We start from the raw sequence: 57160 nt of genomic DNA on the forward strand, positions 1-57160 counted from the left end.
ATCGGCATCATCGCCGACCCGATGATCCCGAACGCATGCTCGATCCCGTGGCGTTGAAGGGTTTTGACAAAGGCCTCTTCGGTCGTCATCTTCATCGGTATTTCTCCTGCACATGAGACGGGGCCGGGGGTCCGGCGTGGGCGGAAACTAGGCCGGGGGGGGATTTGGCAGTAGGGCCAGAATTGGCGCTGCGATAATGCCAGTCAGCGAAGCTGCGCCAACTCTTCGGCCAGAATGGCGATCCCTTCGGGAATCCGCTCGGACGGGATCGAGGAATAGGCCAGCCGGTAGTAATCCTGAGGGGCGTTCGGGCCACGAAAAAAAGGCCGTCCCGGCTCGATCAGGACGGAGCGGGCCCGCAGGCGGGCGTCCAGCTCTTCGGTGTTCACACCTTCGGGCGCGCGCATCCAGATCGACGAGCCGCCGAACACGCCACGCCCCTCGACATCGAGGCCGTGCTGGCCAAGCGCCTCTTCCATGACCTTGCGGCGACGGGCGAAGACCTGACCCATGCGCCGGATCAGGCTGTCGTAATGCCCGAGGCTGAGAAAATAGGCCGCCGTGCGCTGAATATGGCCGGGGGGATGGCGCAGCACGCTGGCGCGCAGCGCCCGGCATTCACGGATGAACTGGCGCGAGCCGACAAGATAGCCAAGCCGAAGCCCGGGAAAGATCGACTTGGAAAAACTGCCCACATAGATCACCCGACCATCGGTATCGAGGGATTTGAGCGCTGGAAGCGGCGAGCGCAGGAACGAGATTTCGAACTCGTAGTCGTCTTCGACGATCAGGGCGTCCATCTCGCGGGCCTTGTCCAGAAGGGCGCGCCGCCGGTCCATCGGCATGGTCGCATTGGTGGGCGCCTGATGGCTGGGCGTGGTGAAGATCACATCGGCATGGGCGGGCAGATCGGCGGGCGGCAACCCGTCACGATCCACATCGACAGAGGCCAGATAACAGCGCGACTGGGTCAGGATATCGCGCAGCGCATGGTAGCACGGCTCTTCGATGGCGGCGGTGCGGCGCTGTGTCAGCAGAACCTGCGCGGTGAGCCAGAGCGCGTTCTGCGCCCCCATGGTCACCAGCACCTCGTCGGGCTGGGCGAGGATGCCGCGCCGCGGCAGGGTATGGCGCAGGATGAATTCGATCAGCTTGGGGTCGTCCTGATCGTAATAATCGGTGGTCAGCGCCTGAAAGTCCTTTTGTCCAAGGGCTTGCAGCGCACAATGCCGCCAGTTCGCATGATCGAACAGCGTCGGATCGGTCTGACCGTAGATGAAGGGATAGCGGTAGCGCGACCAGTCCTGCGGCTTTTCGGGCGTGCTGCCGCCGGTGTAGCGCCGGCCAAGGGCGCGCGACCAGTCGATGGTATCGCCACCGACATGACGGGCATCGAATTGTGGCGGCTCGGGCGCATTGTCGGACACGAAATAGCCCGAGCGGTCGCGCGATTCGAGATACTCGCTGGCCTGCAGTTCGGTATAGGCGAGGGTCACGGTGATCCGGCTGACACCGAGATGCCTGGCCAGTTTGCGGGAGCTTGGCAGCTTTTCACCCTTGCGGAATCGGCCCGAGAGGATGCCCTCGGCGATCATCTGCTGAATCTGCGCCTGAAGCGTGCCTTCGGCGTTGGGATTGAGGAAAAAGGTTTCGACCGAGATTGCCATGGAGGCAGATTATACTGGACTTATCGCGCTGGCAATCTGGTCTGGTCGAGCGGGATCGCGACCGGCTGCATCCGGATACAAGCCGCGAATCGGTGATATCGATTTGATTAACAACGAAAAACCCGCTTCGGCATCGCGTCGGTATAACGTCGGTATCGCGTCGGTATCGGCACCGCAAAAGGCCGGGGTTAACAGGGCGAACGCAAGGGTCCGTCCTGTTTGGCCGGTGTTTGGTACGAAACTTTCCCCGGATCGCGCCCGGATCTGGCGGATCAGCCCAAGGCGATGACGGCGCCCGCAAGGCTGGTCATGCCGCCAAGGACGCGGACCAACAGCCCGGACCCGTTTTGCAGGGCGCGAGCAAAAAGAAGGGCGATCACCAGCCCGACCGCGTGAAGACCGGCGGTGGCCAGTGCGAACCCTGCGCCGAACTGCATCGCCGCCGCGCTGCCGAGTTCGCCACCATGGGCGTGCCCGTGAAACAGCGCCAAGACGGCGACAGCCGCCATGGCCCAGCCAGTTGCCGGGCGAAGCGCCAGCGCAACCACCACCCCCAGCAGGATGATCGACGCAAGGATCATCGGTTCCACGAAGGGCAAAGGCAGACCGGCAAGGGCCAGTCCGAACCCGATCAGCATGGCGCTCACGAATGCCGAGGGCACCTGCCAGATGGCGCGCCCGCCGATCTGTGCGGCCCAAAGGCCTACGGCGATCATGGCGAGCACATGATCAAGGCCGAAAAGCGGATGGGTCACGCCGGCCAAGAATGAGCCGTATTCACCCGGTGGCAGATGTGCTGCAGCGGGTGTGGCGGCCAAGAGCGTGGCCGTGACTGTGGCCAAGAGCGGGGCGGAAAGCAGGATACGCGGGGTCATGTGGCTCCTTGATGGGTCAGCCGGCGCCTCGGGATGAGTCGCGCCTTGAATCAGGACAGCACCTGCCCGGTGAGAATGCAAGGCGCGAGGCAAATGCCCAAGGGGCAAGGCACCGCCCAACAAAAAGCCCCGGCGGTGTAACGCGCCGGGGAGTAGGGAAGAGGTGGCGTGACCGGCTGTGCCGGTCAGCCGAAGACTTTGGTGAGTGCCTTGTCGGTTGCCTCGACGATCTGGTCGATATCGCTTTTGGTGGCGATCAGAGCGGGCGAGTAGCACAGCGTGTTGTTGAAGCCGGGGATCGAGCGGTTGGTCACGCCGATCACCACGCCTTGCGCCATGCAGTCGGCGACGACGGCCTGAGCCTGCTTTTCGGGCACCGGTTCCTTGGTGCTGCGGTCGGCGACCAGTTCGGCGCCGAGGAACAGCCCCTTGCCGCGCACCTGGCCGATCACGGCATGCTTGTCCTGAAGCGCGCGCAGCTGGTCGATCATGTAGTCGCCCATGGCCACGGTGTTGGCCAGAAGATCCTCTTCTTCGATGATGGCCATGTTTTCGAGCGCCGCTGCCGGGCCTGCGGTGCAGCCCCCGAAGGTCGAGATGTCACGGAAGTAATCGAGCGGGTCGGTCATGTCCTCCTTGAACATGTCGAACACCTTCTCGTTGGTCACGCAGCAGGCGATCGCGGCATAGCCCGAGGCGACGCCCTTGGCCATGGTCACGAAATCGGGCTCGACGCCGTAATGCTGGTAGCCGAACCATGTGCCGGTGCGCCCGATGCCGCAGACGACCTCGTCGATATGCAGCAGGATGTCGTATTTGCGGCAGATCTCCTGCACGCGGGGCCAGTAGCCGGGCGGAGGCGTGATGACGCCGCCACCTGCGGTGACCGGCTCGAGGCAGAGCGCGCCGACGGTATCGGGGCCTTCGGCGAGGATCACCTCTTCGATGGCGTCGGCGGCGCGGATGCCGTAATCCTCGCCGGTGAGATCCCATTGCGCGCGGTATTCAAGGCAGTGCGGCACGCGCACGAAGCCGGGGGCGAAGGGGCCATACTGGGCGTTGCGCTCGTCCTGACCGCCGCAGGACATCGTGCCCAAGGTGGAGCCGTGGTAATCGCGGTCGCGGTAGAGGATCTTGTACTTCTTGCCGCCATAGCGCTTGTGGGCGATCTGGCGGACCATCTTGAAGGCTTTCTCGTTCGCCTCGGAGCCGGAATTGGTGTAGTAGACGCGGCTCATGCCGGGCATTTTCGAGATCAGCTTTTCCGAGAACAGAGCGCCGGGGATCGAGCCTGCGGAGCCGGCGAAATAGTTCAGCTTGATGAGCTGGTCACGCACGGCATTGGCGATGCGCTCGCGGCCATAGCCGACATTGACGGTCCAGACGCCGCCCGAGACGCCGTCGATATGTTCCTTGCCGTGCTGGTCCCAGACGCGCATGCCGCGGCCCTCGACGATGATGCGCGGCTCGCCGGTCTCGAAGGTCTTGTGCTGCATCAGGTGATGCCAGACATGGGCGCGGTCGGCCTCGACGATTTTGGCGATGTCGTTCGGCAGTGTTCCGTCCATCATGGGGTTCTCCATCGGGTTGGGTCCGGCGTATCGCAAAAGGCACGATGCCGGGGCCAGTCGTGTTCATGGCCATCACTACAGCCCCGAATCCCGGGTTACGGATAGGGCCAGTTCGAGCCTTTGATTATTGCCAAAAATGACGCTTGATGAAAGTGCATGGGAATCAATATGAGAATTTTCGCTGAATTTCCGTCCAACTTGGCAGGATGACAGTTTCCGAAAACCTGAAATAGCGCTTTTGGCTGCATAAAACCGTTGAACGGAATCCCATTATCGGGTCGGATCGGGATGCACTGCGATATACTGGTCCGGCGTCTGTGACACGGATCATGGTCGCATGGCCGCCGTCAGGCGGCACAGCGGATAGAAAAGAAAAACGAAAACCAACGGGAGATGACGAAACATGACACTCAAGACCAGACTGATGGCAGCGGTGGCCGGCTCGGCGATGCTGGCTGGAGCGACAGCTGCGAGCGCCGAAGAGATCACGGTTGGCTACTTCCTCGAATGGCCGATGCCGTTCCAGTACGCCAAGGTGATGGGCACCTATGACAAAGAGATGGGCATGACCGTCAACTGGCGCGCCTTCGACACCGGCACCGCGATGAGTGCCGCGATGGCCTCGGGCGATGTGCAGCTGTCGGTGAGCCAGGGCGTGCCGCCCTTCGTGGTGGCCACGAGCGCGGGTCAGGATCTTCAGATCGTCGACGTGGCCGTGTCCTATTCGGACAACGACAACTGCGTCGTGGCCGAGGCGCTCGAGATCGACAAGACCAATGCCGCCGAACTGGCGGGCAAGAAGGTCGCCGTGCCGCTGGGCACCGCGGCGCATTACGGTTTCCTCAAGCAGATGAACCATTTCGGCGTCGATGTCGCATCGCTCGACGTGGTCAACATGGCGCCGCCCGAGGGTGCCGCCGCGATCGCACAGGGAGCGGTCGACATGTTCTGCGGCTGGGGCGGAAGCCTGCGCCGCGCCAAGGAGCACGGCAACGTGCTGCTGACCGGCGCCGAGAAGGAAGAGCTGGGCATTCTGGTGTTCGACGTCACCAGCGGACCGTCCTCGTTCATCGCGGAAAACCCCGATGTGGTCGCGGCCTTCCTGAAGGTGACGGGCGATGCCAACGCGATGTGGGCGGACCCGGCCAACCGGGACGAGATGCTGCCCGTGATCGCCAAGGACAGCGGTATGGACCTCGAGGCCACTGCGGCGACCATCGACACCTTCGTGTTCCCGTCGGTCGACGAGCAGCTGACGGCCAAGTGGCTGGGTGGCGGCGCGCAGGAGTTCATGAAGGGCGTCGCGGACGTCTTCGTGGAAGCCGGCAGCATCGACGCAGCGCTGGAAACCTATGAAAACAACGTGAACACAGGCCCGCTTCAGCAAGCGCAGGGCATGTAATCACGCAGCTTTCGACGCGGGTCCGGGCGGTTGCCGTCCGGACCCGCAGTCTTTCAAATTTTCAAAGAACGGGGGCGGGATGTCGACGCTATCCATCGAAAACGTCTCGATGCGTTTCGATCTGCCGAACGGGAGCCATGTGCAGGCTCTCAAGGACGTGACGCTTGAATTGCAGAGCGGCGAGTTGATGAGCGTTCTTGGCCCGTCGGGCTGTGGCAAGACCACGCTGCTCAACATCCTTGCCGGATTTTTGGCGCCGACCGAAGGGCGCATCATGCTGGACGATCATCAGGTCAAGGGGCCGGACGCGGAACGCGGCATGGTCTTTCAGCAGGGCGCGCTGTTCGAGTGGATGAGCGTGCGCGACAATGTGAGCTTCGGGCCGCGCATGGCCGGTCGCTCGAAATCGGATTACATGGGCAATGTCGATCACCTGCTCGAGGTGGTGGGGCTGAAGGATTTCAAGGACAAGGCGGTTTACGAGCTGTCGGGGGGCATGCAGCAGCGGGTCGCACTGGCGCGTTGCCTTGCCAATGACCCGGACGTGATCCTGATGGACGAGCCGCTTGGCGCGCTGGACGCGCTGACGCGGGAAAAGATGCAAGGGCTGGTCCTCAAGCTTTGGAAAGAGACCGGCAAGACGATCATCCTGATCACCCATTCGGTCGAAGAGGCGCTTTTGCTGGGCGAGCGGCTGCTGGTCATGGCGCCGCGTCCGGGCCGCATCCATCGCGAATACCGCCTGCCTTTCGCCGATGACGGGGTCGGGCGCGATCTGCGCGAGGTCAAGAAGAACCCCGAGTTCGCCCAGAAACGCGAAGAAATCCTGTCGATGATCTGGGACATGGAAGAAGAGATCATGGGCCGCACCGAGGAGACTGCCGGATGATCCTGCTCATCATATATGTCGCGGTTTTCGCCCTGTCTTTCTTTGTGGTGCGCAAGGTGCTGCGCGGAGCGATGACGCGAAGCGATTTCACCTCGCTCAAGACGGTGACATTCGGTGACGAGAGCGCCGTGCGCCCGGACCGCTGGGCCAGTGTCATTTCGGTGGTGACGATCTTTCTTCTGTGGGGGGCGTTCACGGGCAGCAAATGGGTGCCGATCCATGCGCCCGGCCCCTTTGTGGGCGAGACGCAGTTCACCTATACGCTGGAAGCGCCCGACGGCACGCGCGACGACGCGACGGTCTATGCGCAGGTGTTCAAGGTCGGAGAAGAGGTCTCGGCGCCCGAAGTCGATCCGGGTGACGGCTTTGCCAAGAACGATTCGATTGTTGTGGGGGCATGGCGGTCGGAACTGCTGTTGATGGACAAGAATGACGAGGTGAGCCGCAGCGACGGCGCGCGCGTTGTGGCGATCGATGGCCAGCCTGTCGACCAAGGGGGCGCGGTAGAGGTGGCCGACGGCACCGTTGTCGTCACCTCGAAGGGCGCGTTGAATTTCAGCCCGTCCAAGGGGATGCAGATGGAGCCGATCTGGCTGCCCGCGCCCGAGGCGGTTGTGGCGCGCGTCGGCGAGATCGCAAGCCAAGGCTATCAGAACTTCACCCTTTGGGAGCATCTCTACTGGTCGCTTGTGCGGGTGATCGTGGGCTTCTTCTTTGGCGCGCTCGTGGGCATTCCGCTGGGCTATGCCATGGGGCTGAGCGACTGGTTCCGGGGCTGGTTCGATCCGATCGTGGAATTCATGCGCCCGGTGCCGCCGCTGGCCCTGATCCCGCTGGTGATCATCTGGGCGGGGATCGGCGAGACCGGCAAGATCATCCTGCTGTTCCTTGCGGCCTTGTGGATCATGACCATCGCGGCCCGCGCGGGCGTGTCGGGCGTGGCGATTTCCAAGGTGCACGCGGCCTATTCGCTGGGGGCGAGCAAGTGGCAGTTGATGCGGTATGTCATCATGCCCAACAGCCTGCCCGAGATCTTTACCGGCGCACGCGTCGCGATGGGGGTCTGCTGGGGCACGGTTGTGGCTGCCGAACTGGTGGCCGCCGAAAAGGGCGCGGGCATGATGATCATGGTCGCCTCGCGGTTCCAGCTCACCGATATCGTGCTGATGGGGATCATCCTGATCGGGGTGATCGGCTATGGCATCGATATCCTTATGCGCAAGGCCGAGAAATGGCTTGTGCCGTGGAAAGGCCGGGTCTGATCCCGGGGCCGGAGGCATGTGCGCGCCAGGCGTGAACGCCTGTCTTGCAGGGCGGCGCGCACGGCCGAGGCGCAAGAGCGCTGTTGCGGGCCGTGAGCCATGCGGCGTAAGGGTGCGCAATGTCGCTTGAATTGCTCACCGCCCTTGTCGCCTTTGCCTTTGTCACGGTCATCACGCCGGGGCCGAACAACCTCATGCTGATGGCGTCGGGGGCCAATTTCGGGTTCCGCCGCTCGGTACCGCATATGCTGGGCATCGGTCTGGGCTTTCCGTCGATGGTGTTCCTTGTGGGCATCGGCGTCATGCAGCTGTTCGACCTGTGGCCGCCGAGTTACCTGATCCTCAAGGTGCTGAGCGTGGCGTATCTGCTGTATCTGGCGTGGAAGATCGCCAATGCAGCGCCGCCGAAAGAAGCGAGGTCCGAGGGGCGCCCGCTGACCTTCGTGCAATCGGCGGCATTTCAATGGGTCAATCCCAAGGCGTGGTCCATGGCGTTGTCGGCGATCACGCTGTACGCGACGAGCCGGGATCTGGCGGCGGTTCTGTGGGTCGCGGGCACCTATGTGGCGGTGTCGACGGTCAGCACGACAAGCTGGACGGTGCTGGGCCAGCAAATGCGCCGCCTGCTGAACAGCCCGGCAAAGCTGCGGCTGTTCAACCGGGTGATGGCGGGGCTGCTGGTGGCGACGCTGATTCCCGTGCTATGGCCCGGACAGGGGTGATTTCGGATCGAGGGAGACGGGGCCATGACGCTGACGCTGCTGCACACGGCGGAACTCCACCAGCGGGCGTTCGATGCGCTGCGCGACAGGATCGCGCCGGGAGAGACGCTGCGGCATGTGGTGCGCCCGGATTGGCTGGCGCGGTCGCAGGCGGGGGTGCCGGATGACGTGGCCGCAGAGATCGCGCAGGCCGTGGCGGGCGCGACAGGCGCGGTGCTGTGCACCTGCACGACCATAGGACCGGCCGCCGAGGCGGCGGGGGCGCTGCGCGTGGACTGGCCGATGATGCAGGAAGCGGCCCGGTCGGGGGGCGATGTTCTCATGGTCTACACGCTTGAGAGCACGCTGGAGCCAAGCCTTGCGCTGCTCCACCGCGCGCTGGACGAGGCGGGTAAGGGGGCGGGGCAGGGGCGCGATGTGCATCTGCTGGCGCTGACGCAGTTCTGGCCGCTATTCGAGGCCGGAGAGCGCACCGCCTTCGAGGCCGCGATCGCCGGGGGCGTGCGCGATGCGGTGCGCGACATCCCGGGTCTGGGCGCCGTGGTGCTGGCGCAAGGCTCGATGGCGGGGGCGGCGGGGCTTCTGGCGGATCTGGGGATCCCGGTTCTGGCCTCACCGGAATTGGCATTGGCCTGCGCGCTGGCGGCGAGGTGATTGCAAATCCTCGCGCGGAGGGTCATATAACGCCACGGCAATCCGGGAGTGAGCGATGACCAATTACCTCGACTTCGAAAAGCCTCTGGCCGAGATCGAAGGCAAGGCGGAAGAGCTGCGCGCGATGGCGCGCGCCAACGAGGATATGGATGTCGAGGATGAGGCCGGGGCGCTGGACCGCAAGGCCGAGGCGATGCTGCGCGATCTTTACAAGGATCTGACGCCCTGGCGGAAATGCCAGGTCGCGCGCCACCCTGACCGCCCGCATTGCCGCGATTACATCGAAGCGCTGTTCACCGAATACACGCCGCTGGCGGGGGACCGGAATTTCGCCGACGATCACGCCGTGATGGGCGGGCTGGCGAGGCTGAATGATCGCCCGGTCATGGTGATCGGCCATGAGAAGGGCAATGACACGAAAAGCCGGATCGAGCGCAATTTCGGCATGGCGCGGCCCGAAGGCTATCGCAAGGCGATCCGGCTGATGGAAATGGCCGACAAGTTCGGACTGCCGGTGGTCACGCTGGTCGACACGCCCGGCGCCTATCCCGGCAAGGGCGCCGAGGAGCGCGGCCAGTCCGAGGCGATCGCCCGCGCCACGGAAAAATGCCTGCAGATCGGGGTGCCGCTGGTCAGCGTCATTATCGGCGAGGGCGGATCGGGCGGGGCCGTGGCCTTTGCCACGGCGAACCGTCTGGCGATGCTGCAGCATTCGATCTATTCGGTGATCAGCCCGGAGGGCTGTGCCTCGATCCTGTGGAAGGACGCCGAGAAGATGCGCGAGGCCGCCGAGGCGTTGCGCCTGACCGCGCAGGACCTTTTGAAGCTGGGCGTGGCGGACCGGGTGATCGACGAGCCGCTGGGCGGCGCGCATCGGGGCCGCGAGGCAACGATCGCGGCGGTCGGCAAGGCGATTGCGGGGATGCTGGCCGATCTGGACGGCAAGGACCGCGAGGCGCTGATCAGGCACCGCCGCGAGAAATTCCTGAACATCGGCAGCAAGGGTCTGGCCGCGTAAGCGCGATGACATGCGGTGCAAGGGTGGCATAGGGCGCAGGGGGCCAGCCCCCGCCGTTGAAATCCTTGGAGGATTTCAACGACTCCCCCGGGATATTTTCAGCCAGAAGAAACACGCAGCCTTGGGCGGCATCAGCGGGGGGCTTGCGCCTTGCGGATGGCGATCAGGGTGGCGACCGGGCCGATCAGTTCGAAGATGACCGTTGTGGCGATGGTCAGCCCGAGGATCATGTCGGCCCATTGCGGAAATTCGCGCCCGGCCACCAGCGCCATGCCCACGGCGACACCCGCCTGCGGCAGAAGGGCTGCGCCATACCAGGGGCGATGGGCGCGCGGAGCGTCGGCGAGGCTGGCCCCGAGCCAGCCACCGAAGAGGCGCGCGAGGATGCGCAGGATCACATAGGCCAGCCCGATCAGCCCTGCTTCGGCCAGTTGGTCGGGCTTGAGCGAGGCGCCGGCCAGCAGGAAGAACAGGATCATGAACGGCCATTGGATATGTTCGATCTCGTGGAAGGCGCGCCCGTGGTGGCGGGCCGTGTTGGCGATCACGCAGCCTGTGGTGATGCCGGCCAGAAGAAAGGACACCTCGGCCCAGATCGACAGCCCGGCGACCAGAAAGACGATCCCGAGCGCCTCGGTCAGCATCGGCTCGCCCTTGCGGAGCCGTCCGGTGAGATAAGACGAGGGCAGGCCGATCGCGGCCCCGATGGCGAGCGCGCCGCCGATCTCCCAGGCGGCATCGCCCAGCATGTGCAGGCTCATGGTTCCGGTCAGCCCGAGCGCCAAAACGACGGCCAGCGAAAAGACGATGAGGCCCCAGGCGTCATCGATGGCGACGATGCCCTTGAGCTCGTCCACGAAGGGGCCGCGCGCGCCGCTTTGGCGGATCGCGTCCTGCGTGGCGGCGGGATCGGTGGCGGTGGCGATCGCCGCCAGAAGAAGGGCCGCGGCGAGTGGCAGGCCGGCGAGCCAGAGGCCCAGTGTCACCACCACCACGGTGCCGAGCACGGTCATCAGGGAAATCCACAGGATCGGGCGCCCATGCCGGGCGAGCGCCTTGCGGGTGAGCGAACTGCCGAGCACGAAGGCCACCATGGTCAGGGCTGTGACGGACAGAAACTCGTAAAGCGCCTGAATTTCCGAAGGGATGAGATCGAACCCGGCGCTGCCGACGGCAACGCCGCAGGCCAGAAGCACGGTGACCCGAGGCAAGCGGGTACGGCGCCCGAAGGCATCCGCGGCAAGCCCTGTCAGAAAGAGCGCCCCGAGCGAGATGAGCAGGACGGGCAGATCCATCGGATCAGGCCACCAGCATCCTGAGGCCCTGGGTCACATCCGAGCGCACCGCGAGGCGCAGCCCCGGTTCGTCCCCGGCCTTGAGCGCGCTGATGATGAGCCGGTGGTAATGCGGCGGGTCCTTGCGGCTGAGCCGGCCATAGAGCGCACGCATGGTCGGCCCAAGCTGCAGCCAGACGGTTTCGGCCATGGCCAGCATGGCGGGCGCCTGGGCGCGCAGATAGAGCGTGCGGTGGAATTCGAGATTGCGACGGATATAGCCGACCGCGTCCTGCCGGGCGATATCGTCGGCAATGCGGGAGTTGATGCTTTGCAGCCGCTCGATCAGGGCGATATGGGCGCGCGGCAAGGCACGGCTGGCCAGCTCCACCTCGAGCAGGGCGCGGAGCGCGGCCAGTTCCTCGATCCGCTCGTTGCTGAGTTCGGGGGTGGTGACACGGCCCGAGCTGGAAATGGTCAGCGCGCCTTCGGCCGAGAGGCGGCGCACGGCTTCGCGTGCGGGCGTCATCGAGACGTCGAATTCCGCGCCGATGCCACGCAGGGTGAGCGAGAGGCCGGGGGCCAGTTCGCCATGCATGATGCGGCTGCGCAGGCCGCGATAGACGCGGTCATGGGCGGATGGGGCGGGATCTGGGCGCGGATTGAGCAACATGCCCTATTTGTGATCACAAGCGGCGCCCGGGTCAATCGCTGAAACGCTCAGCCGTCGAAACGGTAGCGGTGCAGATCGGTGCCATGCTGGCGCAACCACTGGCGCGGCGCGTGGTATCCGGGGCAGAGCCGCGCCACCACGGCCCAGAAGGCGGGCGAGTGGTTCATCTCGGCGAGATGCGCCACCTCGTGGGCGGCGACATAATCGAGCACCACGGGCGGGGCCATTACCAGCCGCCAGGAATACATCAGCCCCCCGGCAGAGGTGCAGGAGCCCCACCGGGACCGCGTGTCACGCAGGCTGAGCCGCGCATAGGGCCGGCCCAGGGCCTGCGCATGGCGGTCCGAGGCCTGCGCCAGACGCTCGCGCGCAAGCGTCTTGAGCCAGGCCTGGAGGCGGGCGGGCATATGCTCGGGCGGGCCGGGCAATGTGATGCTTTGGGCGTCGAGCACGATTCGCTTGCCCAGGCCGCGCTGGATCAGCCGGGGCTGGCCTTCGACGGGCAGGCACACGCCTTCGGAGACGGAGATGCTGTCGGGTTGTGTGGCCAGTTGCGCGCGCAGCCAGCTTTCCTTGGTGCGGGCGAAATCCAGCGCCTCGCCCTCGCGCACGCCACGCGGCAGGGTCAGGGTCACCCGCCCGTCAAGCCGCGACACGCGCAGCGAAATCCGCCGCGCCCGAGGGGAACGGCGCAGGATCAGCTCCACAGGGGGGTTGCCCGGCAGGATGTGGTGGCCCATATGCCCTCGTGGTCGGCGCGATGCGCGGGGTTGCTTAAAGGCTTTGACACCTCCCCCGCGTTATGGCAGGTGGCGCAGACCGTCGACAAGACAGAAAGATTTGAAGGGGATTGCCCATGCCCAAGGAAGAATGGGGCGTCAAGCGACTTTGCCCGACAACCGGCAAGCGGTTCTATGACCTGAACAAGAACCCCATTGTCAGCCCGTATACGGGCGAGGTCGTCGAGATCAATTCCGGCAAGAGCCGGTCGATCACGGCAGATGACGAAGACGCCGAAACGAAGAAGCTGAAGGCCACGGATGTCGATGACGATGCATCGGTGCTGGATGATGATGACGTCGATGTCGATCTCGGCGACGATGTTCTGGATGATGACGACGATGACGACAATGTGTCGTTGGACGACATCGCCGATGTGTCGAGTGACGACAACGACAACTGATTGCGAAAGGGCGGGATTTTCCACTTGATCCCGCCTGCCGCTTTGCCTAGATAGCGGCGACGACGGGCCGGGAACGGCTTGTTTCTATGGGGCCTTAGCTCAGCTGGGAGAGCGCTTGCATGGCATGCAAGAGGTCAGGGGTTCGATCCCCCTAGGCTCCACCAAACCCCCCTATTCGACAGACACTGACCGAAGCTCTGCGAAGTCCGCGGGCATTCACGCGCCTGCGTGGCACAGGTGGCGCTTGGAATGCCAATGACCCCGAAAATCGGCCGGGGCACACAACTTGTGTCCATAAAGTGGCCAACAACCACTAGATCGTGGGATTTTCTTGCCGCTTTTGGTTGACGAAAGCTTGGGATCAGGTAGCCTGTGATTGCTGCTTTGATTTCATACGAGTGATATTGGGGGTGTGTGATATGGCCCAAGTGCAGAGGTCTGCGGAGGCCCGCAAGCCACTGACAGTCAACAAATCCGCCATAGTGCGAAAACGGGTTGTGGCCGAAAGCCTGCCGGGCGCGGATATCCCGTTTGTGGACCGCTCGGCGGTCATGGGGCATGAGGAGGGCAAGGCGCCTGAACCCTCCACGCCCCTTTTCCCGGCCCGGTCGGAGCCGGTGGACGCGTCGGTTGCACGGGCGGAAACGGACAGTCAAACACGTGCGGACAAGTCCAAGCGTCGGGTCGGTCTGCGCCTGGGCCAGCGGTTTGCGCCCCTTCTGGCGCTTGCGCCCGAGCCGGACCAGCAACGCAGGCTGGCGCTGGGTGCGGCTGCGGCGGTTCTGCTGGTGGTCAGCGGTGCATTGGCTCTGACCGTGACCGGTGATCGCAACACGGCGCAAACGGCATCGGCCTCTGTGCCCGAGGCCTCGCCGGCGCCGATGCCCACGCAAAATCCGGTTGCCGCCACCGCGCAGACGCCCCCCGAGGAGGCGTTGGCCCGTGCCGCGCCCGAGACCACGCCAAGCGCCGCCCCGGTCATGCCCGCCGAGACCGATGTCGTCAGCCAGTTCGCACAGACCGCCCTTGCCGCTTTGCGCAGCCCGGGCGCATCAGCCGCGCAACCCGCAGCGCCGGACGCCGCCGCCAGGATGGCCGAGAACAATCGGCTTTACCGCATGGTGGCAGAGGCGATCTCACAGGGCCAATCGGATGCGTATATCGACCGGCTGCTCAATCTGGCGCATCAGCGCGGCGAGATCACGGTGCCACCCGGTTTGATAAAGCCGGATGGCACGGTCGATACGAAAACCGTCATCGCGCTTTTTGCGGGCGGTTGAGCAGCGCTGGTCCTTGGCCCAGTGCTGTCCGTCCGCCCGTTCACCTCTCACCCCGAAGGCGCTGCCGTTGCGCGAATAGTCGAGTAAGCCCATGAAGTATGTTCTGTCTCTTTTCCTTTTTGCTTTCATCCTATCGGCCGGGGGGCGTGCCGATGCGCAAACCTGTGGCGGCACATATACCGTGCAGCCCGGTGACAGCCTGTCGGTGATCGCCGACCGGCTCTACAAGAATGCCGGGATGTGGAGTGTGATCCATCGCGACAATATCGCCGCCATCGGCCAAAGCCCGAATGCGATTGCCGTGGGCATGAGGCTGAACCTGACCTGTATCGACGGGTTGCCCGTCGGGCTCGAGGGCGGGCGAGAGGTGGCGGCGGTGGATACCAGCGTGGTCACCCCGGTGACGGTCCAGCCGGGTACGGCGGCGGTCAGAAACCGGATCAACCTGCTGACGGGGGGCGATTATGCCCCCTTCACCGACAAGGACTGGCACAATGGGGGACTGATTACCGATATCGTGGATCAAGCGATGCGCAAGGCAAATCCCAGCCAGGGCTTTGCGATCCATTGGGTGAATGACTGGGGGTCGCATTTCGATCCGCTTTTGTCGAACGCCCTGCTGGATATGGGCTTTCCTTGGTATCTGCCGGATTGCGACCTGACGCCCGATATCATGCGCTGCCGCGATTTTCTTGCATCCGAGTCGATGTTCGAGACGCTGATGCTGGTCTTTGCCAACAAGGCCAATCCGATCCGCTTCGACTCGGACGATGATATCATCGGCAAGACGATCTGTCGGCCTGTCGGCTTTCTGACCTTCGATCTGGACGGCGAGGGACGGCGCTGGATTCTGGATGACAAGGTCAAGCTGGTGACGCCCCAGACCGTTGCGGACTGTTTCCGCATGGTGGCCGAGGGCGAGGCGGATTTTCTGTCGCTGTCCGAATTCATCGGGCGCGCGGCGATGAAGGATCTGGGCTACGAGGACCGGATCACCGTTTTGCCGCGTCCCCTGTCGATCGTCGGAATTCACGTCTTTGTCCACAAGACCCATCCGCAGGCCGAAGAGCTGCTTGACCTGATCAACACCGGTCTGCGCGGCATCCGCGAGGACGGTCTTTATCAGACGATCGTGGAAGACCACATGACGCGCATCTGGGCGAACCTCTGATAGCGCGCGTTGTCACCGTGAAAGGAGCGGGCATGATCCACGCGATACCGATCCACTGGCCAGGGCGGCTGCTCGCCCCCTTTGTGGCGCTATGCCTGAGCGCGCAGATGGCCGCCGCCCTGTGCGATGTCGAGTACAAGGCGCAGCCCGGCGATACGCTGTTCAGCATAGCCGAGTTTCACTATGGGGACCGGTCGCATTGGGCCACGCTCTATGAGGCGAATACCGCGCAGCTTGCCGGGGCGACCGTGATCCCCGGCAGGACGCTCTATGTCCCCTGTCCTGAGGCCACCCCCGCGGGCAAGCCTGTGGAAGAGGCGCCGCCAGAGCGGCAGAACGCCGATATCAACGTTCTGGCGATCGGTGATCTTGCACCTTTCGTGGGGCGCAACCTGCCGCAGATGGGGCTCTTTCCCGAGCTGGTGACCACCGCGCTGGACCAGTCCCCGTCGCCGGTCAGTCATGCGGTGTCGATCAGCACGGACCGCGCGGAGCAGATCGACCTGCTGGCCCAGGTGACCTTCGATATGGGCGTTCCCTATGCACGGCCCGATTGCGCGGCCATGCCCGAGAACCGTCTGTGCCGGGGGTTTCATTTTTCCGATCCGCTGATGGATGTGCCGATGATGCTGTTCGTGCGCGCGGACCGTCAGTTTGCCTTCGAGACCGATGCCGATCTGCATGGCAAGTCGCTCTGTCGGCCCGAGGGGGTGTTCACCCATGACCTTGACGAAGCGGGCCGTCGTTGGATCGCTGATGGCAAGATCACCCTTGTGACCGCGCCCGATGTGACGGGCTGTTTCGACAAGGTGCTGGCGGGTGAGGTCGATGCGGTTTCCGTCGATCTGTTTGTCGGCGGCAGTGCGCTGCTGGAAAACGGGTGGCGCGAACAGATCGTGCCGCTGGAGCGGCCCGTATCGCTGGTCGGGTTGCATGTGATCATCTCGAAAAGCCACTGGCGGGGGACGACGCATCTTTACCGGCTGAACGCGGGGATCGCGCGCCTCAAGCAGGAGGGCCGCTACGAAGAGATCGTCTCGCGGCATCTGGCGTTGCTGACATCGCAGTTCTGATGCGATCGCCTCAGAGGTGGGGCTTGCGCGGTCGGGCCGGTCTCAGGCCGTTTTCCACGTCGGGTGGAACAGGCCCCCGGGAGACAGGGTAAAGATCTCGCAGCCATCCGCCGTCACGCCGACCGAATGCTCGAACTGTGCCGAGAGCGATTTGTCACGTGTCACCGCTGTCCAGTCATCGGCCAGAACCTTGGTTTCCGGACGGCCCAGATTGACCATCGGCTCGATGGTGAAAAACATGCCTTCCTCGAGCATCGGGCCGGTGCCGGGACGCCCGTAATGCAGCACGTTGGGCGGCGCATGGAACACGCGACCCAGACCGTGACCGCAGAAATCCCGCACCACCGACATCCGGTGACCTTCGACGAAACTCTGGATCGCGTGACCGATATCGCCGAAGGTGTTGCCGGGCTTGACCGCCTCGATGCCGATCATGAGCGAATCGTGGGTGATCTGGAGCAGCCGCTCGGCCTTGCGCGACAGGGTGCCCGCCACGAACATCCGGCTGGTATCGCCGTACCAGCCATCGACGATCACGGTCACGTCGATATTCAGGATGTCGCCGTCCTTGAGCTTCTTGTCGCCGGGAATGCCGTGACAGACCACGTGATTGACGCTGATGCAGCTGGCGTGCTGATACCCCTTGTAACCGATCGTCGCCGAAGTCGCGCCCGCGTCGATCACCTTCTGTTCGATCATCTTGTCGATCTCGCCCGTGGTCTGGCCGGGATAGACCTGATCCGCCACCTCGTCGAGAATGCGCGCGGCCAGCGCGCCCGCCTTGTGCATCCCCGCGAAATCCGCCGCTTCATGCAGGCGTATTCCATCGCGGGTCAGCCTTCCGTTGTGCTTGTCCTTCACGACGCTCTTCCAGAAATTCACCATAATGACGGATATGTATGGTTTTTTTATCCAAAGGGCCAGAGGGGCGGCGACAAACTGTGATGTGGGCCGCCATGGCACGCGCCGCCGGTGCGGCGCCCGGCTTTCATGACTGCCGCAGGAGCGCGCCAAGGTGCGCGCGGCTTACAAAAGCGCGCCCGGTTTATCGAAGGATAATAAGTGGAAACTTCTTACAGCGGGACGGCCCAACCAGTTCTTGCTACCTAAGGTGGCAGAGTGACCGACCCCTGGCACTTCGATTGTACGGATCCGGACAACCCCTGCAGTTGGATTGTTCGGAACACAGGCAAAAGGCCCGCTTTTCCCCTCCAGAAGGCGGGTCTTTTTGTCGCCGATCCGGTGCGATGGAACAAAGGGGATGGTCAGGTCAAGTCCGACCCGAACCGAGGTATGATCATGCAGTCGAATTCAGGAGATACTGCCGCTGAATGGGCCGCTCTGACGGCGTTCTGTGGCGTTCTGGCGATTGCAGCAGCCTCGACCGTGGGCGGCGAAGTTCTGGCCATGGCCGAGCTTCTTGGCACCGTTCTGGCCGAGGCCGCGTCCCAAAGCGGCGGCTGAACCGGGCGTTTTCGCGCTTAGGTGTCTTCAGGACCGGGCGAAACTCTGACCGGCGATCCAGCCCACCAGCCAGCCGCCCAGATGTGCCTCCCATGCCAGCCCGCCGCTCAGGATCACGAAAAACACCACATTGGCGACAATCAGCGCCAGAATGGTGGTCAGGACCGGCTTGAGCGGCTGTCCCATCCGCTTGCGCATCCGGTAATCCCATGCCTGCCACAGGCCCAGAAGGCCAAAGACCGCGCCCGATGCGCCGATCATCGGCACGCCGCCTGTCGAGAGCAGGCCAAAGGCCAGGGCGCCGCCCACGGCCGATAGCGCCAGAACGGCGAGCGTGCGTTTCATGCCGATCCGAACCGTGGCCAGCTTGCCAAGCGCCAGAAGCACGACGCTGTTCAACGCGAGATGCGCCAGACCGCCATGAAGGAAGGCGTAGCTGATAAACATCACCACGGTTTGTCCGGGGTAAATCGGCGCGACCTGCCCCGAGAGCAGCGGCTGCCAGAAGGCGCCAAGCGCAAAGGCCGACCAGCGCAACCCCTCGGGCAGCAGGTAGCCGGCATCCGACAGACCGAGCAGCGCCTCGATCACCGCCATCACGCCGACAAGCCCCCAGAGATAACCGGGGGCACCGGGGGCCATGCCGGGCGCGCGCCGAGGGGGCTGGTGTGTGAAGGGAGTGTTCATCGGCCCTGTCATAGTGCCTTTGGGCGCCGGGTGAAACGGGTTTTGCGCCGGATCAGACGCAGGCCGCCATCAGGCGATAGACGATTTGTGCCGCGGTGAAATCCCAGGCCGCGTTTCCGTCCGGTGCCAGCTCGACCACGTCGAAGCCCACGCATGTCCGGCCCTGCAGCGCGCTTTCGACCAGATGGAGCGACTGGTAATAGTCCAATCCACCGGGAACGGGCGTGCCGGTCGCGGGCATCTGCGACGGGTCCAGCCCATCGACATCGAACGACACATAGACGAGATCGGGGAAGTCATCGGGCAGGGTGATCCGGTGGATGCGATCGGTCACCAACTCTTCGGCATCGCGGAAAAACACGCCGTTCCGTGCCCGGCTTTCCTCTTCCTGACGGCACAGCGCGCGCACGCCGAATTGCGCCAGCCGCACGCCCTTTTCGGACAGCAGATGCATGACCGATGCGTGCGAATGCGGCTCGCCCTCATAAGCCACGCGCAGATCGGCATGGGCGTCGATCTGCACGATCCCAACCGGACGATCCAGCGCGCGCATCACGCCCATCACCGCGCCATACGTCAGCGAATGTTCACCCCCAAGGGTCACCGGGATCTGTCCTGCGCGCACCGCCGCCTCGGTCTGTCGGGCCAGCCGTTCCATCACTTCGGGCAATGAACCTTGGCAATCCAGCGGGGCTTCGGTCACGATACCGGCGGCGCAAGGTTCCTGCCCGGCGCAGATCCGTTCCAGTTCGTTCGAGGCGGCGATGATCGCTTCGGGACCACCCGCCGTGCCCGAACCATACGACACCGTACGCTCAAGCGGCACGGGGATCACGCGAAAGCGCGCATCATCGCCACGTTCGGCTTCGGTCAGTTCGCTGTCCAGAAAAACGCTCATGACAGGCGCTCCTTGAAGTCCTGATATCCGAATTCCCGCACGATGCGCAGATCGTCGGTCCGGCTGTTCCAGAGGGCGATGGCGGGCAGGGGCACACCGTTGAAGGTGTTGGTCTTGACCATCGAGTAATGCGCCTGATCGAGAAACGCAAAACGCTGCCCGATCTCGAGCGGAATGGCCCATGTGTAATCGCCGATGATATCCCCCGCGAGGCAAGACGGCCCGCCCAGCCTGTAGGTCTGTCCGGCATCCGCCTCGTCCAGAAGGGCGGGACGGTACGGGGCTTCGATGACATCCGGCATATGGCAGGTCGCGGAAATATCGGTGATCGCGATGGGCATGGTGTTGTGGAACGTATCAAGGATTTCGCCCACAAGGATTCCCGCATCAAGCGCCACGGCCTCGCCCGGTTCCAGATAGACCTCGACCCCATGACGCGTGCGCAAATCGCGAATGAACGCGATCAGAGCCTCGCGGTCGTAATCGTCGCGGGTGATGTGATGCCCGCCGCCAAGGTTGATCCATTTCAGCTGACCCAGATAGGGCGCGATCAGCGGCTCGACCGCGGCCCATGTGCGCGCCAGAGGCTCGAACCCCTGTTCGCACAGGGTATGCATATGCAGCCCCTCGACCCCTTCAAGGGCTGCGGCATCCAGTTGCGTCACCGGAAAGCCAAGCCGCGAACAGGGCTGGCAGGGATCGTATTTCGGCACCTCGCCTTCGGAATGCTGGGGGTTGATCCGCAGACCCACGGACACGCCTGCCGCCGCCGCGCGCGGCCCGAACCTGTCTTTCTGGGCGGGGCTGTTGAAGACCAGATGATCGCTCAGCCGGATGATCTCGTCGATTTCCGAGGGTTTGTAGCCGGTGGAAAAGGTGGTGACCTCGCCGCCATATTCCTCGCGCCCCAGCCGTGCCTCAAAAAGCCCGCTGGCACAGGTGCCTGACAGATAAGAGCGCACCAGCGGCGCCAGCGAGAACATGGAAAACGCCTTGAGCGCACTCAGCATCCGTGCGCCCGACCGCTCGCCCACATCGGCAAGCACCTTGAGATTGGCCTCGATCGCGACCTCGTCGACCACGAAACAGGGCGACGGCACCCGCATCAGATCGAACTGGCGGAACGCGCCAGCGTCGCCCGCCTGTGTCTGCATCATCTGCGTCATGCCGTCTGCCCCTTTTGACTGCCTGCTCAGAACGAGACCGGACCATCCAGCTCGTGCACCTGCCACGGCAGTCCATGGGCGTTCAGCATGTCCATGAAGTCATCCGGGTCCAGCTGCTCCATGTTCCAGACGCCGGGTTCGTTCCAATTGCCCTTGAGCACCTGCGCCGCGCCGATCATGGCGGGCACGCCGGTGGTATAGGACACCGCCTGACTGCCCACTTCGGCAAAGCATTCCTCGTGGTCGCAGATGTTGTAGATGTAATAGGTCTTCTCGCCCGAGCCGTCCTTGGCCTGACCGGTCACGATATCGCCGATGCAGGCCTTGCCCTTCGTCTGCTCGCCCAGATCGCCGGGATCGGGCAACAGCGTCTTGAGGAACTGGATCGGGATGATCTCGACCCCGTTATGCATCACCGGGTCGATCCGGGTCATGCCGACATTCTGCAGCACCTTGGCATGGGTGATATAGGCATCCCCGAAGGTCATCCAGAAGCGCGCGCGCTCGATCTCGGGGAAATGCGTGCTCAGGCTTTCCAGCTCCTCGTGATACATCAGGTACATGTTCTTCGGCCCGATGCCGGGGAAATCGAACTCGACCTTGTGGGACATGGCGGGCGTCACCTTCCAGTCGCCGCCTTCCCAATGCTTGGCGTCCTGCAGCACCTCGCGCAGGTTGATCTCGGGGTTGAAGTTGGTGGCGAAGGCCTGATCGTTGGTGCCGCCATTGGCATCCAGAACGTCGATCTGGCGGATCGTGTCCAGCTTGTGTTTCTTCAGCCATTTCGCGAAAACGCTGGTCACGCCCGGATCAAAGCCCGAGCCAAGGATCGCCACAAGCCCCGCCTCGCGGAACTTGTCGTGATAGGCCCATTGCCAGTGATATTCGAACTTGGCCACGTCCTCGGGCTCGTAATTGGCGGTGTCGAGATAATGCACACCGGCCTCGAGACAGGCATCCATCAGCTTGAGGTCCTGATAAGGCAGCGCCAGGTTCACGAGGATCTCGGCCCCTGTCTTGCGGATCAGATCGACCGTCGCCGCCACGTCCATCGCATCCAGCGCATAGGTGTCGATATCCACGCCCACGCGCTCTTTCACCGATGCGGCGATCGCGTCGCATTTGGATTTGGTGCGGCTGGCCAGGCTGATATGCGTGAAGATGTCCGAGTTCATCGCCATCTTGTGTACGGCGGCATGGCTGACGCCGCCGGCGCCGATAACGAGTGTCTTGCCCATGACTTCTGTCTCCCCGGTCTGTTGAGCGCTATTCGTAATAGGTATAGCCGTTGATGCTGTCGCGATAGGCCTGCATCAGCGGGAGGCGTTCCTCGACGCTGATCGTTCCGGCCGAGATCGCGCCATCCACCAGCTTGCGGAAGGCCGCGACACAGTCGCTCGGATCGTATTCCACATAGGACAGAACCTCGGCGATGGTGTCGCCTTCCTGCTCATGCAGAAGATCGAACCCGCCATCGGTCCGCAGGTCGATCGTCACCACATTGGTGTCGCCGAACAGGTTGTGCAGATCGCCAAGCGTTTCCTGATAGGCGCCGACAAAGAACACCCCCATGTGATAGGGACGGTCCTCGGGCAGGTCATGCACCGGCAAGGAGGGTGACGTGCCTTCGCTCAGGATGAACTTGTCGATCTTGCCATCGCTGTCACAGGTGATGTCCGACAACACCGCGCGCCGCGTCGGCGCCTGATCGAGCATCTGCAACGGCATCAGCGGATGGAGCTGATCGATGGCCCAGACATCCGGCAGGGATTGGAACAGCGAGAAATTGCAGTGATAGATATCCGCGAGCTTGTGCAGTTCGTCCTCGATATCGGCGCCGCGTTCATCGGCGGCGGCCAGCGCCTTGATCCGCGCCATCAGGTGCCGATAGATCTTTTCGGTGCGGGCCATCTGCCGGATCCCGATCTGGCCACGGCGGAACAGCGCGCGCATCTCGTTGCGATAGAAGCTGGCGTCGTTGAGGCATTCGCGCAGCCGGTCGCCCGACAGGTATCCGCCCACCGCGATCAGATCGCTCACCAGATGGTGATCACCCGGCTCGGCATCGGGGGCTTCGCTTGCGTCGAACAGCGTCGCCTCGAGCACGTTGAAAATCAGCATGGATGAACTGGCCACCACGGCCCGGCCGCTTTCGGTGACCAGCGTGGGATGCTCGATCCCCGCCTCGTCCATCGCGTAGCCCACCGTCTCGACGATATTGGCGCAGTATTCCTCGATGCTGTAATTGATCGAATTGGCCGACGCCTTCTTTTCGCCGGTGTAATCGAACCCCAGACCGCCGCCCAGATCCAGATGGGTCAGGGGCGCGCCCTCGGCTTTCATCTCGCTGAAATAGCGGCAGGCTTCCCCGACCGAGCGGCGCACGTCATTCACGTCCGGCACCTGACTGCCCAGATGCGAATGCTGCAGCATCAGGCAATGCAGCAGCCCCGCATCGCGCAGCTTGTCGATCACCTCGACCAGTTGCGCGGTGTTCATCCCGAAGGTCGAGCGATCCCCGGAACTCGCCGCCCAGTTGCCGCCGATCTGGTTGGTCAACTTCACCCGAACGCCCAGCATCGGCTCGATGCCAAGCGCGCGGCTGGTCTCGATCACGGTGTCCACTTCCATCACGCTTTCCAGCACGATCACCGTGTTGAAGCCCAGCTTGCAGGACTGGATCGCCAGCCCGACGAATTCGGCATCCTTGACCCCGTTGCACACGATCAGCGCATCGCGGGCCAGCTTGTGGGCAAGCGCGATGACCAGCTCGGGTTTCGATCCCGCCTCGAGCCCGAAATCATGCGAGCGACCGAAATCCACGATCCGGTCCACAACCTGCGCCTGCTGATTGACCTTGATCGGAAAGACACCCCGATAGGTGCCGCGATAGCCCGAGCGCTCGATCGCGTCGCGAAAGCCGTGATTGATCTGCTGGATGGCATGTTCCAGATAGGACGTCACCCGCAACACCATGGGCGTCTGGATGCCGCGCTTTTCCAGATCGCGGATGATGCCGGGCAGGCTGACGGCAGGCGCATCGGGCGCCATGGGGTTTTTCAGCGCGACCTCGCCGTTGTCGAGAACCTCGAAAAACCCCTGTCCCCAACGGTTCAGACCGTAAAGCTCTCCGTGAGTGGCGCTCGTCGTCATGGCTTCGCTCCCGCGGCGTTGATATGAACCCTCGCCCCCGCAAAGGCGTCTGCATCTGGCTACACGATTCGGCACGAGGGTGCCCCCAACCGGCGCGTAGCGATGCGCCAAGCATTAGTCCAGATACCAACGTGATGAAAGAGTCAGGCTCAAGGATTGTGCATGCCGCACCCATGAGTGCGGCGGAACGTCGCCCGTCTCGGGACAAGCGGTGCGCGTACGCGATATTTGCCCCGGCGCCGTGTTCGGATCAGAGAAAGCCGGTGCCGCTGCAGGCCGAACAGCGCATGGATTTGCAGCCGAAACAGCCCTGACAGGACGCCATCTTGACCTGCCCGTGAATATCCCTGCCGGCGGCTATCTGCCCCCGGCCCATGCAGATCTGGCAAGGCGCGCGCCCGCTGCCGCGACATCGGTGGCAGCGCCTTGGAATATGCGGCATCTGCGAGGCGTTGGTCGGTCCTTGTTTGAATGTCATGGCAAAAGTCACTCTTGATAAAAGTCCGACCTTACCCCGGCTCGCGGGTATTTCCGTGACCTAAATCTGGCACGATCATGGCCGTGGGCGGTACGCAGGGCATCGCCACCTGGCGAGACCATCCCCGGCTCGCGTTTCCCTCAGGTTGCGTCTTGTGATTAGTCTTGTCCGAATGCCTGTTCCGGATTATGTCAGATGCAAATCCATAGGGGAGCCTCGCCACAGAGGCTGAGAAACCGATAGGTCTCTGGACGATGAACCAGTGCCGGTGCGGTGACCCTTTTAACCTGATCCGGATCATGCCGGCGGAGGAAATGGGATATGCTTGAGGTGGCACTCGCATTTGACGCCTGCACCGGTTTCCGAGAGGAAACGGCCCATGACGCGTGATGATATCGTCGATGATCTGCTCAACTTCATCGCCGCCGCGGATCCCTCCGAGGATGCGTTCAACGAACTGGCTTTGAAAGTCCATGACCACCAGTTTCAGCACAACGCGCCTTACGCGAAATTCGCGCGCTCGCGCGGCAAGACGCCGCGAACCGTCAAGCACTGGTCCGACATTCCGCCGGTACCGATAAACGCGTTCAAGACCCTCGATCTGACATGCTGCCGACCGGAAGACGCCGTGGCCGTGTTCATGACCAGCGGCACCACCCAGGCCGGGCGGCGCGGCAAAAGCTATCACGCGGGCCTCGAAGTCTATGACGCCTCGATGCGCCGCAACTTTGCGCAGCGTTTCATGCGCGGCGACACGGCGATAAAGATGGGCATCCTGTTTCCGACGACCCGGATGATGCCCAACTCGTCGCTTGCGCATTATCTTGACCTTGCGATCACCGGCTTTGGCACGCCGGACAGTGAATGGCTGATCGGAGCGGACGGGATCGATCTTGCCCGGCTGATCCATGCCCTCGAACAGGCCGAGGCGACCGGACAAAGCTATGCGCTGCTTGGGGCAAGCTTCAGCCTCGTGCATGCCATGGATGCGTTGCAGGCCGAGGGCCGCCGTTTCCATCTGCCGCCGGGCAGCCGCATTCTCGATACCGGAGGGTTCAAGGGCCAGTCCCGCGAGCTGGAGCTTGACGTCTTTTACGACGCGCTCAGTCAGACGTTCGGTGTGGCCCGCGACGACTGCATCGGCATGTACGGGATGACCGAGCTTTCGTCGCAGTTTTACGATAACGGCAACGCGACATGTCCCTCGGTCAAGTCCGGGCCGCACTGGGTGTGCAGCCGTGTGGTCAATCCGTTGACGGGCATGGCGGTGCCCAAGGGCGAAACCGGGGTTCTGGCCCATACCGACCTTGCCCATTACAACATCGTCACCACGATCCTGACCGAAGATGCCGCCATCGAGGTCGATGATGGGTTCCAGCTTCTTGGGCGCGTTTCCGGCGCCGAGGCGGTCGGCTGTTCCTTGGCGGTTGACGCCTTTCTCAAGGCGGCGGAGGCGGGCTGATCTGCGATGGTGGAGCGGGCGTGTTATCTTCCCGGCCTTGATCCTCAGGCCCTGCATTGGAAAACCCTGACATTCGGGCAGGGCGGCGGGCCGGGGTATGAGGTTGCGGTTCCCGTGCTCGAACCGCAGGACATGACCCGTCTTGCCGCCCATGTGCGCCATCATGCGGCCCAGCATCTTCGCCCATTGCCCGTGTCGCGCATCGTCGAGGTGATCGACAGGGTGATCGCCCGGCTGCTTGACCGGAAGGACCCGTATCGCCAGCGTATGGAACAGGCGCTGCCCGTCGTGACCGGATATGACGCCGAGATGGTGCGCGTGGGATTGACCCGCTATCTCAAGACGTTTCGCAAACCCGAGCTTCTGCGCTTTCTGGCAGAGGATTTCCCCAATCCCGCGATCCTTGATGAGTTTCAACCCTTGCCAAAGGGCGGCTATGGGCGCGCCTTTGGTCCCGGCGTGTTGGGGCATATCTGGGCCGGGAATGTCCCCGCCTTGCCGCTCTGGAGCCTTGTCTGCGGCCTTCTGGTGAAGTCGGGCACGATCGGCAAGGTCTCGAGTGCCGAGCCGCTCTTCGCCACATGGTTTGCCGAAGTTCTGGCAGAGGTCGCGCCCGAGCTTTCCGACTGTCTTGCGGTCGTGTGGTGGCAGGGTGGCGAGGATGCACCGGAACGCGCCCTGTTGCAGTCAGCCGATATGGCCCTTGCTTATGGCAGTGCCAACGCTCTGGCCGATATCCAAAGCCGTATGCCAAGCGGAAAACGCTTGCTGCAGTTCGGCCACAAGGTCAGTTTCGCGATGATTTCCGCCGAGGCGCTCGATCCGGCCAAGGCCACCGAGACCGCGCGCCGTGCCGCCGAGGACATTGCCCGCTACGACCAGCAAGGATGTTTCGCGCCGCATGTGGTGTTCGTTGAAAAGGGCGGCCATGTCTCGCCGCGTGTCTTTGCGCGCTATCTGGCGGGGGCCTTGTCCGCGTTCGGGCAACGCTACCCGCGTCGCGCCCTGAGCATGGCCGAGGCCAACAGCCTTGCCGCATGGCGCCAACAAGAGGAATTCGCCCATGGCGCCGAGCTGATCGGCGATGCGCTGGGCGACTGGAGCGTGTCGTTCCACGAGGGCGGTCAGGGTTTTGGCCCCTCTTGCCTCAACCGCGCGATACGGGTGGTGGCTGTCGATGCGCTGACCGATGTGCCCAATCAGGTCGCCCCTTACCGGGCCGTGCTCCAGACCGTGGGCATTGCCGCGCCGCCTGATGCCCTGTTTAGGCTTGCGGGCCTGCTGGGCGAGGCCGGTGTCACGCGCATCGCGGCCCTTGGGGACATGACCACACCCGAAGCGGGCTGGCATCACGATGGCCGGTTCAACCTGTCCGATCTCGTGCAGATCACCGAGATGGACGCCCGCGCCCCACCGGCGGCGGACAGGCTGGCCTCTTACGATGACTGACCGCGCGCGCGCCCTGACCCTGCAGCAGGTCGATTTCGCCTATCCCGGCGAAGCCCCGATCCTGCAGGACGCCAGCCTGTCGCTGGCGCAGGGCGACTTTCATTGTCTCGTCGGGCGCAGCGGCTGTGGAAAGACCACCTTGTTGAAAATCGCGGCGGGTCTGCTGCGGCCGACAGCGGGATGCGTTCGTATCGGCGACACGATCCTCGATGGCCCGTCCCGGCAGATCGGGTTCGTCTTCCAGACCCCAAGCCTGCTGGATTGGCGCAGCGTGCTCGACAACGTGCTTTTGCCCATTTCCCTGCACCGCAGCGTGACCGCGACGGATCGGGCGCGCGCCATGGATCTTCTCGCGCTGGTGGGCATCGACGCGCATGCGCAGCGCTACCCATGCCAGATGTCCGGGGGGCAGCAAAGCCGTGTCTCGCTGGCCCGTGCCCTTGTGACAGAGCCGCCTTTTCTGCTGATGGACGAACCCTTTGCCGCTGTCGATGCGATCACGCGCGAGGATTTGCAGAACGATCTGCTGCGCCTGACCCGCGCGCAGGGCACCACGGTTCTGTTCGTCACCCATGACATTGCCGAGGCCGTTTATCTGGCAAGCCATGTCTCGGTCATGCAATCGGGTCGCATCACACGAAGCCTTGCCATCGATGTGCCGGAGCGTGCCTCCGGCGACAGCCGGTATCACCCGCAAGCCATCAGGCAGTGCGAAGAAATCAAGGCGGCCCTTGCGCCCGCCTTGGGAACCGTGACGCCATGACCGCTGCGCGCCTTGCATCTATCGGTCTGTTTCTCGGCCTCGGCCTGATCTGGGAGATCTGGGTGACGATATCGGGCGTCTCGAGCCTTCTGGTGCCCGCGCCATCGGCGGTTCTTGCGGTGCTGTGGCAGGGACTGACCGATGGCTTTCTCTGGCCACATATCCGGGTCACCTTTGCCGAAACGCTTCTGGGCTTTGCCCTGGGCAGCATCATCGGCTTCGCCTTCGGCGTGCTCCTGAGCGAGGTGGACGTGCTGCGCCGCGTGCTCTGGCCCTATATCCTGGCCAGCCAGGTGGTGCCGAAATTGGCGCTTGGGCCGATCTTTATCGTATGGTTCGGGTTTGGACTGACCTCGATCGTCATCATCACCGCGCTGATCTGCTTTTTCCCGCTGCTCGAGAACACGGTGACGGGCCTTCGCTCGGCGCCCGCCGATCAACGCGATCTCTTCCGTATGCTGGGGGCGAGCCGTCTGCAGACACTGTTGCGGCTGAAAATCCCCGCAGGGTTGCCGGTCATCCTCGCGGGGGTCCGCGTATCGGTCGTGCTCGCGATTGTGGGCGCCGTGGTGGGAGAGTTCATCTCGGGCGGGCAGGGGCTTGGCGCCAGCATCATCGCGGCGCAGGGGATGATGGACACCACTTTGATGTTCGCGCTTTTCATCGTCATCACGGTGATGGGCATGCTGTTTTATCAACTGACCATATTGGCAGAACGCTGGCTGCTTCGCCGCCGGCAGACGGGAGACGAGATATGATGTTACGTGCACTAGCCGCCCTTGCGGCCCTTGTCCTGAGCGTGTCCCAGGTGTCCGCGCAAGACCTCGACAAGGTCACAATCGCCGGCTGGAGCAAGCCGATCAGCGAAATCACCAATATCCTGGCCGAACCGGACAAGGGGTTCTTCAAGGCGCACGGGATCGAGCTTGGATATGTTCCGGGCACCGGCGGCGGCTCTGCGATCACCAACATGCTGTCCGGGGCTGCGGATGTCGCCTTTACCGATCCCGCCTCGCTGTATCAGGCGCTCGATCAGGGCGAGGATTTGGTGGCGATCTACAACATCTATCCGCAGAACGTGTTCAACGTTGTCGCCCCCGTCGGACGCGGGATCGAAACCGCCGCCGATCTCAAGGGGAAGACCATCGGGGTTTACAGTCTGAACAGCGGAACGCGCCAGAACCTGCTTTTCCTGCTCCATCAGGTGGGCCTGACCGAGCAGGACGTGACCATTCAGGTCACCGGCCTTTTGAACTTCGGGCCGGTGATCCAGGGGCAGGTGGATGCCACCGCCGCCACCGATACCGGCCTCTATATCGGCCGCCTCAATGGGCTGGGAGAGGTCAATGTCATCAACGTCGCCGACAGCCTGAACGTGCCCACGGATGTTTTCGTGGTCACACGGGCCTATTACGAGGCCAACAAGCCGATCCTGCGCCGCTTCCTGCAGGCCTATCGCGACAGCGCCCAGTGGATGATCGACAACCCGCAAGAGGCCGCGAAGATCGCCGTGACCCGGTCGATCAACGGTCGTGACGAGGCGGTCAATCTGGGGATCATAGAACTTCGCAACCTGTCCGCCCAGTCCGAGACGACGCGCACCAAGGGGCTGGGGCATTTCGATGTCGATGTCCTTCAGGATGGCGCCGATGCCTTTCTCGCGCAGGGGCTGATCTCGTCGGCGCTTGATATGCGCCGCGTGGTCGTCACGGACCTCATCCCGGAGTGATCGCATGGATTTTTCTGGCAAAACCGTCCTTGTCACCGGTGCCAGTCGCGGGATCGGAGCGGCAATCGCAAAGGCGTTTGCAGCCGAAAATGCCTCTGTCGTGGTCAATTATCTGCAGAATGCGCAAGCCGCCGATGCCACCGTCGCCGCCTGCAACGCTCTGGGCGGCGACGCTCTGGCGCTGCAGGCCGACGTGACCGATCAAGCGGGCGCCCGCAGGCTGGTTGCGGACGCGCTCGACGCCTTCGGCAAGGTCGATATTCTGGTGCACAACGCTTTCGCGCCCTTCGTGTTCTCTCCGGAAAAGCGCAAGCTTTTCTGGGAGTTGGACTGGAGCGATTTTCAGGCTCAGATCGATGGCTCGGTCAAGGCGGCCCATGGCATGATACAGGCGGTCCTGCCCGGCATGCTCGAGCGGGCCGATGGCACGATCATCACGATCGCCACCAATCTGATCGCCCATCCCGTGGTGCCGTATCACGACTACACCACCGCGAAATCCGCTTTGGTCGGCTTTGGCCGCAACCTTGCGATGGAACTGGGGCCTTTGGGTATCCGGGTCAACACCGTGTGCCCCGGGCTGGTCTATCCGACGGATGCAAGTCGCGCGGTCAAGGAGGACCTCAAACAGTCCCTTATCGCGCAGACACCGCTGCGACGGATCGCAACCCCCGAGGATGTCGCCGGCCCCGTGCTGTTCCTTGCATCCCCTTGGGCGGGTTTCATGACCGGTCAGACGCTTTACGTGGATGGCGGCGCGATGATGCGCTGAGCACGATTGCCAGGCTCTGCCACTCGCCCGATCGGCAAGCGGCTCGGCCGTTTGGCATCGCAAACCGTCATCCCGCCAAACGTCGCCTTCCACGCATAAAACCTACCTTCCGACATCCCATGCGTCCGGCACTGCCCACGATCCCGATTGCGCCGCCGGTTTCAGGCCCTCATGGCACATCATGCAGCGGCAGGCTGCCGCCCAGTTCGTCCTCGATATGAGCGGCGATGATCTCGTCGAAGCTGGTCTCGGCGGTGAAGCCCATCGACAGGGCGCGATCCGGCGCGAAGGCGCGCGGCCAGGCCGAAACGATGTCGCGCACGAGCGGATCGGGTTCTGGCCGGATCAGCGCCACGGCGCGCGGGCCAGCCACGCGTTCGAGGGCGGCGATCTGATCGGCGACCGTGGCCGAGATCCCCGGCAGGTTCAGCGCGCGCCGATGCCCGAGGGGGGCTGTATCCACGGATGCTGCATGCAGCAGAAGGCCCACCGCCCCGCGCGGACCGGCGAACCAGTGGCGCGTCTCGGGATCGACGGGCAGGGCGGCGGGCAGCCCCGCGAGCGGCTCGCGCAGAATGCCCGAGAAGAACCCCGACGCCGCGGCGTTCGGCGCGCCGGGCCTGATGCAGATCGTGGGCAGCCGTAGCGATATCCCGTCCAGCAGACCCCTGCGGGAAAAATCCGACACAAGTATCTCGCCGATGAGTTTCTGCGCGCCATAGCTGGTGCGCGGGTTGGGCGCGAAATCGTCGGGGATGACATCGGGCAGCGGCGTGCCGAACACCGCCAGCGACGAGGTGAAGACAAAGCGCGGACAATAGCCCTCACCCGTCTGGCGAATGGCGTCCAGTATGTTGCGCGTGCCGTCCAGGTTGACCGTGAGACCCAGGTCAAGATCGGTTTCGGCCTGTCCCGAGACCACGGCGGCAAGGTGAAAGATGACCTCCGGGCGCCACACGGTCAGGGCGCGCGCTGCGGCGGGATCTGTCAGATCGGTCGTGCTGGTGGTGATCTTGACGCTGTCAGACGCGGGCGGCACGGGGGCGATCACGTCGGCCAGATGCAGCGCCTCGACGCGGCGATCTCCGATGACCTGATCCCGCAGGATCGCGTCGGTCAGTTTGCGCCCGATCATGCCCGCCGCGCCGATGATCAATACCTTCATCTGTGGTCTCTCCGTTCTGTGATCCCAAGGATCAGCGCAGTGTGGTCAGCCAGCCAAGACTGTCATCGGTGTGGGCGGTCGGGCGGTATTCGGCACCCAAGGGGCCGGTCCAGCCGAGACGCTCGATCGTGGCGAAGACATGCGTGAAATTCACCTCGCCTGTGTCCGGCGGTCCACGATCCGGGACCGAGGCGAACTGGATATGTCCGATCTTGGGCAACATCCGCTCCAGCCGCCGTGTCAGATCGCCCTCCATGATCTGCACATGGTAGCAGTCGAACATCAGCTTGAGATTCGGGGCGCCAAGACTGTCGATCAGCCGCGCGGCCTGTGTGGTGGTGGTCAGGAAATAACCCGGCGCGTCATAGTGGTTCAGCGGCTCGATCAGGATCGTGATGCCCTGCGGAGCAGCCGCATCGGCCGCGTAGCGGAGATTGGCGAGAAACGTGGCCTCGGCCTCGGGGCCGGTTGCGAAACCGGCCATGGCATGCACGCATCCGGCGCCGATCTGCGCGGCATAGGCCAGCGCCTCGTCGATGGCCGCGCGGGCCTCTTCTTCCCGTCCCTTAAGCGCCAAAAGCCCGTTTTCGCCGGGCGCGCCTCGCCTTGTGTTCAGCCCCAGCATGGGCAGACCGGTTTCGGCCAGCGCGCGGGCCACGTCGGGCGCGGGCGTGTCATAGGGCCAATGGCATTCAACCGCGTCGAAGCCTGCGGCGGCGGCGGCGCGGATCGCATCGGGCAGGGGGCGGTCTGTCCACAGAAACCCCAGATTGGCGGAAAAGCGCATCAGTCCCAGTCCACGTTGAAGCGCGTGACCACGGCGCGCACCTGCTCGGGCGTCAACATGCGCGGGTTGCAGCCGCGCAGCAAAATGGCAAGCCGCGCGGTGTCCTCGAGTTCCTCGATCGCATTGCAGGCCGCCTCGACATCCTTGCCCGCCACGACCGGGCCGTGATTGGCCAGCATCACGGCACTGCGCCTGCCTGCCAGCCCGCGCACTGCGTCGCCCATGGCCGGGTCGCCCGGCAAAAAGAACGGCAGAAGCTTGACCCGGCCCAGCTTCATGATCGCATAAGGCGTGAGGGGCGGCAGGAAGTCATCCTCGTTCGCATCGGGCATCATCGACAGCGCGACCGAATGGCAACTGTGCAGGTGCACCACGGCGCCGGTCCCGGACCTTGTGTCGTAAAACGCGCTGTGCAGGGGCATTTCCTTGGTCGGCTGGTCGCCACTGATCAGGTGTCCCGCGGCATCGAACCGCGACAGACGTTCAGGGTCGAGCCGCCCGAAACAGGTGCCTGTCGGCGTCACCAGCAAGCCTCCATCCTCGGTCCGGGCCGAGATGTTGCCGGTCGAGCCGCCTGTCAAACCACGGTCGAACATCGACTTGGCCAGGGTGCAGATCTGATCGCGCAAGTGCGTTTCGGCAGTCATGTCCGCTCCAGTTGGTCGAGGGCATCGCGAAAGAATGTCTCGGCGCCGAAATTGCCCGATTTCAACGTCAGGGCGGCAGCATGTCCGCCGATGTCGCAATAGCACCATGGCACGCCTGGCGCTATCTCGGGGCCGATATCAAGCCGTGTCACCCCAAGCGCCTGCGTCACGGCGCCGGATGTTTCGCCACCCGCCACGACGAAGCGCCGCGCGCCCATCTCAAACGCCATGCGGGCGCAGGCGGCCAGCGTCTGCTCGACGATCTCACCGGCCTCAGCTGCGCCAAGGGCCGCTTGTGCGGCCCGCACGGCGTCCGGTTGGCTGGTGGCATAGATCAGCGGCGCTTGCGCAAGATCCTGGCTCTGAAGCCAGTCCAACGCCGATTGCGCCCCCTCCCGGGCCAGGATGAGCGGATCGAGGCGCAGACCGGGGCGGCCTTGGGCCAGATAGGCCGCGACCTGCCGGTTGCTCATCTCCGAACAACTGCCCGAAAGAACGATGGTTTCGGGGCGCAGATCGGGTGCGGGCAGGGCGCGGGCCGTGTCGCCGAGCATTCCGTCCTTGCGCAACAGCGCGGGCAACGGCATGGCCAGCGCCGAGCCACCGGTCATCAGCGCATGCTCACCACAGGCCGAGGCGATAGTGGTCAGATCGGCGTCTGCCACGGCATCGACAATCACATGCGCGACGCCATCCTCGGCGAGTTTGCGCAATTCTGCGCGTACCGCGTCACTCCCCTGTGCCACGCAAAGCCTGTCGATCAGGCCGACGGGGCCTGTCACCTGCGGTGCCAGCAGCCGGACCAGATTGCTGTCGCGCATCGGGGTCAGGGGATGGTCGCGCATCGGGCTTTCGGCCAGCAGCGTCCGGCCAACGAACAGATGCCCCATATAGACGCTGCGCCCGTTTTCGGGAAAGGCCGGGCAATACACCGTCTGTCTGGCGCCAAGCCTGTCCATCAGGGTTTCGGCCACCGGGCCGATATTGCCTTGCGGGGTGGAATCGAAGGTCGAACAGTATTTCCAGAAAAACCGCTGTGCCCCTGCGGCGTGCAACCAATCGAGCGCCGCAATCGCCTCGGTCTTGGCGGTGGCGACAGGCGCGGTGCGTATTTTCAGCGCGATAACCTCGAAAGGGGCAGGGTCCTCCGGCGGTGCCTGCGGCACCCCGATGCGCAAAGAGACCCTCGCGCCCGACCGGGCCAGCAATCCGGCAAGGTCGGTGGCGCCGGTGAAGTCATCGGCGATGGCCCCAAGAAGGCAGGTCATGGCGTGTCATCGCCCGGCAGTGTCAGCCCGGCGTTACGGGCATAGACCTTGGCCACGGCGGCATCGTCTTCGGCGCCATATCCCATACCCGAGGCCGCCAGAAACTGCTGCAATGCCGTTGCGGTCAGCGGGGCCGAGAACCGGGCGTCGCGCGCGATGTCGAGGGCAATCCCGAGGTCTTTTGGCCAGATTTCCACCGAGCTGCGGGCCTCGTAATCACCTGCGATCACCCGAGGCGCGCGGCTTTCGAGCATCCAGCTGGTTCCGGCGCTGCGCGAGATCACCTCGAGAAACGTCTCCGGAGAGATCCCTTGGGTCATCCCGAAAGTCAGCGCCTCGCCCATCGCGGCGATATGAATGCCCGCCAGCATCTGATTGACGGATTTCATCGCCGAACCGGGGCCGGCCTGATCGCCAAGCGTGAAAACCTGCCCGGCCATGGCGTCAAGCGCCGGGCGCGCGGCGTCGAAGGCAGCGGGACGCCCGGAGGCCATGATCGTCAGTTGGCCTTCCGCGGCTTTCACTGTGCCGCCGGAGATCGGCGCGTCGAGATAGAGCAGGTCCTGCTGTTCGGCCTCGGACTCCATCTCGCGGGCAAAGGCGGGCGAGACTGTCGCACAGGATATGATGACCGCGCCGGGGCGCATCCGCGCCATGAGACCATCCGTGCCGCAAAGCACCGTCCGGGTCTGGGCAGCGTTCAGCACCACGACAACGAGAACGTCCAGCGATGGGACCGCATCATGCAACGTGCCGGGTTGGCCACCTTCCGCTTGAAACCCCGTGACCGCATCCGGATTGACGTCATGGCCCCAGGTTTCAAGCCCGGCCCGCACGAGCGAACAGGCCATGCCAAACCCCATCGACCCCAAGCCCACAATGCCGATTTTCGTCACGCCGCGTCCTCCTCCGAAAATGCCAACTGAAACGTTGATCCTGTTGTCAGGTCAATAAGCCAGTATCCGCGCGCTTTCCAGCAGGATTGCCTTGTCGGTTGTTGGGGAATATCCCGAGCGCTTCACAGCACGGACCCTGCCCGATCCAAATTGAAAAACCTGCCTCCACCCCTCGGACCAAGGCAGGTTTTTTGGTGTTTGCGTACAAGATGGACACAATTTCCGGGATTGACGCCCGGTTTCGTCCCAAACGCGCGTAGGTTTCGTACGGATCGTACGGACCCAAAGCGTTTCCTCGAGGCAATCCATCAGTGCAACGGTTTGAGTTTCGTCTTTGAAATGTGAGACACAAGCGGTTGTCCAATTGGTCTTGATTGAATGGCGATCCCGAAAGGGTTCGAACTCTCAAACCGCTGATTAGAAGTCTGTTTTAACCCAATGATTTCAAAGGTTTTGGGGCGAACTTTTGCGCCTCTGACCTCGAATATACATCCATTGGATGCACAGATATCCGGGTTGGATCAGGCGCTCAATTCGGCTTTGTTTGCCGCTCTACCTTGAAGATGTAGAGCAGGATGATCATCAGCAGGACAAGCCCGGTGATGTCTCCCAGCAAATACCCGAACACCTCTTTCGGCAGCGCATCATGGACCATGATCTTGATCGCCGAATTCGCCAAGGAAGCTATGACCCCCGCAAGCAGGATCAACACCCAAGGCCGCGCCAAGAGTCCTGTCTTGTGCCCCTGCAGCAGGTAGAGCGCGGCCAACACGCCAATATACCCGATCGACGCACCACCGATAACATCGAAAAATCCAACGCCCAAAAGGCTCGCCGGGCCGAGGAAAATGATGTGGGTCACCACTTGACCAGGAAGGATATGGAGGATCGACTTCCAACCATAGAGCCACGCTGTCAGAACGCGGATGCCATGCGGAAGGTAAAGCAACAAAACGCTGCTTTCGAAGTTGTAGATATGCGCATCCTGAAGCGGAACGATCACTTTCAAAGAAAACAGTGCCAGTAGTACGAACAAAGTGCTCACGATCAACGTGATCAATAGGTCATGTTGGCGGATCGGGCTGTTCAATCTATCCACCGTTTACGGCCGTGATGGATATCCGGAGTAGTTCGCCGACTTTGTGCGAGGCATGCCATGTGAACAGCGCCTTGCATCAGACGTTTCGTAGCTTGTGCCAAAATTAGTCAGTCCCAAAATGACGCTGGTTGGCACACCTGCTTAACATCAGATATTGCAGATGTGTATCTTTACCGGACAAGAAAATCGGGCATAAATCACCGCGTCAGCGCTTACCGTGTCTGTCGGGTGGCGTCAAATGTTTCATGTTGAGAACCTTTGCGCGTTCTCAAGCTAACTCCAAAAGGAATTGGCGCATGTTACTCTATCAGGGATGGTTTGCTGTCTTTTGACAGGATGGCCGTTGGCCGTGGGCTTTTGAGTGTTTTTCGAGCGGCAGGCAAGACTTTGACAGCCTTGCCTCACGAAAGATGACACTGCTGCCCCGTCTATTGCTTTCTCGGAGAGGGCCAAGTCTGTTCTGTAGAACTTGCGTCCCATGCCGCTCTCCGGTGTCAGCAAGATTGATGTGTTTGCAGCCAATTATGCGTGCTGTGTGCGCTGAGGACGTCCCCAGGTGATTATGGTGACCTTCGAGCGGTGATCTGTAGGGGTCGCCAAGTGCGCTTTCAAAGCTCCGCAGAATTCAATGTGTAAAACTTTCTGCCTTTGAGATCGACGGGTTTGAGCACACCGCGTTCCTCCAGAGAGTGTATGACACGGTATTTGCTGGCGCGTGAAATCTGCTGCAGCAGACGGTGATTGACCAATTCCGTCGGTTTGAAATGTTGATGAGCTTGGGATAGCTCCACAATTGCTGCAAGCGCGTCGAGCTCTGGCGGGCTCAGATCGCCCATCCCCAGATCCGCTTCAAGTGTCCGCAGCGCAATACGCAAACGGGCCATTGCTGAGAGGGCATTTTCATCGACCATTGTCGTCACCTTGGTTTCATAATCATGTGCGGAGAATAGGATCCCGCACTTCAGGGCCGCACGTGGGTTAGGCCACAAGCAAGCCCTTCTGGCTCCATCAGTAACAAGGGCACCGGATTACATAACACAATGACGGAAGACATCGGCGAGATCAATAATATATCTCACAATCCGAAACGTTTCGCATCTTAGAATGAAACGGATATCATGACACATTGAGGAAAGCCAGTGTTTTTCAGAGACATTTAGAATCTCTGAAGCAAGGTGCTATTTTCCTGAATATGAAATTGATGCATCCGCAGTCAACGAGCCCAGCTCCGCAATGGCGTTGGATTGCGAGTGTTTTGACAGCCGGCCCCAGCTGCGTGATGATGACATCAGTGTCTTTATACTTTTTTGAGACATTGTTCTGAGACCTTCTAAGGTATGCTGTGGCGTGGGGCAAAGAAGCTGCCTGATGTTACGATCTGCCGATGGGAGGGCAATATATGAAATTTATGCCTTTTTTGTGTGTGTGAGGTCAGGTCTGGTCAGATGCCCGACGTCATTCCCTGAAATAAATTGCAGAACGCCGCATATATAACTATCACAAATTGAAACATCTGCCTGCGCCAAAACTGAGAGTATGTCTTTATGTCCGATGGGTCCAACCAAGCCAAAGTCAGTGTCCTGAAGCCTCAAACGCAGAGCGTTGTGGCAGAGCGCGCGCAGGTCTTCGACAATCGCGCTGACCGCGATGATGAGATCGACCTTTTGGCTCTTGTGGCGACTCTTTGGAGAGGCAAGTGGATTATTGCGCTGATCACGACTCTCGCGATTCTGATGGGTGGCGTTTACGCGTATGGTGTTGCCGTACCTCTCTACACCGCGAATTCCGTGGTGCTGCTGGAGACCAAGCAAAACCAGATCGCTGACCTTGAAAGCGTTGTGTCCGGCCTCAGCGGAGACACGAGTGAGGTGAATTCCGAGGTAGAGATCTTGCGGTCACGTATTCTGCTGGGACGTGTGGTGGACCGGCTGGATCTGGAGAGTGATCCGGAATTCAATGCAAGCCTGCGTGAGCCGGGATTGCTGGACAATGTGAAATCCTCCGTAATCGGTGGGATCAAGGCTGCCATCGGTCAGACTGAGCAGGAGCCGAGCCTGACGCCAGAACAGCAGGCCATAAGAACCCATGACAACGTGGTGTCGGCCCTATTGAGTAAAATGCAGGTGTCGAATATTCGTCAAAGCCTTGTGTTCCAGATCCAGGTTGAAACCACCGATCCGCAAAAGTCGGCGGATATCGCGGATGCTATTGCAGAGGAATACACAAGCTCTCAGCGTGACGTGAAATACGAAGCCACTGAGCAGGCCAGCGAATGGCTTAGCGAACGAGTGGCCGAACTCAAGCTCGAGCTTGAAGAAGCCGAGCAAGAGGTGGCTCGCTTCAGCTCATCGACACGGCTGGTGTCCGCAGAGGCCCTGGAAGGGCTCGAAAGACAGCTCAAGGAAATCCGCGATCGCATCGTGGCCAACACAGAGACCCGGACGAGCCTAGAGTCCCAGTTACAAGAGCTAGACGCTGCCAACACCTTGGATGAAAAGGCGGCCATTGCGGGCGATCGGTTGTTGTCGCAATTGGCCGAGGATCTGGATGGGAGCGACCGTTCTCGCGCTGCATTCGACACACGGTTGGCCGCAGTCATATCCGGTCTCCAAACCAACCTGACCCGGGTCGAGCGTCAGCTTGCCAGCCTCACCGCATCTGCAGCCACCCTCGAGGAACAGATCACGCAACAGACCGAAGACCTCATCCAGTTGCGCCAGCTGCGCCGCGAGGCGGAAGCGACCCGGCTGCTCTACGAGCATTTCCTGACCCGGCTTGGCGAGACATCCGCGCAACGGGGCATCCAGCAGGCAGACAGCCGGTTGATTTCCAGCGCGGTCGTGCCTCAAGTGCCGTCGTTCCCGCGCAAGTCCTTGATCCTCGCCTTGTCGGGCATGCTGGGCCTGATGCTGGGCGCGGCTCTGATCCTGATCCGCGAACTGCGCAACAACACCTTTAAGACCGCAGCTGATCTGGAGGCGCTTGGCGGCTATGCCGTTCTGGGCCAAATCCCGGCGATGCCGATCAAGAAGCGCAACGAGGTGCTGTCCTATGTGAATGACAAACCGACCTCTGCCGCGGCCGAAGCCGTGCGCAACCTGCGAACATCGGTGATGATGGCTAATCTGGACAATCCCCCTCAAACCATTCTGGTCACCTCGTGTCTGCCAGCCGAGGGCAAGACGACCGCCTCGCTCATGCTGGCCCATAATTTTGCGGCGGTCGGTAAGTCGGTTCTCTTGCTGGAAGGGGATGTGCGTCGCCGCACCTTGAACGAGTATTTCGACGTGACCGAAAAACGCGGCCTCGTATCCGTCTTGGGAGACTTGGCAAAGCTCGAGGATGTCGTCTTTCATTCCCAAGCTTTGGGGGGCGATGTCTTGTTGACGGAGGAAAGCCGCGTGAATGCGGCTGACCTGTTCTCGTCGGATAAATTCAGCAAGTTCATTGAGACGGTCAAGACGCGCTATGATGTCGTGATCATCGACACGCCGCCTGTTCTTGTCGTGCCTGACGCGCGCATCATCGCGCAACATGCTGATGCGGTGCTTTTCAACGTGAAGTGGGACAGCACGAGCCAGCCGCAAGTGCAAGAAGCCCTGCGCCTGTTCCACAATTCCGCACAGCGCATTACCGGCTTCATCCTCAACGGCATCAGCGCCAGGGGCATGAAATACTACGGCTATGGCGGAAAATACGGCGCCTATGGCGCCTACGCGTCCAAGTATTACAACAGTTGATCCTTGGCGCGGCGATCACCCCGCGCATTCGCTGTCACCGGATTGCCGGGCGCCATTCGGTCAGTGCCCGGCTTTCGCAAATCATTCCGACAGGGTTGCCCCGGTCGAGATTACGCTGAGCGTCGGGAGAAGCTGTGAAATCGTTCTGTTCCACCGCGTGATCGGTTGCGAGGCGACGAAGATGATGTCATTCGGGCGCAACTCGAAGGATGCACCAACGGCCAAGGCGGCGGCGTTGCGCGCATCAAGGTTCCATGCCGTAATCGCGCCGAACTCCCGGGGATCCGAGGCCGCCCGCAGAACATAGATCTGCGACACGTCGCCTTCCTTGAACTCAATCCCGCCCGCCTGGTCGAACAGCGCATCCGTCAAGGACGCACTTTGTTCATAAGGCAGGGCAAAGCGTGTTTGCCGGCGCACCTCGCCAGTGACATAGGCATAGTCGCGCTTTTCCGCACCATATTCCTGCCGCGCCTCGAAATTCGCGCGGCGCTCTTCAAGTTCGGCGCGACGAATGGAGACTTGCGTCGACAGCTTGGTCAGCGCCGTTTCAACCAGTTGTTGTTCTGCGGTCGTGCGCCGAATGGATTGTTCGAAAAAATCCTGCGCCTGCCGCAAATCGTATTCCGTATCCACAAAGATCGCATCCCCGTCGACCAGCCGTGTGCGGTAAAGCCCCCGGTCCGAATAAAGCTCTCTCAACGGAATCTGATAAAGCTCACCATCGCGAAACAGCCGGACGGATGCATAGTCCTGATCTTCCACTGTGATCCCGCCCGCCGCGGCAAGCGCCTCATCCAGGTAAACCGGCGTCAGTTTTACCGGAATAACCGTTGGCTTGCCTACGGCGCCACCCACGGACACCTTCTGCGAATTGAACTCCGCGATCTCGAGACTGAAGGTCGGGTCGATCTGGTTCTCCAGAAGGGCCTGAAAAAGCACATCCTCCGCCTCGCTGATTGTCAGGCCCGCGATTTGAACACGACCGATATTCGGAACATTGATCGTCCCGCCATTCTGGACGGTATAGCCTTGCCGCGAGTTTTCCGCCGCCAGAAGTCCCGACAGCTCTTCGATGGTTGAGCCGGTTTGCGGTGTCGACAACAGGATGACATCCGAAATGCCGATCCGATACGGTTCCGGCGTCGCAGCCGGCGGCAACCGCAGTTGCAGGCTGTCTGGTCGCGTTTCCGGCAGCGCGGGCGCCTCGGGCAGGTTGGGAATGGATCGGGCTTGCCCGCTTCCTCCCGCCGTCATCGAAAACGCTTGAGGCAAGGCGCGCGGAGTGTAAGGCGTGAGGTTTGCCTGCATCACGGTTTCAGCGGTGATCGGCCTGACCCGCACCTTGGCGGCGTCATCGACTCCGGCGGTGACTTGCGGGCTGCGCAGGACGACATCGCACCCCGCGAATGCTATGAAGATCAGCCCAAGTCCGCAGAGTTTAGTCAGATGCCGCATAATGTAATTCCTCGTGTCAGCATGGCCGTATGTCACTGGCCATCATAGATATTGACCAGCCTGATCAGCAGTGAGCCGGCAATCGGCCCTATCCATTGAACAGCCTGGAGAATTTCGCCGTTTCCGACCCAGTAGATATTGGTGAAGTCATCGGTCAGGTTGCGGCACTCTTCCGAAATGCGCCGCGCCGATGCCGTCTGCCCCATGAGGGTCAGCGTCTCCATCCCGCCGGGGGTGATCACGCAGCGATAGCTGCGCGTCGTGACGTCGTTGTTTCCATCCAGATAGGTATGGAAACGGTTCGCCGTGCCTGCGGCCTCGGCGCGCACAAGCCGCTCCACTTCATCGACGCGCGCGGCTTGCAGCCCCTCGAAGAAACCCCGCGACCCTACGATGAAGCCGTTGCGGGTTTTCAGGGACGCGCCCTCGATGCTCAACCAAGTCAGGACACCCCGATTTTCGTGGCTCAGAAGCAGGCGCGATACCGACTGCGTGCGCACGAAAAGAACTTCCAGCGCGGGCGCCTGTGCTTCAAACAGCGCAACGAAACGCTCGGAATTCGGGGGCTTCTGGAACAGCCCGCGCATTTCGGAAAAGGCGCTGTCCTCGCGTGAACTGCATGCCGTCAACAGCATCACGGCACTGCACAGGATCAAGGCGGGTTTCCTCATCTGTAAAAGCGCCCCCACCCGTCTTTCAATTCCTCCGCGCGGCTATCGCGGATGAATTCGTAAAGCCGTGTCGACACATCAAGCCGCGCACCGCCGTCGCGCGTGATTGGCCTGATCGTCGTGCCGAAACGGTTCGCACTGGGTTGTCCCGTGACCCAGCTGAGAGGGATTTCAAATGTAATGCCCTTGTCGAAAGACCCTTCGCCGAATTCGCTGAAGGGCACATCGGTCAGGGTGAAAAACCCGCCTACCCGGATCCCGCTGTTGAACTCCCGTTTCAGCGTAAAGGTAGCGCCCCAGTCACCGGCAAGATAGCGCCCGGCATCCACCTGCCCGTAAAAGTCATTCCCAAAATCGTAATAGGCCGAGGCATGGCCCGTTACGACATCGTAACTCTGCAGCCCCAACAGGCCGTCAAAATCTCGCTTGCGCGCGTAGTTGAGCTCGACCCCAAGGGCAAGACGGCTGGCTGTCGGCGCCCAGAGAAGCTCACCGGAAAGGCCGGCATACATCGTCTCAAGATAACCGGCGGTCACCCTGCCAAACAGGTCTTCGCTCGGTCGAAACAGGTATTCAGCCGTAAGCGTGTTGATCTCGAAATCGGATTGCTGCGAATAGAGCACCGTATCGGTGCGTACCCGTGGCAGGACAGAATCCGACGTTCGGGTCGCGTCGTCAATCGTGCTGTAGAGCGGATAGCGAAGGTTGGTCGAAAATGTCAGCCCCTCGATCGGCCGGTAGCTCAGGTTCAACTGCGGCCCGAATTCATACCTCAGCGGCTCATCCGGATCGAAGAAGGAAAACCGGAAATACGGCGAGAAGCTGTATTCGAATTGCCGCCCTGCCGGGATCGGGGCCAGGGCCGGGCCTGCCGGCGCATCCTCGATCACAGCGCGCGTATAGCTGCGCCATGCCCCATCGAGATCGTTTTCCAACTCGTAAAGATCCCTGCGCTTCAAATTCACCGAGGTGATCGGAACGCCTTTCTTTCTAAGAATGATGACGAAGGTGCGAACGGTTTCCGGCGTCATGCGCGCCAGCACGCGCGCCGCGCGCCCGACCGTCTGCGCCTGCTTCAGCCATTGCCGGTTCTCGATTTCCAGAAAGACCGTGTCGCCCTCTTGCCGGACACCATCCAGTTGGATCCCCTGCGCGCGCAACGCGGTTTCCAGATCCATTTCTTGTCCCGGCGCCCGTTTGCCAAGCGGGATATTCCAGCTTGTCGCAGCGAGCGGCAGGCGAGGTGCCAGCGCCGGGCCCTCACCCTCGGCCCCTGCATTGAAGTTCGGTCGCTTGGGGTTGAGATCAAAGGAAAGCTGCGCGCCGAACGTCTCGCCGCCATTCACGTAACCGGCCAGTGACCATCCGCTTTGAAACCTGTATTTCGCTCCGAAATTGATCGGGCTGTCCAAGGTTCCGGCCCCCCGCGCGCGCTCCGTCTCATAGTTGTCCGAGCTGTATTCCAGCGCCAGGGACAACTGATCCGTCACGTTCCAGTTAAGCCCGCCAAAAAACGCGGCATCGCCCCTGAACCAGACATTGGTGTTGACCTCGCCGCCCTGTCCGACATCGATCGGGGGGCGGGTGTCGAACCTGTCGGCAAGAACGCCCAAGGGATTGGAAAACTCGTTGCGCGACCCAAGCCGCCCCCAGCCGATACCGGCGGTCGCCGAGAAGTTCGGTGTTATGGATTTGGTTGCCACCAGATATTCCGATGAATAGATTCCGGTGCCCAGAAAGTCCCTCAAACCCACCGCGATCGCAGGGCGAAGACCCCTTTCTTCGGCGAGCTGGATGTGTAGGTCGAAGCTTCGGTCATAGTTGGCGCTGGTGCCTCCGACGAAGTTATCGATCACCGAATAGCGGAACGCGCCGTAGACATAAGGCAGGAACTGGAAGAACAGTGTGGTTTTCGAGGTGTCCGCAAACTGGCTAAACGTAAACGCGAGCTGACCATCGTCCATGACCTCTGCCGTTGGCATTTCGATCAGGCCGGGCGTTCCATAGACCGAAAATCCGGGATCGGCTTGTGCTGCGGTGGTCGACCAAAGATGCGCAGCTCCGACAAGAGCGGAGCTAAGCGCTGGCGTGATCGCAATTTGAGAGCGCAATGCGCGCATGGACAACCCTTGCTCGGCCCCTCGGCGGCCACTTTTATTTTCGCTTTTTAACTTATATTTATAACTGGTCACCTAAACAACCGCGTGTTGAAAGGTTCTTAATTTTGCTCATCAAGAGACTATTTGGCCACTTTTGGCGTGAAAGGGCCGTACAAGATGACATGCCAGCGATCCGTCCGGACACACCGCTGGCAGTCATCGGTGATATCCATGGCCGCGCCGATCTTCTGGGGGCAATGCTGCCGCTTGTCCCGAAAGACTACCAGATCGTCTGCGTCGGGGATTATATCGACCGGGGAGAACACTCAGCCGATGTCCTGAAGATGCTCAAGGCGCGGGATGATATCCTGTGCCTCTTGGGTAATCACGAAGACATGTTGCTCAGGTTTCTGGATGACCCGGAGCACCACGGGGAGAGGTGGCTGCGCTATGGCGGGCTACAAACGCTGCAAAGCTTCGGCGTCTCTTTGGATCATGGGCAAGGCACTACAAAACGTTTGCTCGACTGCCGTGATGCCTTGCGGGACGCCATGGGCACGGACATGATTGACTGGATCCGCGATTTACCGCTCCAATGGATGTCGGGAAATGTCGCTGTCGTGCATGCTGCCGCCGATCCCACCCGATCTCTGGCCAGGCAAGAGCCGTCCGTGCTGTGTTGGGGGCATCCAGAGTTTCTGACGCAGCCGCGTCAGGATGGTGTGTGGATCGCATACGGTCATACGATTGTGGATAGCGCGCATGAAGCGCAGGGCCGAATCGCCGTCGATACCGGCGCATATGCAACGGGCCGGCTGTCCGCTGCGCTGATCGCTCCGGACCATATTGATTTCATCAGAACTTAGATCGGCGATCAGTCGACCCGTGCGTTGATCTTTTCAACGGCCGAGGCGGGCACGTGCGTTCGAACGGCTTGCCCCATGATATCGAGCAGGATTTCCAACCGGCCCTGCCTGTCTGCAGCCTCGATCCGTGTGATTGTATCCGCAAAGGGGCCGGATACGATTCTGATCTTGTCACCTGCTGCAAAACTGTCCGGCGTGGTGAAGAGGCCGTCCTTCGTGCAGCGCGCCATCATGGCCGACATGAACTCTCCGGGCATGACGGCAGGGCGCCCCTTGGTGTCGGTGATCAGCCGTGACAGACCGCGTGTGCTATTCAAGGCGCGCCATGCAAAGGCCTGTGCATCGAACTGCACGAATATGTAACCGGGAAAAAGTGGCACCGTCTGCTTGACGAATTTCCCGCCACGGCGCTGATCTTCTCGACGCTTGGGGCAAAATGTCGTGAAACCTTGCCGCGAAAGATGCCGTTCGGCGATACTCAAAGCGTTCGGTTTGAGCTGCGCTGCACACCATTCAAAGTCTGGATGCATTTGGCCTCAGTGTCGATTTCTTTCAGTCCCAGTCAATACGAGATGTCTCAACTGTCAGACACGCCACGTTTAGGCAGGGCCATCATTGGCCCCGCAAAACATTCATGAGATCAAGGCTTTCTTATTGGGTGCCTGTGGTGGACGTGGTGGACGTGGTAAAGATAGCCCCGCCGTTTCCGCCGCCGCCTCCGGCACCGGCAAGCGCCGCGCCGGCAACCAGCGTGCCAACCCCGACAGCAACGCCCACGCCTCCGATAATTCCACCTCCAGCTACTGCCGCCGCGCCGCCCGCAGCTGCTCCGCCCGCAGCTGCTCCGCCGCCGGCTGCTGTGCTACCGCCAGCAGCTGCGCCACCTGCCGTACCGCCGCCAGTGGTTGCTGCACCGGGGGCGACAACGCCTTGCGTCGACAGAGACATTTGCGTCGCGTCACCCGCAAAAGCGGACGACGAGAAGGCCGCAATGACGACGGAGGTCGCGAACAATTTGAACTTCGGCATATCTTCCACCTCTCATAAATTCTGTATCATATATGATCATAGGGTAACTGAAAGTAATTGTCAGTAAGAGACTTCATGAAAACCTATCCATGGTTGTTTCGCGCAGGATACGGGCTGAATTTGGACATTGGCGCACTCGTTCCCGCCATGCGTTGCGCGGTGAGCAGCAGAGTCGGCTTCTGGACCTGAAATGCTAAAAAGCCAATTAAAAAAAGGTTTTTGACGTCAATAAAGGGCTTGCTGCGATAAGGGCGTGCCGCCTTTCCAAAGGCTTGATTCGGCCAAAAGCCTCTGTCTGCGGCATTCTTCGCCGAAAGGCCAAATTTTTCTTAAATTTGATCCATGCGTCTTTTCTTTTGATCTCAAAATGATACGAAGTGGATCGTGGGACCGTTTGTTTCATTCGATCCCTACTCGCTACACGTGCAGCCGCGCATCCTGAAAACGGAGTGAGCGCCGGTGCGGTAGCCGTGGTTTTCAGCTCAAATCCGGATCTGTCCATCCAGTTACTGACACAGAGGCGACCCTGAATCGAGAGCCGCAGCATCGCCTCATGCCCCGTTGTTCAGTCAGCTCTATCCATAGCCAGACGCCGTGACACTGCCCCGAGCGTTAGCGCGTGAATTTCCAATCGCAATGCCCATAACACCAGCTGAAGTGTAAAAAATGTTAGATGTTTCCCTAGTTGTTTTCGGTCACAGCGCCAGCGTCGCTGGCATGTCTTTGGTGCTTTGCTTGGGGCTTGTGATGGCCGCACAATGGTTTCCGCGCTTGGCCGGGCGGTCCGCTGACCTCATGGCGGTTCAGGCTGCGCATTCCAGAGCAGCGCCCCGTGTCGCTGGATTGGCCGTGTTTGGCGCATTGGTCTTCAGTATCCTGTTTGTGCCGGAACCCTACGCCAACCGTTATGCTCTCTTCCTGACCGCGACATCGGTGTTGTTCCTCGTTGGCTTGCTTGAAGACCTCGGCTTTGGAATTCAACCAAAGCTGCGTTTACTGGCGGCCATCTTGTCCAGCCTCATGGTTATCTTGTTACTGGAAGTCTGGCTGGTCCGGTCGGGCGTGGCTTGGTTCGATCCCTATATGGCCTATTGGCCTGTCGGCGTGGCGCTGACCGTTTTTGTCACCGTAGGAGTGGCCAACGGCTTCAATCTGATAGACGGGGTCAACGGTTTGGCCGCCGTGGCCGCAATGGCCTGTGCCGTCGCTCTTGCTTTGATTGCGGCCCAGGCGGGCTATACAGCGATGGTCAGGTTCGCTCTGATGTTGGCCTTTGCTGTTTTTGGCTTTGTCCTCGTGAATTTCCCGCTCGGCAAGATCTTCCTCGGGGATGCGGGGGCCTACACACTGGGCTTTGTTCTCAGCTGGTTCGGTGTTTCGATCCTCTGGCACTTCCCCGTGGTGTCGCCCTGGGCCATCTTGCTGACGGTCTTCTGGCCCGTCGCAGATACCAGCCTCGCGATCTACCGACGCGTCCGCCATCGGTCCATCGCGTTTTTGCCTGACAGGTTGCATGTCCACCAACTGGTCATGCGTGCGCTAGAGATTTATGCCCTTGGGCGCGGTCGGCGTCAGTTGGCCAATCCTCTGACCACCGTGATCCTCGCCCCCTTCGTCATCTCCCCACCGCTCACAGGCGCATGGCTCTGGAATGATAATAGCGCGGCTGGAATTGTGGTGCTGCTCTACGCGGTTGGTTTTTTCGGCTGCTACGTACTGACGTTCCCGGTGCTGCGGCGAATGCCTCGGCGGCGGCAGTAGAGTGCTGATTTTGAGACGCTTGAGGGTTTGCGTTATCGGGGGTTTGAGTCTGCAAAATGACGGGCATCCTGGCATTTCGGTGCTTGGGCCTTTGACATAAATGGGCTCAGCCGCCGCGCGAGTGATGCGCGCCACCAGACGATAACACGACAATATCGAAAAGACAGGTAGGATAACACATGTGTGGGATCGTCGGCATCATCGGCCGCGACGATGTGGCAGAACGGCTTGTAGACGGGCTGCAGCGGCTGGAATACCGCGGCTATGACAGCGCGGGCATCGCGGTGGCGAATGGCGCGGGCATTGCTGTCCGCCGGGCCGTGGGCAAGCTCGACAATCTCAAATCCGATCTCAAAACCGATGCGCCCACGGGTCGCGTCGGGATCGGACATACGCGCTGGGCCACCCATGGGGGCGCGACGCAGAGCAATGCGCATCCCCACAAGGTGGGCTGTGTGACCCTTGTGCATAACGGCATAATCGAAAATCACTGGGCTTTGCGGGTTGAATTGGAGGCCCTGGGTGTGCGTCTGTCGTCCGAGACCGATTCGGAAGTGGCGGCGGCCTGGCTCGACCAGCTGCTCGGCCGCGCTGAAAACCTCGATGAGGCGTTTCAGCAGTTGTTGGACACCCTCGTGGGCTCGTATGCGCTCGCCGTTGTCTTTGAAGGCTACCCGGATTTGATGTTCGTCGCCCGGCAAGGCTCGCCGCTTGCGATTGGCTATGGGCCGGGGGTCGAAGGCGGTGCCGCGGAAATTTTTGTGGGCTCGGATGCGTTGGCGTTGGCGCCCTTTACCGATCAGGTGAGCTATCTCGAAGATGGCGACTGGGCCGCGATTAGGCCTGACAGGGTCGAGATTTTCGACCGACAAGGCGCGCCTGTGACCCGCGCGGTGCTGACCATTGCCGCCGAAGACAGCGTCGTCGATAAAGGTCCCTGGCCGCATTACATGCGCAAGGAAATCGAAGAGCAGCCCGAGAGCCTTGGGCGTCTGCTTGGCACGCTGGTGGACCCGGGCGCAAATGCGCTGAAGCCCCTCCTTGAGGAGATCGATTTTGCCGCCGCCGATCGGATTATTTTGCTCGGCTGCGGGACCGCGCATTATGCCTGTCATCTGGCCAGCTATTGGATTGAGGAGCTCGCGCGCTGCCCGGTGGAGATCGATCTCGCCAGTGAATATCGCTACCGCGATCGCCCACTCACCGGACGCGAGATCGTGATTGCCGTCAGCCAGTCGGGCGAGACGGCAGACACGCTTTCCGCGCTGACCGCACTCTCTGGACGCGTGGCCGCGCGGCTTGCGGTGGTGAACGTGCCCACAAGCTCAATCGCGCGCGAGGCCGATGCCATCCTCGAGCTTCAGGCCGGCCCTGAAATCGGGGTCGCTTCCACCAAAGCCTTCACCGGCCAGCTCATGGCGCTGATGGCGGTGGCCCTTAAAGCTGGCCGGGACCGGGGCGCGCTGTGCGACGCGCGCCTTGCAGAGGCCATCACCGAGCTGACCTCTGTGCCGCGCATCGTCGCCGACACTCTGAGGCTGGTGCCTGCGGTCGAGACCGCAGCACGCCGATTGGCTGAGGCCTCAGATCTCTACTTTCTGGGCCGGGATGTGCATTATCCGATCGCGCGCGAGGCCGCGCTCAAGATGAAGGAAATTTCCTACATCCATGCCGAGGCCTATGCCGCGGGGGAGCTCAAGCATGGCCCCATCGCGCTCATTGATGAGGGCACACCGGTGGTGGTCTTCGACAATCTCGGGGCCCTACATGAGAAAACTGCGTCGAATACCGCGGAAGTGGCGGCGCGAGGTGCGGAGGTGGTGCGGATCGGGCCGGAAGAAGGGGCTGCGTTGCGCACGCCGGAGGCGGGGCCCCATGCCACAGGGTTTGCCTATGCCGTGGTCGCGCAGCTGTTGGCCTATTTTGTCGCCGTGGAAAAAGGCACGGATGTCGACCAGCCGCGCAACCTCGCGAAATCGGTGACGGTGGAGTAGGGCAGCGCGCAGGCGCCCAGTCCTCATGTCGAGCACCAATCATAAGTTACCAAAAGAGAGCATATGAAACGTATTTTGATTACAGGCACGGCCGGCTTCATCGGTTTCCACCTCGCAAAGCTGCTGTTGGACGAAGGGTTCGTCGTGCATGGCATCGATGCGATCACGGATTACTATGACGTCACCCTCAAGCGCCGCCGCCACCAGATGCTGCTGCAGAGCCCTGGATTTACGGCCACTGAATGTTGGCTGGAGGAAGCCGACCGTATTGGCGAGGTGGCCCGGAAGTTTGCCCCTGACGTGATCGTCCATCTCGCAGCCCAAGCCGGCGTGCGCTACAGCCTAGAAAATCCGCGCGCCTATCTCGACAGCAATATCATCGGCACGTTCAACATCATGGAAGCCGCCCGCGAACTTGGCGTCGAGCATTTGCTTATGGCCTCGACCTCATCTGTTTACGGCGCCAATGAGGATATGCCGTTTTCCGAGACAGAGAAGGCGGACACCCAGCTGACCTTCTACGCCGCCACGAAAAAAGCCAATGAGGCGATGGCACATTCCTATGCGCATTTGTGGAACCTGCCGACGACGATGTTCCGCTTCTTTACGGTTTACGGTCCCTGGGGCCGCCCAGATCTGGCGCTCTTCAAGTTCGTGGATGCGATGCTCGATGGACGCCCGATTGATATCTACAATCACGGGGACATGTACCGTGACTTCACCTATGTGGAGGATCTCGTGCGCGGCATCTGCCTGCTCATCGATGCAGTCCCGGTCCGGCCTGAAAGTGCCGACGATATCGAGGCGGGGGACAGCCTCTCGCCTGTAGCTCCTTACCGCATCGTCAATATCGGGAATTCTGAGAAGGTACGGTTGCTGGACTTTATCGAAGCCATTGAAGAGGCGCTCGGGATCGAGGCCAAGCGCAATTACATGGATATGCAAACGGGGGACGTGCCGGCCACTTGGGCGGACGCAAGCCTTTTGAAGAACTTGACGGGCTACCAGCCGCAAACCGATGTCCGCGATGGCATTGACCAGTTTGTGGCTTGGTTCCGCGACTATTATGGGAAATAACAGAGATGATTAGTATGGTTAATTTGCCAAACCTTGACGATATCCGAATTGCTGTCATTGGCTTGGGCTATGTGGGCCTGCCTCTGGCGGTGGAGTTCGCAAAAAACCGGTCGGTGATCGGGTTCGATATCAATGAAAAGCGAATTGTGGATCTCAACGCGGGACATGATGGAACGCGCGAGGTGAGCAGTGCGGAACTCGCGGAGGCCGCGCATCTTGATCTGACATGCGATGTCGGAGCCTTGAAAGATGCTAACGTGTTTATCGTGACTGTGCCAACGCCGATCGATGCGCATAAGCGTCCGGATCTGGGACCGCTGCTCAAAGCCTCTGAGACAGTTGGCCGCGCCCTGAAAGCTGGGGACATCGTAATTTACGAGTCGACCGTGTATCCGGGCGCAACAGAAGAGGATTGTGTGCCTGTGCTTGAGCAGGTGTCGGGGCTCACGTTCAACCGGGATTTTTACGTGGGCTACAGTCCCGAGCGTATCAACCCGGGCGACAAGCAGCACCGGCTGCCTGACATCCGGAAGGTCACATCCGGGTCCACGGTAGAGGCCGCCGACCTGATCGATCGTCTCTACGCGACGATCATCAGTGCCGGGACCTTTAAGGCCGAGAGTATCCGCGTGGCCGAAGCGGCCAAGGTCATCGAGAATACGCAGCGCGACATCAATATCGCGCTGATCAACGAACTGGCGATCATATTCAATCGGATGGGAATCGACACCCAGGCCGTGCTCGAGGCGGCGGGGACAAAGTGGAACTTTTTGCCGTTCCGGCCGGGTCTGGTGGGCGGGCACTGCATTGGGGTCGATCCGTACTATCTGACCCATAAGGCTGAAGCGATTGGCTATCACCCGGAGATTATCTTGGCGGGGCGTCGATTGAATGATGGCATGGGGGCTTATGTGGCGGGCCAGATGGTCAAGGCCATGCTAAAAAGAGGCCTTGAGGTCGCAGGTGCGCGTGTGCTCGTGATGGGGTTGGCGTTCAAGGAAAACTGCCCGGATTTGCGGAATACGCGCGTGGTCGATGTCATTGATGAACTGCGGGACTATGGGATGGCCGTCGATGTCCATGATCCATGGGTGGATACAAGCGAGGCGGCACGGGAATATGGGATCGATTTAGTCGATGTACCCGAAAAAGGCGCTTACGACGGAGTGATTCTTGCGGTGGCCCATAATGAATTCCGTGCGCTTGGATCTGACTTTATGCGGTCTTTCTGCCGCAGCGAGAATATCTTGTACGACTTGAAGCATGTTCTGCCGACCTCAGACGTGAACATCCGGCTTTAAGTCAAAAAAATGGAAGAAGAGCAGTACTGGACATGAAAAATTTTGCGTTGATCGGTGCCGCCGGATTTGTAGCGCCGCGCCACATGAAAGCCATCAGGGACACTGGTAATAAGCTGGTGGCCGCACTTGACCCAAATGACTCGGTCGGCATCCTTGATAGTTTCTTTCCGGATGCGGATTTTTTTACTGAGTTTGAACGTTTCGATCGACACATCGACAAGCAACGCAGATACGGCCATGGACAAGAAATCAACTATGTGTCGATCTGCTCACCGAATTATCTGCACGACAGCCATATGCGGTTTGCGCTTCGGTCTGGTGCCGAGGCGGTTTGCGAGAAACCGCTTGTTCTCAATCCCCGAAACATCGATGGATTGAAGGAAATCGAGAACGATACGGGGTCCAAAGTCAACACGATTCTCCAGTTACGGGTCCATCCTTCCATCATCTCACTCCGTGACAAGATTGCCGCGGGGCCAAGGGATCAAAAATTTGATGTAGATCTCACTTACATCACATCACGTGGGCATTGGTACCTTCAAAGCTGGAAAGGGAATGTTGAAAAGTCCGGTGGAATTGCAACAAATATCGGTGTTCATTTCTATGACATGCTGCATTTTTTGTTCGGCGCGGTTCAAGAAAACCATGTGCATCTGTCGGAACCAACGAAGGCCGCAGGCTATTTAGAGTACGAACACGCACGCGTGCGCTGGTACCTGTCTCTCGATGTGGGCGATGTGCCGCGAGAGCTGCGCGAAGCAGGGCAAAGGACCTACCGGTCGATTACCGTTGATGGCGAGGAAATTGAGTTTTCCGGCGGGTTTGCCGATCTTCACACCCGCAGTTACGAAGAAATTCTGGCAGGTCGGGGATTTGGCCTCGAAGAAAACCGTGTTGCGATCCAGACTGTTGCAGATATCCGCAATGCCTCAACAACCCTCGTCGGCGACCTTCATCCCTTTGTGCGTCAGACAGACTAGGAGCAGAATTTATGGCTGAATATTTTAAGCATTCGAGCGCTATTGTGGATGATGGAGCGGACATTGGCGCTAATTCCCGCGTTTGGCATTTTGCACATGTATGTGGCGGCGCCTGGATCGGAGCGGGCGTGACGCTGGGGCAGAATGTCTTCGTCGGAAATCGTGTGGTTATCGGTGATCGATGCAAAATACAAAACAACGTTTCTGTTTATGACAATGTCACGCTCGAAGAGGGTGTTTTCTGCGGGCCGTCCATGGTCTTTACAAATGTTTATAATCCGCGGGCTTTTGTTGAACGCAACGACGAGTATCGCGATACCCTGGTGCAACGCGGCGCGACACTTGGCGCTAACTGCACGATCGTTTGCGGCGTCACCATCGGAGCGTTCGCGTTCATTGGAGCGGGCACAGTGGTGACCCGTAGCGTGCCGGATTTTGCTTTGATGGTCGGTAACCCGGCGCGGCAGATTGGCTGGATGAGCGCTTTTGGTGAACGTCTCGATTTACCGCTGGATGGGGCGGGCGAGACGACCTGTCCTCACACCAATGATCGCTATGTGTTGGAAGACGGATGTATTAAGTACACCCCGGTCAGCGCAGAAGACGGCGAACAATGACCGTAAAGCCGATCCCATTTATCGACCTTGAGGCGCAACAGGATCGCTTGCGGCCGGAGATTGACGCCGCAATTGCGCGTGTGCTTGCGCATGGAAAGTATATTCTTGGACCCGAGGTTGGTGAATTGGAAGAGCGCCTGGCCGACTATACGGGTGCTCAGTATTGCATCACCTGCGCAAATGGTACCGATGCCCTGCAGATCGCTCTTATGGCGCTTGGCGTCGGGCCAGGCGATGAGGTTATTAGCCCTGGATTTTCCTATATCGCGACAGCGGAGGCGCCAGTACTTTTGGGGGCGAAAGTAGTCTATGTCGACATTGATCCGGTTACCTACAATCTGGATCCATCACAGCTCGAGGGCGCAATTACGTCCAGAACGAAGGCGATCATTCCGGTGTCGCTTTACGGTCAGCCGGCCGATTTTGACGAGATCAACGAGATCGCGAGTCGCCATAACATTCCAGTCATAGAAGATGGTGCGCAAAGCTTTGGGGCCAGCTACAAAGGGCGCAAGTCCTGTAATTTGACCACGATTGGCTGCACCAGTTTCTTCCCGTCGAAGCCACTCGGGTGTTACGGCGACGGCGGGGCCATCTTCACCTCCGATGAGGACTTGGCCACTATCCTGCGCCAGATTGCACGACATGGCCAAGATCGGCGGTATCACCATATAAGAGTGGGTGTGAACTCGCGTCTCGACTCGCTTCAGGCGGCGATCCTGTTGTGCAAGCTTACGATCCTTGACGATGAGATTGCAGCTAGGCAGAGCGTCGCAGATGCGTATGATGCCGCGCTGGGTCCGCTGGCCATTACCACGCCGACTATCAGCAAGGAGCGCAACAGCGCATGGGCGCAATACACCATTCGCATTCGGGATCGCGATGCCGTTCGAGCAGCGCTGCATAAGGCTGCAGTGCCGAGCGCCGTTCACTATCCGCTTCCGCTGAACCGGCAACCTGCTGTGGGCGACAATTCGGTTGACTTACGGCATGGCGAGTGTGCCGCGAACGAGGTGATGAGCCTGCCGATGCATCCATATATGGGAGCGGAGCACTTCGAACGGATCATTAGCGCTTTGGCTAATACTGTCCATCGGTGACGCGGCCATGTCCTTGAGATCTCGCCTAAGCGCCCTGCGCGAGAATGGCTTAGTCCGATCGGCATCGGTTCTAGCCGGCGGAACAGCTGTGGCACAGTTACTAACGGTTCTGGCGCTGCCTGTACTGACACGGCTTTACTCCCCGGAGGAATTCAGCGTGCTGGCCGTCTATGTGGCGATTCTAACGATGGTACAGGTTTTGGCCTGTTTACGACTGGAGATCGCCATCCCACTGCCCGAGGACGAAGTTGAGGCGGCAAACCTGCTAGCGCTGGCGCTCGTGTCCGCGATAGCCGTTGCGGTGATGACGGGCCTTCTGGTCTTGGGGTTTGGGCGCGCATTCTTTGTCGCTATCGACCAACCCGTATTGCCAACGCTTAGTTGGCTTTTGCCATTCGGTACCTGGCTGGCGGGTAGTTATGCCGCGTTGCAGTTCTGGAGCACGCGCAAAAAACGCTTCTCCACCCTCGCCCGCACTCGGATGGTGCAGGCTGGTAGCGGGCTGACTGCGCAGTTGGGTCTTGGCTTTGCGAGCGCCGGGCCATTAGGACTGATGCTGGGGCACGCACTGATGGCGGGAGCGGGCGTAGTCAACTTAGCCCGACAGGTTTGGTGTCATGATCGTGGCGCGCTGGCCGGGATTACCAAGCTGGGGATGCGCGAGGCGCTAGTCACCTATCGCCGGTTTCCATTTTATTCGACGTGGGAAGCACTCGCCAACAATGCAGCGATCCAGTTTCCGGTTCTGCTGATTGCGGCTCTAGCCCTCGGCCCCGAGGCGGGCTTCATCTTTTTGGCGACGCGAGCCATCGGCACACCTGTCACGCTGATTGGCGGAGCGGTTGGGCAGGTCTATCTGTCACGCGCGCCCGAAGAGATGCGCGCCGGTCGGCTGCCCGAATTCACCGCAGACGTGTTGAAAGGGCTGGTTCGCGTAGGCGTAGCACCACTGGTCTTTCTAGCAGTTGTCGCCTCACCCGTCTTTGCCTTCGTCTTTGGCGAGGAGTGGCGGCGGGCTGGCGAACTTGTAGCCTTGATGACACCCTGGTTCATTTTCAAGCTGCTATCCTCGCCTGTATCGATGGTGATGCATGTGAAGATGATGCAGCGGGCAATGCTTGGACTTATGGCGACAGGACTGATATTTCGCGTGGTGATCACGCTGGGAGCTTACCGATTCGACCCGACCCTGATCGCAGAAGGCTACGTCATTTCCGGTGCTGTCTTTTATTTGGTGGCCTTCTGGGTCTATCTTCGCGCATCAGGCGCGGGATGGGGAGCGGTGAAAGGTTGTGCTAGCTCATTTGTGCTTCCTGCAATAGCGGCGGTTCTTGCCGGCCTCGCTGTTCGCGCACTGTTTGCAGGGGTTTCACTGTGAAAAAGCCTGTCGTGATTTACATAGCAGGCTACGGTCGGAGCGGAAGTTCTGCTTTGTCGCGAGCTCTGGCGCAAGATGAAACGGTTCTTTCTGCCGGCGAACTGGGGCGTTTGCCGAATTTCATCCGCAACGACCATCCATGCGCATGTGGCAAACCTGTTTCGGAGTGCTTTGTATGGCGGAATGCAAGGACAGGGACTATCAATGACACTATGGAGGCGGTGATCCACGCGAATTTTCCAATCGTTGTCGATAGCTCAAAAACCGCCTACTTCGATTTTCACCGACCGCTACTCTACCGCATGAACGGCTATAGAGTCATAATGGTCCATCTGAAACGCCCCCTCTCTGGGGTTCTGAATTCCATATCCAAGGGAACCAACAAAGATCTTGAGGCCGGAATTAAACGGCGCAGGGCTCTCAACCGGACAAGAGCTGTGCTGGGATACTCTTTTGCCCACGGCGCGGCTGTGGCCAATCGATTGATATTCA

51 protein-coding genes, 1 tRNA gene, 1 pseudogene and 1 riboswitch (1 of these 54 cut by a window edge) are annotated in these 57160 nt (G+C 61.2%); of the genes and pseudogenes, 29 read left to right on the forward strand and 24 right to left on the reverse strand.

Annotated features, from left to right (window positions below; translation table 11 throughout):
- Positions 1-203: 203 nt before the first annotated feature.
- The 3 genes from pdxR to F3H35_RS17110 all read right to left on the reverse strand — a co-directional run bounded on the left by pdxR (position 204) and on the right by F3H35_RS17110 (position 4110).
- Positions 204-1667, reverse strand: a complete 1464-nt coding sequence (pdxR, locus tag F3H35_RS17100) for a MocR-like pyridoxine biosynthesis transcription factor PdxR (protein WP_149780757.1) — start codon at positions 1665-1667, stop codon at positions 204-206.
- A gap of 272 nt (positions 1668-1939) precedes the next feature.
- Positions 1940-2542, reverse strand: coding sequence for a HupE/UreJ family protein (locus tag F3H35_RS17105; protein WP_149780758.1), 603 nt, complete (start codon positions 2540-2542; stop codon positions 1940-1942).
- A 185-nt stretch (positions 2543-2727) separates the two neighbouring features.
- Positions 2728-4110: an aminotransferase family protein gene (locus tag F3H35_RS17110; RefSeq protein WP_149780835.1), complete on the reverse strand. Its 1383-nt coding sequence runs from the start codon at positions 4108-4110 to the stop codon at positions 2728-2730.
- Positions 4111-4516: 406 nt separating this feature from the next.
- Between F3H35_RS17110 and F3H35_RS17115 the strand changes: the two genes are divergently transcribed.
- The 6 genes from F3H35_RS17115 to F3H35_RS17140 all read left to right on the forward strand — a co-directional run bounded on the left by F3H35_RS17115 (position 4517) and on the right by F3H35_RS17140 (position 10060).
- Entirely contained in the window at positions 4517-5515 is a 999-nt protein-coding gene (locus tag F3H35_RS17115) for a taurine ABC transporter substrate-binding protein (RefSeq protein WP_149780759.1), read from the forward strand.
- 79 nt (positions 5516-5594) lie between these two features.
- On the forward strand, positions 5595-6404 hold the full coding sequence (locus F3H35_RS17120; protein WP_149780760.1) for a taurine ABC transporter ATP-binding protein: 810 nt from the start codon (positions 5595-5597) through the stop codon (positions 6402-6404).
- Entirely contained in the window at positions 6401-7666 is a 1266-nt protein-coding gene (locus tag F3H35_RS17125) for an ABC transporter permease (protein ID WP_149780761.1), read from the forward strand. Before F3H35_RS17120 ends, F3H35_RS17125 begins: the two co-directional genes overlap by 4 nt.
- A 119-nt stretch (positions 7667-7785) precedes the next feature.
- Entirely contained in the window at positions 7786-8388 is a 603-nt protein-coding gene (locus F3H35_RS17130; RefSeq protein ID WP_149780762.1) for a LysE family translocator, read from the forward strand.
- A 24-nt stretch (positions 8389-8412) separates the two neighbouring features.
- Entirely contained in the window at positions 8413-9042 is a 630-nt protein-coding gene (locus F3H35_RS17135) for a hypothetical protein (RefSeq protein ID WP_149780763.1), read from the forward strand.
- Between the two features lie 55 nt (positions 9043-9097).
- Positions 9098-10060 (forward strand): acetyl-CoA carboxylase carboxyltransferase subunit alpha, encoded by a 963-nt coding sequence (locus F3H35_RS17140; RefSeq protein ID WP_149780764.1) that lies wholly within the window; start codon positions 9098-9100, stop codon positions 10058-10060.
- Positions 10061-10191: 131 nt separating this feature from the next.
- Here the strand turns inward: F3H35_RS17140 and F3H35_RS17145 are convergent, their stop codons facing one another.
- The 3 genes from F3H35_RS17145 to F3H35_RS17155 are packed head-to-tail and all read right to left on the reverse strand — an operon-like array spanning position 10192 to position 12747.
- Positions 10192-11355 carry a cation:proton antiporter gene (locus F3H35_RS17145; protein WP_149780765.1) on the reverse strand — a complete coding sequence of 388 codons (1164 nt, stop codon included), beginning with the start codon at positions 11353-11355 and terminating at the stop codon, positions 10192-10194.
- A gap of 4 nt (positions 11356-11359) precedes the next feature.
- The gene (locus F3H35_RS17150) at positions 11360-12007 is read right to left on the reverse strand and encodes a GntR family transcriptional regulator (RefSeq protein WP_007811390.1); all 648 of its coding nucleotides are present in this window, start codon (positions 12005-12007) and stop codon (positions 11360-11362) included.
- A 47-nt stretch (positions 12008-12054) separates the two neighbouring features.
- Positions 12055-12747 (reverse strand): M48 family metallopeptidase, encoded by a 693-nt coding sequence (locus F3H35_RS17155; RefSeq protein WP_149780766.1) that lies wholly within the window; start codon positions 12745-12747, stop codon positions 12055-12057.
- Positions 12748-12863: 116 nt separating this feature from the next.
- On the opposite strand from F3H35_RS17155, the gene F3H35_RS17160 reads away from it, so the two are divergent.
- From F3H35_RS17160 to F3H35_RS17180, 5 genes are all read left to right on the forward strand, one after another.
- A complete protein-coding gene (locus F3H35_RS17160) occupies positions 12864-13190 on the forward strand; it encodes a TIGR02300 family protein (protein ID WP_149780767.1) in 327 nt (108 codons plus the stop codon).
- Between the two features lie 88 nt (positions 13191-13278).
- Positions 13279-13354, forward strand: a tRNA-Ala gene (locus F3H35_RS17165).
- A 318-nt stretch (positions 13355-13672) separates the two neighbouring features.
- Complete coding sequence (locus F3H35_RS17170) at positions 13673-14470, forward strand: hypothetical protein (protein WP_149780768.1); 798 nt, start codon at positions 13673-13675, stop codon at positions 14468-14470.
- Positions 14471-14561: 91 nt separating this feature from the next.
- Complete coding sequence (locus F3H35_RS17175; protein ID WP_149780769.1) at positions 14562-15641, forward strand: transporter substrate-binding domain-containing protein; 1080 nt, start codon at positions 14562-14564, stop codon at positions 15639-15641.
- 32 nt (positions 15642-15673) lie between these two features.
- Positions 15674-16714, forward strand: coding sequence for a LysM peptidoglycan-binding domain-containing protein (locus F3H35_RS17180; RefSeq protein WP_149780770.1), 1041 nt, complete (start codon positions 15674-15676; stop codon positions 16712-16714).
- Between the two features lie 42 nt (positions 16715-16756).
- Here the strand turns inward: F3H35_RS17180 and map are convergent, their stop codons facing one another.
- Positions 16757-17599: a type I methionyl aminopeptidase gene (map, locus tag F3H35_RS17185; RefSeq protein ID WP_149780771.1), complete on the reverse strand. Its 843-nt coding sequence runs from the start codon at positions 17597-17599 to the stop codon at positions 16757-16759.
- Positions 17600-18013: 414 nt separating this feature from the next.
- On the opposite strand from map, the gene F3H35_RS18950 reads away from it, so the two are divergent.
- Positions 18014-18178 carry a hypothetical protein gene (locus F3H35_RS18950; protein ID WP_188130019.1) on the forward strand — a complete coding sequence of 55 codons (165 nt, stop codon included), beginning with the start codon at positions 18014-18016 and terminating at the stop codon, positions 18176-18178.
- 27 nt (positions 18179-18205) lie between these two features.
- Here F3H35_RS18950 and F3H35_RS17190 read toward each other — a convergent pair whose 3' ends face one another.
- From F3H35_RS17190 to speA, 5 genes are all read right to left on the reverse strand, one after another.
- Positions 18206-18820 (reverse strand): rhomboid family intramembrane serine protease, encoded by a 615-nt coding sequence (locus F3H35_RS17190; RefSeq protein WP_223228459.1) that lies wholly within the window; start codon positions 18818-18820, stop codon positions 18206-18208.
- A gap of 97 nt (positions 18821-18917) precedes the next feature.
- Positions 18918-19763 carry an agmatinase gene (speB, locus tag F3H35_RS17195; RefSeq protein ID WP_149780773.1) on the reverse strand — a complete coding sequence of 282 codons (846 nt, stop codon included), beginning with the start codon at positions 19761-19763 and terminating at the stop codon, positions 18918-18920.
- On the reverse strand, positions 19760-20929 hold the full coding sequence (nspC, locus tag F3H35_RS17200; RefSeq protein WP_149780774.1) for a carboxynorspermidine decarboxylase: 1170 nt from the start codon (positions 20927-20929) through the stop codon (positions 19760-19762). Before nspC ends, speB begins: the two co-directional genes overlap by 4 nt.
- Before the next feature lie 26 nt (positions 20930-20955).
- Positions 20956-22167 carry a saccharopine dehydrogenase family protein gene (locus tag F3H35_RS17205; RefSeq protein WP_149780775.1) on the reverse strand — a complete coding sequence of 404 codons (1212 nt, stop codon included), beginning with the start codon at positions 22165-22167 and terminating at the stop codon, positions 20956-20958.
- Positions 22168-22195: 28 nt separating this feature from the next.
- Positions 22196-24082, reverse strand: coding sequence for a biosynthetic arginine decarboxylase (gene speA / locus F3H35_RS17210; RefSeq protein ID WP_149780776.1), 1887 nt, complete (start codon positions 24080-24082; stop codon positions 22196-22198).
- Positions 24083-24757: 675 nt separating this feature from the next.
- Positions 24758-24891: riboswitch (TPP riboswitch) on the forward strand.
- Between the two features lie 48 nt (positions 24892-24939).
- Here speA and F3H35_RS17215 point away from each other — a divergent pair.
- The 6 genes from F3H35_RS17215 to F3H35_RS17240 are packed head-to-tail and all read left to right on the forward strand — an operon-like array spanning position 24940 to position 30735.
- A complete protein-coding gene (locus F3H35_RS17215) occupies positions 24940-26022 on the forward strand; it encodes a LuxE/PaaK family acyltransferase (protein WP_149780777.1) in 1083 nt (360 codons plus the stop codon).
- A gap of 6 nt (positions 26023-26028) precedes the next feature.
- Positions 26029-27471 carry an acyl-CoA reductase gene (locus F3H35_RS17220; protein WP_149780778.1) on the forward strand — a complete coding sequence of 481 codons (1443 nt, stop codon included), beginning with the start codon at positions 26029-26031 and terminating at the stop codon, positions 27469-27471.
- The gene (locus F3H35_RS17225) at positions 27464-28234 is read left to right on the forward strand and encodes an ABC transporter ATP-binding protein (protein ID WP_149780779.1); all 771 of its coding nucleotides are present in this window, start codon (positions 27464-27466) and stop codon (positions 28232-28234) included. Before F3H35_RS17220 ends, F3H35_RS17225 begins: the two co-directional genes overlap by 8 nt.
- Complete coding sequence (locus F3H35_RS17230; RefSeq protein WP_149780780.1) at positions 28231-28992, forward strand: ABC transporter permease; 762 nt, start codon at positions 28231-28233, stop codon at positions 28990-28992. Before F3H35_RS17225 ends, F3H35_RS17230 begins: the two co-directional genes overlap by 4 nt.
- Positions 28989-29963 (forward strand): ABC transporter substrate-binding protein, encoded by a 975-nt coding sequence (locus tag F3H35_RS17235; protein WP_149780781.1) that lies wholly within the window; start codon positions 28989-28991, stop codon positions 29961-29963. The genes F3H35_RS17230 and F3H35_RS17235 overlap by 4 nt, the downstream gene beginning before the upstream one ends.
- Before the next feature lie 4 nt (positions 29964-29967).
- On the forward strand, positions 29968-30735 hold the full coding sequence (locus F3H35_RS17240) for an SDR family oxidoreductase (protein WP_149780782.1): 768 nt from the start codon (positions 29968-29970) through the stop codon (positions 30733-30735).
- Here the strand turns inward: F3H35_RS17240 and F3H35_RS19245 are convergent.
- The 8 genes and pseudogenes from F3H35_RS19245 to F3H35_RS17275 form a co-directional block, all read right to left on the reverse strand.
- A pseudogene (locus tag F3H35_RS19245) lies at positions 30705-30854 on the reverse strand (hypothetical protein); the annotation flags it as partial. The gene F3H35_RS17240 and the pseudogene F3H35_RS19245 sit on opposite strands and share 31 nt — an antisense overlap.
- Before the next feature lie 50 nt (positions 30855-30904).
- Complete coding sequence (gene denD / locus F3H35_RS17245) at positions 30905-31900, reverse strand: D-erythronate dehydrogenase (protein WP_149780783.1); 996 nt, start codon at positions 31898-31900, stop codon at positions 30905-30907.
- A 31-nt stretch (positions 31901-31931) separates the two neighbouring features.
- A complete protein-coding gene (locus F3H35_RS17250; protein WP_149780784.1) occupies positions 31932-32687 on the reverse strand; it encodes a hydroxypyruvate isomerase family protein in 756 nt (251 codons plus the stop codon).
- A complete protein-coding gene (otnC, locus tag F3H35_RS17255) occupies positions 32687-33334 on the reverse strand; it encodes a 3-oxo-tetronate 4-phosphate decarboxylase (RefSeq protein ID WP_149780785.1) in 648 nt (215 codons plus the stop codon). The genes F3H35_RS17250 and otnC overlap by 1 nt, the downstream gene beginning before the upstream one ends.
- Entirely contained in the window at positions 33331-34602 is a 1272-nt protein-coding gene (otnK, locus tag F3H35_RS17260) for a 3-oxo-tetronate kinase (protein ID WP_149780786.1), read from the reverse strand. The genes otnC and otnK overlap by 4 nt, the downstream gene beginning before the upstream one ends.
- Positions 34599-35498, reverse strand: a complete 900-nt coding sequence (gene ltnD / locus F3H35_RS17265) for an L-threonate dehydrogenase (protein WP_149780787.1) — start codon at positions 35496-35498, stop codon at positions 34599-34601. Before ltnD ends, otnK begins: the two co-directional genes overlap by 4 nt.
- Positions 35499-36027: 529 nt before the next feature.
- Entirely contained in the window at positions 36028-36588 is a 561-nt protein-coding gene (locus F3H35_RS17270; protein WP_149780788.1) for a hypothetical protein, read from the reverse strand.
- Between the two features lie 617 nt (positions 36589-37205).
- Positions 37206-37508 (reverse strand): hypothetical protein, encoded by a 303-nt coding sequence (locus tag F3H35_RS17275; RefSeq protein WP_149780789.1) that lies wholly within the window; start codon positions 37506-37508, stop codon positions 37206-37208.
- Between the two features lie 633 nt (positions 37509-38141).
- Here F3H35_RS17275 and F3H35_RS17280 point away from each other — a divergent pair.
- Positions 38142-40337 carry a polysaccharide biosynthesis tyrosine autokinase gene (locus F3H35_RS17280; protein ID WP_149780790.1) on the forward strand — a complete coding sequence of 732 codons (2196 nt, stop codon included), beginning with the start codon at positions 38142-38144 and terminating at the stop codon, positions 40335-40337.
- Between the two features lie 81 nt (positions 40338-40418).
- On the opposite strand, the gene F3H35_RS17285 is transcribed toward F3H35_RS17280, so the two are convergent.
- From F3H35_RS17285 to F3H35_RS17295, 3 genes are read right to left on the reverse strand one after another with little or no spacing between them, the layout of a single operon-like run.
- Positions 40419-41795 (reverse strand): polysaccharide biosynthesis/export family protein, encoded by a 1377-nt coding sequence (locus F3H35_RS17285; protein WP_149780791.1) that lies wholly within the window; start codon positions 41793-41795, stop codon positions 40419-40421.
- Between the two features lie 32 nt (positions 41796-41827).
- On the reverse strand, positions 41828-42466 hold the full coding sequence (locus F3H35_RS17290; RefSeq protein WP_149780792.1) for a YjbF family lipoprotein: 639 nt from the start codon (positions 42464-42466) through the stop codon (positions 41828-41830).
- A complete protein-coding gene (locus F3H35_RS17295; protein WP_149780793.1) occupies positions 42463-44586 on the reverse strand; it encodes a YjbH domain-containing protein in 2124 nt (707 codons plus the stop codon). Before F3H35_RS17295 ends, F3H35_RS17290 begins: the two co-directional genes overlap by 4 nt.
- Here F3H35_RS17295 and F3H35_RS17300 point away from each other — a divergent pair.
- A complete protein-coding gene (locus F3H35_RS17300; protein ID WP_223228460.1) occupies positions 44577-45431 on the forward strand; it encodes a metallophosphoesterase in 855 nt (284 codons plus the stop codon). The genes F3H35_RS17295 and F3H35_RS17300 overlap by 10 nt on opposite strands.
- 8 nt (positions 45432-45439) lie before the next feature.
- Here the strand turns inward: F3H35_RS17300 and nusG are convergent, their stop codons facing one another.
- On the reverse strand, positions 45440-45961 hold the full coding sequence (gene nusG / locus F3H35_RS17305) for a transcription termination/antitermination protein NusG (RefSeq protein ID WP_149780794.1): 522 nt from the start codon (positions 45959-45961) through the stop codon (positions 45440-45442).
- Between the two features lie 1165 nt (positions 45962-47126).
- On the opposite strand from nusG, the gene F3H35_RS17315 reads away from it, so the two are divergent.
- The 9 genes from F3H35_RS17315 to F3H35_RS17355 form a co-directional block, all read left to right on the forward strand.
- The gene (locus tag F3H35_RS17315) at positions 47127-48221 is read left to right on the forward strand and encodes an MraY family glycosyltransferase (RefSeq protein ID WP_149780796.1); all 1095 of its coding nucleotides are present in this window, start codon (positions 47127-47129) and stop codon (positions 48219-48221) included.
- A 179-nt stretch (positions 48222-48400) separates the two neighbouring features.
- Positions 48401-50215 carry a glutamine--fructose-6-phosphate transaminase (isomerizing) gene (glmS, locus tag F3H35_RS17320; RefSeq protein WP_149780797.1) on the forward strand — a complete coding sequence of 605 codons (1815 nt, stop codon included), beginning with the start codon at positions 48401-48403 and terminating at the stop codon, positions 50213-50215.
- 63 nt (positions 50216-50278) lie between these two features.
- Positions 50279-51292, forward strand: a complete 1014-nt coding sequence (locus F3H35_RS17325) for an NAD-dependent epimerase/dehydratase family protein (protein WP_149780798.1) — start codon at positions 50279-50281, stop codon at positions 51290-51292.
- A gap of 5 nt (positions 51293-51297) precedes the next feature.
- Positions 51298-52593: a Vi polysaccharide biosynthesis UDP-N-acetylglucosamine C-6 dehydrogenase TviB gene (gene tviB / locus F3H35_RS17330; protein ID WP_317510707.1), complete on the forward strand. Its 1296-nt coding sequence runs from the start codon at positions 51298-51300 to the stop codon at positions 52591-52593.
- A 32-nt stretch (positions 52594-52625) separates the two neighbouring features.
- Positions 52626-53573, forward strand: a complete 948-nt coding sequence (locus F3H35_RS17335; RefSeq protein WP_149780800.1) for a Gfo/Idh/MocA family protein — start codon at positions 52626-52628, stop codon at positions 53571-53573.
- 11 nt (positions 53574-53584) lie between these two features.
- Positions 53585-54190, forward strand: a complete 606-nt coding sequence (locus F3H35_RS17340) for an acyltransferase (RefSeq protein ID WP_149780801.1) — start codon at positions 53585-53587, stop codon at positions 54188-54190.
- A complete protein-coding gene (locus tag F3H35_RS17345) occupies positions 54187-55290 on the forward strand; it encodes a DegT/DnrJ/EryC1/StrS family aminotransferase (RefSeq protein ID WP_149780802.1) in 1104 nt (367 codons plus the stop codon). The genes F3H35_RS17340 and F3H35_RS17345 overlap by 4 nt, the downstream gene beginning before the upstream one ends.
- Before the next feature lie 88 nt (positions 55291-55378).
- Positions 55379-56668, forward strand: a complete 1290-nt coding sequence (locus F3H35_RS17350; protein ID WP_188130021.1) for a lipopolysaccharide biosynthesis protein — start codon at positions 55379-55381, stop codon at positions 56666-56668.
- A protein-coding gene (locus tag F3H35_RS17355; protein WP_149780804.1) for a hypothetical protein crosses the window boundary here: on the forward strand, positions 56665-57160 show its 5' portion. Its footprint extends 185 nt past the window's final position; only the first 496 of its 681 coding nucleotides appear in the window; it begins with the start codon at positions 56665-56667; the stop codon falls past the right edge of the window. Before F3H35_RS17350 ends, F3H35_RS17355 begins: the two co-directional genes overlap by 4 nt.

The organism is Roseovarius litoreus, from assembly GCF_900142765.1.
Classification (GTDB): Bacteria; Pseudomonadota; Alphaproteobacteria; order Rhodobacterales; family Rhodobacteraceae; genus Roseovarius; species Roseovarius litoreus.

Coding starts and splice junctions, on each gene's coding strand:
- F3H35_RS17220 (WP_149780778.1), top strand. CDS start 26,029: ATGGTGGAGCGGGCGTGTTATCTTCCCGGCCTTGATCCTCAGGCCCTG.
- pdxR (WP_149780757.1), bottom strand. CDS start 1,667: ATGGCAATCTCGGTCGAAACCTTTTTCCTCAATCCCAACGCCGAAGGC.
- F3H35_RS17340 (WP_149780801.1), top strand. CDS start 53,585: ATGGCTGAATATTTTAAGCATTCGAGCGCTATTGTGGATGATGGAGCG.
- glmS (WP_149780797.1), top strand. CDS start 48,401: ATGTGTGGGATCGTCGGCATCATCGGCCGCGACGATGTGGCAGAACGG.
- F3H35_RS17120 (WP_149780760.1), top strand. CDS start 5,595: ATGTCGACGCTATCCATCGAAAACGTCTCGATGCGTTTCGATCTGCCG.
- F3H35_RS17295 (WP_149780793.1), bottom strand. CDS start 44,586: ATGCGCGCATTGCGCTCTCAAATTGCGATCACGCCAGCGCTTAGCTCC.
- F3H35_RS17290 (WP_149780792.1), bottom strand. CDS start 42,466: ATGAGGAAACCCGCCTTGATCCTGTGCAGTGCCGTGATGCTGTTGACG.
- F3H35_RS17115 (WP_149780759.1), top strand. CDS start 4,517: ATGACACTCAAGACCAGACTGATGGCAGCGGTGGCCGGCTCGGCGATG.
- F3H35_RS17275 (WP_149780789.1), bottom strand. CDS start 37,508: ATGGTCGATGAAAATGCCCTCTCAGCAATGGCCCGTTTGCGTATTGCG.
- otnC (WP_149780785.1), bottom strand. CDS start 33,334: ATGACTGCCGAAACGCACTTGCGCGATCAGATCTGCACCCTGGCCAAG.
- F3H35_RS17130 (WP_149780762.1), top strand. CDS start 7,786: ATGTCGCTTGAATTGCTCACCGCCCTTGTCGCCTTTGCCTTTGTCACG.
- F3H35_RS17315 (WP_149780796.1), top strand. CDS start 47,127: ATGTTAGATGTTTCCCTAGTTGTTTTCGGTCACAGCGCCAGCGTCGCT.
- F3H35_RS17240 (WP_149780782.1), top strand. CDS start 29,968: ATGGATTTTTCTGGCAAAACCGTCCTTGTCACCGGTGCCAGTCGCGGG.
- F3H35_RS17190 (WP_223228459.1), bottom strand. CDS start 18,820: ATGGCCCCCGGTGCCCCCGGTTATCTCTGGGGGCTTGTCGGCGTGATG.
- F3H35_RS17230 (WP_149780780.1), top strand. CDS start 28,231: ATGACCGCTGCGCGCCTTGCATCTATCGGTCTGTTTCTCGGCCTCGGC.
- F3H35_RS17125 (WP_149780761.1), top strand. CDS start 6,401: ATGATCCTGCTCATCATATATGTCGCGGTTTTCGCCCTGTCTTTCTTT.
- F3H35_RS17250 (WP_149780784.1), bottom strand. CDS start 32,687: ATGCGCTTTTCCGCCAATCTGGGGTTTCTGTGGACAGACCGCCCCCTG.
- speA (WP_149780776.1), bottom strand. CDS start 24,082: ATGACGACGAGCGCCACTCACGGAGAGCTTTACGGTCTGAACCGTTGG.
- F3H35_RS17280 (WP_149780790.1), top strand. CDS start 38,142: ATGTCCGATGGGTCCAACCAAGCCAAAGTCAGTGTCCTGAAGCCTCAA.
- F3H35_RS17215 (WP_149780777.1), top strand. CDS start 24,940: ATGACGCGTGATGATATCGTCGATGATCTGCTCAACTTCATCGCCGCC.
- F3H35_RS17225 (WP_149780779.1), top strand. CDS start 27,464: ATGACTGACCGCGCGCGCGCCCTGACCCTGCAGCAGGTCGATTTCGCC.
- F3H35_RS17140 (WP_149780764.1), top strand. CDS start 9,098: ATGACCAATTACCTCGACTTCGAAAAGCCTCTGGCCGAGATCGAAGGC.
- F3H35_RS18950 (WP_188130019.1), top strand. CDS start 18,014: ATGCAGTCGAATTCAGGAGATACTGCCGCTGAATGGGCCGCTCTGACG.
- F3H35_RS17150 (WP_007811390.1), bottom strand. CDS start 12,007: ATGTTGCTCAATCCGCGCCCAGATCCCGCCCCATCCGCCCATGACCGC.
- denD (WP_149780783.1), bottom strand. CDS start 31,900: ATGAAGGTATTGATCATCGGCGCGGCGGGCATGATCGGGCGCAAACTG.
- F3H35_RS17180 (WP_149780770.1), top strand. CDS start 15,674: ATGATCCACGCGATACCGATCCACTGGCCAGGGCGGCTGCTCGCCCCC.
- F3H35_RS17235 (WP_149780781.1), top strand. CDS start 28,989: ATGATGTTACGTGCACTAGCCGCCCTTGCGGCCCTTGTCCTGAGCGTG.
- F3H35_RS17325 (WP_149780798.1), top strand. CDS start 50,279: ATGAAACGTATTTTGATTACAGGCACGGCCGGCTTCATCGGTTTCCAC.
- F3H35_RS17300 (WP_223228460.1), top strand. CDS start 44,577: ATGCGCGCATGGACAACCCTTGCTCGGCCCCTCGGCGGCCACTTTTAT.
- F3H35_RS17175 (WP_149780769.1), top strand. CDS start 14,562: ATGAAGTATGTTCTGTCTCTTTTCCTTTTTGCTTTCATCCTATCGGCC.
- F3H35_RS17145 (WP_149780765.1), bottom strand. CDS start 11,355: ATGGATCTGCCCGTCCTGCTCATCTCGCTCGGGGCGCTCTTTCTGACA.
- nusG (WP_149780794.1), bottom strand. CDS start 45,961: ATGCATCCAGACTTTGAATGGTGTGCAGCGCAGCTCAAACCGAACGCT.
- nspC (WP_149780774.1), bottom strand. CDS start 20,929: ATGACGCAGATGATGCAGACACAGGCGGGCGACGCTGGCGCGTTCCGC.
- otnK (WP_149780786.1), bottom strand. CDS start 34,602: ATGACCTGCCTTCTTGGGGCCATCGCCGATGACTTCACCGGCGCCACC.
- F3H35_RS17335 (WP_149780800.1), top strand. CDS start 52,626: ATGAAAAATTTTGCGTTGATCGGTGCCGCCGGATTTGTAGCGCCGCGC.
- F3H35_RS17105 (WP_149780758.1), bottom strand. CDS start 2,542: ATGACCCCGCGTATCCTGCTTTCCGCCCCGCTCTTGGCCACAGTCACG.
- F3H35_RS17110 (WP_149780835.1), bottom strand. CDS start 4,110: ATGGACGGAACACTGCCGAACGACATCGCCAAAATCGTCGAGGCCGAC.
- F3H35_RS17155 (WP_149780766.1), bottom strand. CDS start 12,747: ATGGGCCACCACATCCTGCCGGGCAACCCCCCTGTGGAGCTGATCCTG.
- F3H35_RS17160 (WP_149780767.1), top strand. CDS start 12,864: ATGCCCAAGGAAGAATGGGGCGTCAAGCGACTTTGCCCGACAACCGGC.
- F3H35_RS17285 (WP_149780791.1), bottom strand. CDS start 41,795: ATGCGGCATCTGACTAAACTCTGCGGACTTGGGCTGATCTTCATAGCA.
- map (WP_149780771.1), bottom strand. CDS start 17,599: ATGGTGAATTTCTGGAAGAGCGTCGTGAAGGACAAGCACAACGGAAGG.
- tviB (WP_317510707.1), top strand. CDS start 51,298: ATGATTAGTATGGTTAATTTGCCAAACCTTGACGATATCCGAATTGCT.
- F3H35_RS17135 (WP_149780763.1), top strand. CDS start 8,413: ATGACGCTGACGCTGCTGCACACGGCGGAACTCCACCAGCGGGCGTTC.
- speB (WP_149780773.1), bottom strand. CDS start 19,763: ATGAGCGTTTTTCTGGACAGCGAACTGACCGAAGCCGAACGTGGCGAT.
- F3H35_RS17345 (WP_149780802.1), top strand. CDS start 54,187: ATGACCGTAAAGCCGATCCCATTTATCGACCTTGAGGCGCAACAGGAT.
- F3H35_RS17205 (WP_149780775.1), bottom strand. CDS start 22,167: ATGGGCAAGACACTCGTTATCGGCGCCGGCGGCGTCAGCCATGCCGCC.